Origin of the sequence: Novosphingobium sp. UBA6272 (genome assembly GCF_002440635.1) — a bacterium.
GTDB lineage: Bacteria > Pseudomonadota > Alphaproteobacteria > Sphingomonadales > Sphingomonadaceae > Novosphingobium.
In genome coordinates this window covers 1-56,611 of record NZ_DJUW01000026.1, presented here as the reverse complement: position 1 = coordinate 56,611, position 56,611 = coordinate 1, and the positions used below count along the sequence as shown (strand labels likewise).

The 56,611-nt window shown below is 63.3% G+C and carries 56 protein-coding genes and 1 tRNA gene (1 of these 57 cut by a window edge); 26 read left to right on the top strand and 31 right to left on the bottom strand.

All coding sequences use genetic code 11. From position 1 onward, the window contains the following. Positions 1–1,180 carry the 5' portion of a tetratricopeptide repeat protein gene (locus B2V17_RS11635; protein WP_292997831.1) on the bottom strand. Its footprint begins 593 nt before the window's first position, so the window shows 1,180 of its 1,773 coding nt (coding positions 1–1,180); its start codon is at positions 1,178–1,180; its stop codon lies off the left edge, out of view. 67 nt (positions 1,181–1,247) lie between these two features. Continuing rightward, on the bottom strand, positions 1,248–1,904 hold the full coding sequence (locus B2V17_RS11630; protein ID WP_292997829.1) for a lysoplasmalogenase family protein: 657 nt from the start codon (positions 1,902–1,904) through the stop codon (positions 1,248–1,250). 67 nt (positions 1,905–1,971) lie between these two features. Between B2V17_RS11630 and trmFO the strand changes: the two genes are divergently transcribed. Continuing rightward, positions 1,972–3,309: a methylenetetrahydrofolate--tRNA-(uracil(54)-C(5))-methyltransferase (FADH(2)-oxidizing) TrmFO gene (gene trmFO, locus B2V17_RS11625; protein WP_292997827.1), complete on the top strand. Its 1,338-nt coding sequence runs from the start codon at positions 1,972–1,974 to the stop codon at positions 3,307–3,309. A gap of 116 nt (positions 3,310–3,425) precedes the next feature. Beyond that, on the top strand, positions 3,426–4,187 hold the full coding sequence (locus B2V17_RS11620; RefSeq protein WP_292997825.1) for an outer membrane protein: 762 nt from the start codon (positions 3,426–3,428) through the stop codon (positions 4,185–4,187). Between the two features lie 54 nt (positions 4,188–4,241). Here the strand turns inward: B2V17_RS11620 and B2V17_RS11615 are convergent, their stop codons facing one another. Then, positions 4,242–4,715 (bottom strand): hypothetical protein, encoded by a 474-nt coding sequence (locus B2V17_RS11615; RefSeq protein ID WP_292997823.1) that lies wholly within the window; start codon positions 4,713–4,715, stop codon positions 4,242–4,244. Between the two features lie 34 nt (positions 4,716–4,749). Next, complete coding sequence (locus B2V17_RS11610) at positions 4,750–5,406, bottom strand: squalene/phytoene synthase family protein (RefSeq protein ID WP_292997821.1); 657 nt, start codon at positions 5,404–5,406, stop codon at positions 4,750–4,752. A gap of 153 nt (positions 5,407–5,559) precedes the next feature. Between B2V17_RS11610 and B2V17_RS11605 the strand changes: the two genes are divergently transcribed. From B2V17_RS11605 to B2V17_RS11580, 6 genes are all read left to right on the top strand, one after another. Continuing rightward, a complete protein-coding gene (locus B2V17_RS11605; RefSeq protein WP_292997819.1) occupies positions 5,560–7,170 on the top strand; it encodes a pilus assembly protein TadG-related protein in 1,611 nt (536 codons plus the stop codon). Beyond that, positions 7,167–7,643: a TadE/TadG family type IV pilus assembly protein gene (locus tag B2V17_RS11600; RefSeq protein WP_292997817.1), complete on the top strand. Its 477-nt coding sequence runs from the start codon at positions 7,167–7,169 to the stop codon at positions 7,641–7,643. Before B2V17_RS11605 ends, B2V17_RS11600 begins: the two co-directional genes overlap by 4 nt. Further along, complete coding sequence (locus tag B2V17_RS11595) at positions 7,643–8,077, top strand: TadE/TadG family type IV pilus assembly protein (RefSeq protein WP_292997815.1); 435 nt, start codon at positions 7,643–7,645, stop codon at positions 8,075–8,077. The genes B2V17_RS11600 and B2V17_RS11595 overlap by 1 nt, the downstream gene beginning before the upstream one ends. A gap of 106 nt (positions 8,078–8,183) precedes the next feature. Then, positions 8,184–10,106 (top strand): VWA domain-containing protein, encoded by a 1,923-nt coding sequence (locus B2V17_RS11590; protein ID WP_292997813.1) that lies wholly within the window; start codon positions 8,184–8,186, stop codon positions 10,104–10,106. Beyond that, the gene (locus B2V17_RS11585) at positions 10,103–10,702 is read left to right on the top strand and encodes a TadE/TadG family type IV pilus assembly protein (protein WP_292997811.1); all 600 of its coding nucleotides are present in this window, start codon (positions 10,103–10,105) and stop codon (positions 10,700–10,702) included. Before B2V17_RS11590 ends, B2V17_RS11585 begins: the two co-directional genes overlap by 4 nt. A 50-nt stretch (positions 10,703–10,752) precedes the next feature. Further along, positions 10,753–11,622, top strand: a complete 870-nt coding sequence (locus B2V17_RS11580) for a hypothetical protein (protein ID WP_292997809.1) — start codon at positions 10,753–10,755, stop codon at positions 11,620–11,622. An 18-nt stretch (positions 11,623–11,640) separates the two neighbouring features. Here the strand turns inward: B2V17_RS11580 and B2V17_RS11575 are convergent, their stop codons facing one another. The 7 genes from B2V17_RS11575 to grxC all read right to left on the bottom strand — a co-directional run bounded on the left by B2V17_RS11575 (position 11,641) and on the right by grxC (position 16,413). Continuing rightward, a complete protein-coding gene (locus tag B2V17_RS11575) occupies positions 11,641–12,984 on the bottom strand; it encodes a pyruvate dehydrogenase complex E1 component subunit beta (protein WP_292997807.1) in 1,344 nt (447 codons plus the stop codon). Continuing rightward, positions 12,984–14,060, bottom strand: a complete 1,077-nt coding sequence (gene pdhA, locus B2V17_RS11570; RefSeq protein WP_292997805.1) for a pyruvate dehydrogenase (acetyl-transferring) E1 component subunit alpha — start codon at positions 14,058–14,060, stop codon at positions 12,984–12,986. Before pdhA ends, B2V17_RS11575 begins: the two co-directional genes overlap by 1 nt. Before the next feature lie 122 nt (positions 14,061–14,182). Further along, entirely contained in the window at positions 14,183–14,491 is a 309-nt protein-coding gene (locus B2V17_RS11565; RefSeq protein WP_292997803.1) for an FtsB family cell division protein, read from the bottom strand. A 219-nt stretch (positions 14,492–14,710) separates the two neighbouring features. Next, positions 14,711–14,787: transfer RNA gene (locus tag B2V17_RS11560), tRNA-Arg, on the bottom strand. Positions 14,788–14,839: 52 nt separating this feature from the next. Further along, positions 14,840–15,298, bottom strand: a complete 459-nt coding sequence (locus tag B2V17_RS11555; RefSeq protein WP_292997802.1) for a DUF1178 family protein — start codon at positions 15,296–15,298, stop codon at positions 14,840–14,842. After that, positions 15,295–16,110: a carbon-nitrogen hydrolase family protein gene (locus tag B2V17_RS11550; protein ID WP_292997800.1), complete on the bottom strand. Its 816-nt coding sequence runs from the start codon at positions 16,108–16,110 to the stop codon at positions 15,295–15,297. Before B2V17_RS11550 ends, B2V17_RS11555 begins: the two co-directional genes overlap by 4 nt. Positions 16,111–16,113: 3 nt before the next feature. Then, complete coding sequence (grxC, locus tag B2V17_RS11545) at positions 16,114–16,413, bottom strand: glutaredoxin 3 (protein WP_292997798.1); 300 nt, start codon at positions 16,411–16,413, stop codon at positions 16,114–16,116. A gap of 121 nt (positions 16,414–16,534) precedes the next feature. Here grxC and B2V17_RS11540 point away from each other — a divergent pair, with 121 nt between their 5' ends. Then, on the top strand, positions 16,535–17,011 hold the full coding sequence (locus B2V17_RS11540) for an Hsp20 family protein (protein ID WP_292997796.1): 477 nt from the start codon (positions 16,535–16,537) through the stop codon (positions 17,009–17,011). Positions 17,012–17,467: 456 nt separating this feature from the next. Here B2V17_RS11540 and B2V17_RS11535 read toward each other — a convergent pair whose 3' ends face one another. The 3 genes from B2V17_RS11535 to tpiA all read right to left on the bottom strand — a co-directional run bounded on the left by B2V17_RS11535 (position 17,468) and on the right by tpiA (position 20,460). Continuing rightward, the gene (locus B2V17_RS11535; protein ID WP_292997794.1) at positions 17,468–19,102 is read right to left on the bottom strand and encodes a CTP synthase; all 1,635 of its coding nucleotides are present in this window, start codon (positions 19,100–19,102) and stop codon (positions 17,468–17,470) included. Between the two features lie 129 nt (positions 19,103–19,231). Next, a complete protein-coding gene (gene secG / locus B2V17_RS11530; RefSeq protein WP_292997792.1) occupies positions 19,232–19,630 on the bottom strand; it encodes a preprotein translocase subunit SecG in 399 nt (132 codons plus the stop codon). A gap of 71 nt (positions 19,631–19,701) precedes the next feature. Then, positions 19,702–20,460 carry a triose-phosphate isomerase gene (gene tpiA / locus B2V17_RS11525; protein ID WP_292997790.1) on the bottom strand — a complete coding sequence of 253 codons (759 nt, stop codon included), beginning with the start codon at positions 20,458–20,460 and terminating at the stop codon, positions 19,702–19,704. 205 nt (positions 20,461–20,665) lie between these two features. Here tpiA and B2V17_RS11520 point away from each other — a divergent pair, with 205 nt between their 5' ends. The 12 genes from B2V17_RS11520 to lexA all read left to right on the top strand — a co-directional run bounded on the left by B2V17_RS11520 (position 20,666) and on the right by lexA (position 33,093). Continuing rightward, entirely contained in the window at positions 20,666–22,606 is a 1,941-nt protein-coding gene (locus B2V17_RS11520; protein WP_292997788.1) for a peptidylprolyl isomerase, read from the top strand. Between the two features lie 11 nt (positions 22,607–22,617). Beyond that, positions 22,618–24,129 carry an anthranilate synthase component I gene (gene trpE / locus B2V17_RS11515; protein ID WP_292997786.1) on the top strand — a complete coding sequence of 504 codons (1,512 nt, stop codon included), beginning with the start codon at positions 22,618–22,620 and terminating at the stop codon, positions 24,127–24,129. Between the two features lie 194 nt (positions 24,130–24,323). After that, positions 24,324–24,932, top strand: coding sequence for a hypothetical protein (locus B2V17_RS11510; RefSeq protein WP_292997784.1), 609 nt, complete (start codon positions 24,324–24,326; stop codon positions 24,930–24,932). A 53-nt stretch (positions 24,933–24,985) separates the two neighbouring features. After that, positions 24,986–25,837, top strand: a complete 852-nt coding sequence (locus tag B2V17_RS11505; protein WP_292997782.1) for an SDR family oxidoreductase — start codon at positions 24,986–24,988, stop codon at positions 25,835–25,837. Positions 25,838–25,840: 3 nt separating this feature from the next. Beyond that, on the top strand, positions 25,841–26,905 hold the full coding sequence (locus B2V17_RS11500; RefSeq protein ID WP_292997780.1) for an alpha/beta fold hydrolase: 1,065 nt from the start codon (positions 25,841–25,843) through the stop codon (positions 26,903–26,905). After that, entirely contained in the window at positions 26,905–27,867 is a 963-nt protein-coding gene (gene pip, locus B2V17_RS11495) for a prolyl aminopeptidase (protein WP_292997778.1), read from the top strand. Before B2V17_RS11500 ends, pip begins: the two co-directional genes overlap by 1 nt. A 261-nt stretch (positions 27,868–28,128) precedes the next feature. Beyond that, a complete protein-coding gene (locus B2V17_RS11490; protein WP_292997776.1) occupies positions 28,129–28,725 on the top strand; it encodes an anthranilate synthase component II in 597 nt (198 codons plus the stop codon). Then, positions 28,722–29,681, top strand: a complete 960-nt coding sequence (gene trpD, locus B2V17_RS11485) for an anthranilate phosphoribosyltransferase (protein WP_292997774.1) — start codon at positions 28,722–28,724, stop codon at positions 29,679–29,681. The genes B2V17_RS11490 and trpD overlap by 4 nt, the downstream gene beginning before the upstream one ends. After that, complete coding sequence (gene trpC, locus B2V17_RS11480; RefSeq protein WP_292997772.1) at positions 29,678–30,469, top strand: indole-3-glycerol phosphate synthase TrpC; 792 nt, start codon at positions 29,678–29,680, stop codon at positions 30,467–30,469. Before trpD ends, trpC begins: the two co-directional genes overlap by 4 nt. Before the next feature lie 169 nt (positions 30,470–30,638). Continuing rightward, entirely contained in the window at positions 30,639–31,112 is a 474-nt protein-coding gene (gene moaC / locus B2V17_RS11475) for a cyclic pyranopterin monophosphate synthase MoaC (protein WP_292997770.1), read from the top strand. After that, the gene (locus B2V17_RS11470) at positions 31,112–32,314 is read left to right on the top strand and encodes a molybdopterin molybdotransferase MoeA (RefSeq protein ID WP_292997768.1); all 1,203 of its coding nucleotides are present in this window, start codon (positions 31,112–31,114) and stop codon (positions 32,312–32,314) included. The genes moaC and B2V17_RS11470 overlap by 1 nt, the downstream gene beginning before the upstream one ends. Before the next feature lie 95 nt (positions 32,315–32,409). Beyond that, positions 32,410–33,093, top strand: a complete 684-nt coding sequence (lexA, locus tag B2V17_RS11465; protein WP_292997766.1) for a transcriptional repressor LexA — start codon at positions 32,410–32,412, stop codon at positions 33,091–33,093. Here lexA and B2V17_RS11460 read toward each other — a convergent pair whose 3' ends face one another. Further along, on the bottom strand, positions 33,094–35,337 hold the full coding sequence (locus B2V17_RS11460) for a ComEC/Rec2 family competence protein (protein WP_292997764.1): 2,244 nt from the start codon (positions 35,335–35,337) through the stop codon (positions 33,094–33,096). Between the two features lie 29 nt (positions 35,338–35,366). Here B2V17_RS11460 and B2V17_RS11455 point away from each other — a divergent pair, with 29 nt between their 5' ends. From B2V17_RS11455 to B2V17_RS11445, 3 genes are read left to right on the top strand one after another with little or no spacing between them, the layout of a single operon-like run. After that, entirely contained in the window at positions 35,367–35,585 is a 219-nt protein-coding gene (locus tag B2V17_RS11455) for a hypothetical protein (protein ID WP_414690804.1), read from the top strand. An 11-nt stretch (positions 35,586–35,596) separates the two neighbouring features. Continuing rightward, positions 35,597–36,880 (top strand): citrate synthase, encoded by a 1,284-nt coding sequence (locus tag B2V17_RS11450; RefSeq protein WP_292997762.1) that lies wholly within the window; start codon positions 35,597–35,599, stop codon positions 36,878–36,880. A 44-nt stretch (positions 36,881–36,924) separates the two neighbouring features. Beyond that, on the top strand, positions 36,925–37,140 hold the full coding sequence (locus tag B2V17_RS11445) for a hypothetical protein (RefSeq protein ID WP_292997760.1): 216 nt from the start codon (positions 36,925–36,927) through the stop codon (positions 37,138–37,140). Here the strand turns inward: B2V17_RS11445 and B2V17_RS16535 are convergent. After that, on the bottom strand, positions 37,108–38,001 hold the full coding sequence (locus tag B2V17_RS16535) for a HAMP domain-containing sensor histidine kinase (RefSeq protein ID WP_349679978.1): 894 nt from the start codon (positions 37,999–38,001) through the stop codon (positions 37,108–37,110). The genes B2V17_RS11445 and B2V17_RS16535 overlap by 33 nt on opposite strands. 18 nt (positions 38,002–38,019) lie before the next feature. Here B2V17_RS16535 and B2V17_RS16530 point away from each other — a divergent pair, with 18 nt between their 5' ends. Then, positions 38,020–38,631: a hypothetical protein gene (locus B2V17_RS16530; protein WP_349679977.1), complete on the top strand. Its 612-nt coding sequence runs from the start codon at positions 38,020–38,022 to the stop codon at positions 38,629–38,631. Here the strand turns inward: B2V17_RS16530 and B2V17_RS11435 are convergent. From B2V17_RS11435 to B2V17_RS11425, 3 genes are all read right to left on the bottom strand, one after another. Further along, a complete protein-coding gene (locus tag B2V17_RS11435) occupies positions 38,530–39,498 on the bottom strand; it encodes a hypothetical protein (RefSeq protein ID WP_292997757.1) in 969 nt (322 codons plus the stop codon). The genes B2V17_RS16530 and B2V17_RS11435 overlap by 102 nt on opposite strands. A 23-nt stretch (positions 39,499–39,521) precedes the next feature. Further along, entirely contained in the window at positions 39,522–40,595 is a 1,074-nt protein-coding gene (locus B2V17_RS11430; protein ID WP_292997756.1) for a hypothetical protein, read from the bottom strand. 229 nt (positions 40,596–40,824) lie between these two features. After that, entirely contained in the window at positions 40,825–41,127 is a 303-nt protein-coding gene (locus B2V17_RS11425; RefSeq protein WP_292997755.1) for an Hpt domain-containing protein, read from the bottom strand. Between the two features lie 70 nt (positions 41,128–41,197). Between B2V17_RS11425 and B2V17_RS11420 the strand changes: the two genes are divergently transcribed. Continuing rightward, entirely contained in the window at positions 41,198–43,816 is a 2,619-nt protein-coding gene (locus tag B2V17_RS11420; protein ID WP_292997753.1) for an ATPase, read from the top strand. Here B2V17_RS11420 and B2V17_RS11415 read toward each other — a convergent pair. The 12 genes from B2V17_RS11415 to nuoG form a co-directional block, all read right to left on the bottom strand. Then, entirely contained in the window at positions 43,813–44,079 is a 267-nt protein-coding gene (locus tag B2V17_RS11415) for a DUF1467 family protein (protein ID WP_292997751.1), read from the bottom strand. The two genes, B2V17_RS11420 and B2V17_RS11415, sit on opposite strands and share 4 nt — an antisense overlap. A gap of 4 nt (positions 44,080–44,083) precedes the next feature. Continuing rightward, positions 44,084–45,718: a ribonuclease J gene (locus B2V17_RS11410; protein ID WP_292997749.1), complete on the bottom strand. Its 1,635-nt coding sequence runs from the start codon at positions 45,716–45,718 to the stop codon at positions 44,084–44,086. Next, positions 45,715–46,500 (bottom strand): type III pantothenate kinase, encoded by a 786-nt coding sequence (locus tag B2V17_RS11405; protein WP_292997747.1) that lies wholly within the window; start codon positions 46,498–46,500, stop codon positions 45,715–45,717. Before B2V17_RS11405 ends, B2V17_RS11410 begins: the two co-directional genes overlap by 4 nt. A 12-nt stretch (positions 46,501–46,512) precedes the next feature. Further along, positions 46,513–47,226, bottom strand: coding sequence for a biotin--[acetyl-CoA-carboxylase] ligase (locus B2V17_RS11400; protein WP_292997745.1), 714 nt, complete (start codon positions 47,224–47,226; stop codon positions 46,513–46,515). Beyond that, positions 47,223–48,689 (bottom strand): NADH-quinone oxidoreductase subunit NuoN, encoded by a 1,467-nt coding sequence (gene nuoN, locus B2V17_RS11395; RefSeq protein WP_292997743.1) that lies wholly within the window; start codon positions 48,687–48,689, stop codon positions 47,223–47,225. The genes B2V17_RS11400 and nuoN overlap by 4 nt, the downstream gene beginning before the upstream one ends. Next, on the bottom strand, positions 48,689–50,218 hold the full coding sequence (locus B2V17_RS11390) for an NADH-quinone oxidoreductase subunit M (RefSeq protein ID WP_292997741.1): 1,530 nt from the start codon (positions 50,216–50,218) through the stop codon (positions 48,689–48,691). The genes nuoN and B2V17_RS11390 overlap by 1 nt, the downstream gene beginning before the upstream one ends. Position 50,219: 1 nt before the next feature. Continuing rightward, positions 50,220–52,232 carry an NADH-quinone oxidoreductase subunit L gene (nuoL, locus tag B2V17_RS11385; protein WP_292997739.1) on the bottom strand — a complete coding sequence of 671 codons (2,013 nt, stop codon included), beginning with the start codon at positions 52,230–52,232 and terminating at the stop codon, positions 50,220–50,222. Between the two features lie 7 nt (positions 52,233–52,239). Beyond that, positions 52,240–52,548 (bottom strand): NADH-quinone oxidoreductase subunit NuoK, encoded by a 309-nt coding sequence (gene nuoK, locus B2V17_RS11380; protein ID WP_292997737.1) that lies wholly within the window; start codon positions 52,546–52,548, stop codon positions 52,240–52,242. Beyond that, the gene (locus tag B2V17_RS11375; RefSeq protein WP_292997735.1) at positions 52,545–53,162 is read right to left on the bottom strand and encodes an NADH-quinone oxidoreductase subunit J; all 618 of its coding nucleotides are present in this window, start codon (positions 53,160–53,162) and stop codon (positions 52,545–52,547) included. The genes nuoK and B2V17_RS11375 overlap by 4 nt, the downstream gene beginning before the upstream one ends. 12 nt (positions 53,163–53,174) lie before the next feature. Next, positions 53,175–53,660 carry an NADH-quinone oxidoreductase subunit NuoI gene (nuoI, locus tag B2V17_RS11370; protein WP_292997733.1) on the bottom strand — a complete coding sequence of 162 codons (486 nt, stop codon included), beginning with the start codon at positions 53,658–53,660 and terminating at the stop codon, positions 53,175–53,177. Then, positions 53,657–54,703, bottom strand: a complete 1,047-nt coding sequence (gene nuoH, locus B2V17_RS11365; protein WP_292997731.1) for an NADH-quinone oxidoreductase subunit NuoH — start codon at positions 54,701–54,703, stop codon at positions 53,657–53,659. The genes nuoI and nuoH overlap by 4 nt, the downstream gene beginning before the upstream one ends. 190 nt (positions 54,704–54,893) lie before the next feature. Next, the coding region (gene nuoG, locus B2V17_RS11360) for an NADH-quinone oxidoreductase subunit NuoG (protein ID WP_292997729.1) at positions 54,894–56,611 on the bottom strand (1,718 nt) is incomplete at its 5' end.

Sequence of the window (56,611 nt, the reverse complement as noted above, 5' to 3'; positions counted from 1 at the left end):
CCTGACGAAGTTGCTCAACCGCCGGAGCGGCGGGATCGATTGTCAGGCGACGACTGCGCAGCCCCGGATCAGCAGCAGCCATCTTGGTAACCCGACCGCACGAGGCTTGCTCACCCAGCTTGCAGCCCCGCTCGAACAGCGCAAAGGCGACCGGCGGTTCGGCCTGCACCTGGCCATATTCGCCGGTGTAGATCAGTCCCAGCAGCAAGCAGGCGCGGCCATCACCCAGCTCGCAGCCGCGGCGGGCGAAATACATGCTCTCCTGGAATGTCGTGGTCGCCCCGTTCAGCCCGAGCAGGAACAGCCGCGATACGAAAAAGCAGGCTTGGCCATCGTTGGCCGAGCATGAGGCGGACAGATACTGCTCGCCCCGGTTGAGCTCGGCCTTGTTGGCAGACTTGGTCAAACGCTCGCCATGGTAAGTGCAGAGCCTGAGCTTGTCGCCGCGCGTTTCGACGCAACCAATCCGCTCGTATTCGGCCGCGCGGCCCGGATCGGCGCTCACGCCCCAGCCGTTGCGATAGGCATCGGCCATGCCCATGCACCCCCACGATTTGCGGGCCTGACAGGCCGGTTCGAACATGCGCAAGGCCTCGCTGCGCGCCGCCGCGTCCTTGCGGACATAGAACAAGCCATTGGCGCGGTTGCGGCAGCCGGTATCGTCGCCCCCGGCACATGCCTGGGCCAGCAAGGCATCGGACTGATCCGAACCGGTTGGTGCTGCCGCCGCCTGGCTGACCGCAAGCGATGCGCAGGCCTGCGCGAACTTCAGCTGGTTGCAGCCCCGCTCCGCCTGTTGCTGGGCCAAAACGGGGAGTTTATAGCCGGGTACGCCTTCGCGCAGCATCTCGGCCGCACGTACGCAGCCCTCGCCCGATCCCTTCTTGCAGGCCTCCATGAAATAGCCGACCGCCGCGCGCTGGTCGGAGGCGATGATCCCAAAGCCGGTTTCAAAAGCCCGCGCGAGTTTCAGGCAGGAATCGGCCTTGCCCTTCAGGCAGGCCAGTTCCCAGTCGATCATCACCCCGCGAATGACGTAGGGGTAATTCTGCCTGCCATCGAAGACGAAGCTCTCGCGGTACTTGTCATAGCCGGTGGGCGGCTTGTCAGCAGCGGCTGCGGGCTGGCCAAGCGCCAGGGAAGCTGCGAGGAAAAGGATCAGCGCGCGGAGAATGGCCATCGGAACCCCGATTGATGGGCGCGCTACCCGATCGCGAGAATGACCGAATTTTCGGACAATGCAAGGGTCAGGAAGCCCGCTTGCGGAGCTCGCCCACCACCCCGGTGCAGATCAGAAATTGGCCGAAGTAGTAGAGCGGCCAGATCAGCAGGTCCGGCAAGGCACTGTGCGCCAGCGGCCCCATTCGGGCAAAGATCAACAGGTCGGAGGTCGCAAACAGCACCGCGCCGATCCCGACCCGGTAGCGCGGGAAGGTGCTTGACCAAGCTGCCGCCGTCATTGCGCCAAGGCCTGTCGCGTAGAGAGCTATAACCGGCGCGGCGGCGCGATCCGTCGGCAGGAAGAACGCAATCACCGGGATGAGCAGAAAGAAGGTCCAGCCCGCCAGCTTCTGGCTGGGCGTGAGGACGGACCGATGGTGGCGGACATAGAGGTGGATCGCGATCAGGTGCCCGATCAGGAAGGCGATCGCTCCCCAGGTCAGTTCCAGTTCGATCAGCACGTCACCCAGCGCGCCGAACCCCATCACTGCCGCAATCTGCCGCGAATCCGCACCCCTGTGCCGGGCCAGAGCGTAGGCCGCCAGCAAGGCGACGCCCGCACCCTTCCATGCCATCAGGTAGAGGCCGGGAACCGCGCTATCGCGCACAAAGTAATAGCTGATCCCGGCGATCAGGCTGGCGAGCAACCACGGCCGTTTATCAATCAGTGCACGTTTGGGCATCGGCAATTCCCCCTCTGGGCCATGCTTGGCGTTTCCATTTGCCGCGCGCAAGGCTAGGCGCTGGGCAATGGCATACGATGTTCACATAATCGGCGGCGGCATGGCCGGAAGCGAAGCTGCCTGGCAACTCGCCCGGCGCGGCGTGAATGTGCGGCTTTCGGAAATGCGCGGCGGCGGCGATATGACCCCGGCGCACCAGGGTACGGGCCTGGCCGAACTGGTCTGCTCGAACTCGTTCCGCTCCGACGATCACGAAAACAACGCGGTCGGCCTGCTGCATCACGAGATGCGCCAGCTCGATTCGCTGATCATGGATGCGGCCGAAGTGGCCAAGGTTCCGGCGGGATCGGCGCTGGCGGTAGACCGCGACGTCTTTTCGGCCGAGGTCGAGCAGCGGCTCGCCGCCCTGCCCACCCTGGAAGTGGTGCGCGAGCGGATCGACTGCCTGCCCGAAGCCGGACTGACCATCGTCGCCACCGGCCCACTGACCGCGGCAGCGTTGGCCTCCAGCATCGGCAGCGCGACCGGGGCCGACAGCCTGGCCTTCTTCGACGCGATCGCCCCGATCGTCCATCACGACACGATCAACATGGACGTGGCCTGGAAGGCTGCGCGCTGGGACAAGGGCGGCAAGGACTACATCAACTGCCCGATGAACCGCGAACAGTACCTGGCCTTCTACCAAGGCCTGATCGACGGCGAGAAGACCGAGTTCCGCGAGTGGGAGGCCAATACCCCCTATTTCGAAGGCTGCATGCCGATCGAAGTGATGGCGTCGCGCGGGGTTGATACACTGCGGTTCGGGCCAATGAAGCCGGTCGGGCTCGACAATCCGCATTGGGCGACCGAAGAGCACCCCAGCGGGCGCTGGCCCTATGCGGTGGTTCAGCTGCGCCAGGACAACAAGCTGGGTACGCTGTGGAACATGGTCGGCTTCCAGACCAAGCTGAGGCACGCCGAGCAGGTCCGCCTGTTCCGGACCATTCCCGGCCTTGAGAACGCCGAGTTTGCGCGGCTCGGCGGGCTGCACCGCAATACGTTCCTCAATTCCCCGGTACTGCTCGACCGGCAGCTGCGGCTGAAAAGCGCGCCGCACGTCCGCTTTGCCGGGCAGATCACCGGCTGCGAAGGCTATGTTGAAAGCGCGGCGGTCGGGCTGATGGCGGGGATGATGACCGCGGCGGAGATCGCTGGCCGGGACTGGAAACCGCTGCCCCGCACTACCGCGCTGGGCGCACTGCTGTCGCATATCACCGGCGATGCCGAGGCCGAGAGTTATCAACCGATGAACGTCAACTTCGGTCTGTTTCCCATGCCGGACGAGGACGTGAAGAAGAAGCAGCGCAAACTGGCTTACACCGCGCGGGCCAAGCAGGACCTGCAATCATGGTTGAAAATTTCCTAAACGCGAAATTTGAACGATTCTTTCTGCAACATTCGTCGCATCCCTACAATTATTCGTGGCTCACCTGCCTTAGGAGACTGCCTTGCGGGGTCGCACCTGTCTTGAGGGAGGAATGTATGCGTAAGTATCTTTCTATCGCGGCAATCGCCGCAGCTACCTTGGCAAGTCCGGCATTTGCGCAGGATGATGAGGATGACTGGAATGGGGCCTATATCGGCGTCCATGCCGGCTACAACGGCATCAAATCTGATTCTGCTTTGGCGCTCAGCGGGGCCTGGACCTCGGAATCCACTGCCCTTCAAAATGAAGTGGTGTCACGTTGGGGCACCAGCCAGTCTATCGACGATCTGAACTTCGGTGCCCAGATCGGTTATAACTTCAACGCTGGCGGCGCGGTTCTCGGTGTCGAAGCTGACTTCTCGGTTCTCAACGGAAGCGATGTTCGCAGCAGCACTCAGGCTTCGACGGCGTTTCCGACATTGTCCTACACTTATGGAAATACCATAGATCCGAAACACGCAATCTCGGTGCGCGGAAAGGTCGGTCTGCCGATGGGCAAGACCCTGTTCTATGCCCATGGCGGCTGGCAGACGGTGCGGGCTGACGTTGGCGCCACGATCCTGTCCAACGGCAACTACAGCAAGGCTGCTGCCTTAACCGCCAATTTCGATGGCTACACCGTCGGCGCGGGGATTGAACACAAGCTTGGCTCGAACATGTCGGCACGGCTTGAATATGGCTATTCCGACCTTGGCGATGTCAGCTACGCTACCGCCTACCGGGCCGGCAGCGCGTTCACCTCGCCTGCGTACAATGAAACCTTCACGCAAGACTTGCGGATGCACAGTGTCCGTCTTGGGCTGAACTTCCACTTCTGATCCCCGCCTGGAAGATCAGACGTTACCGCCCGTCCGGGAAACCGGGCGGGCGTTTCAGCATTTGCAGCCTGGTTTGCTGGCCGCCTTCGGCTTGGTCGTGGCGAATTCGGGGCGGGTCAGGTTGCCATTGCCATCGGAATCGGCCTTCTTGAACCGGTTCGAAGTGGCAACCGCCCACTCCTCGAAGCTCAGCAGGTTATTGCCATCCTTGTCGAGCTTGCGGAAGGCCGCGATCCGGGGTTGCATCACTTCGGTTCGGCTGATCAGGTTGTCGCGGTTGCGATCAAGCCGGTTGAAGCGCTTTTCCTCGCGGGTGGCCGCGCTGGCTTCGGGCGGCAGTGCCCCGCCTTGCAGGCCCTCGCCATCCTCGTCGGGGATCTCCTCCAGCGGTGTCCCGCTTGGCATTTCGCTTTGCATTGGCGGAGGCGGCGGGGCCGAAGCCTCGGTCGAGGCCTGGCCTTGCCACCAGAACATGCCCGCGCCAGCAAGCAGCAGGGCAGAAACGGCGCCAAGTACCAAGCGATTCATTGCAGTACCTCCAGACTATTCGTCCGAAGTTAGCCTACTTGCCAAACAATCCAAGCCTGACAGCGCAGAATCCATCTCTCAATCCCGCCAGAAGCGGGCCAGATCCGCGCTTGCGTCGGGCCAGTCCGTGCAGGATCGCAAGCGAACGCAAGCCGCGCGGAAGCTTTGCCGGATACCAATCCTGCATTTGGGCCAGCCCCAGCACTATCCCGGTTTCGTCGGAATTTCCGAGATTTGCGGCCAGATCGGCCAAGGCCCATTCGCGTCCGGCCCGCGCGGCTTCCTCAAGAGCATTTTGGTGGCCAAGCACTGAGGCGAGCGCAGCGAAGCCCGCAGCGCGGCCTTCGGCGAATGCCTCCAGTTCGGTGCTTTCGATCAGGGTGTCACCCAGCAGCGCCTCCCAGCCATCGACCAGGGGTGCCAAGCGGGCGCGAGCAGGCCCCCACAGCGCCAGCAAGGCCAGCAGCGGCTCGCCCGCCGGGGTCTTGTCGAGCGGCTCGCGCAGCCGGTCGCGCCACCAAGACAGGCGGATCTGTCCAAGCATCGGTTCACGCGCCTGGGCAACGATCCGAGATAGCCGCAGATCAAGCAGAAAAAGCCCCAGCACCGCATCGCGCGCGGCGCGCGGCGCATAGGCCAGAGCCAGGCGGCGATCAGCCGGTAGTTCATCGATAAGATCTGCAGCGTCCATCACGTTCCCCTAGCTGCACCTTGAAATCCTGCAAGGCAGGCAAACACTTGGCCAGCCTAACCCGGCTTATCACCTTGTTGACCCAGACCTTAGAGAGACTGGTCACCAAAGCCGCCTGCATGCAACCCACTTGGATTCCTTTTTGGGGGCACCATGCTCAGCGCGATTCGCCGGAAATTCAGCGAGCTCAAGTCCAGCACCAGTGGCAACGCGACCTTGCTGGTTGCGCTGGGCATGCCCGTTCTGATCGGGGCCTCGGGCCTCGCGGTCGATACCGCGCAGTGGTATATGTGGAAGCGCGAAATCCAGTACGCGGCCGATCAGGCGGCTTTGGCCGGAGCCTGGGCCCGCAGCGACGAGGATTCGCGCAGCGTCTATGTCGCCCGCGCCCGGCAGGAATTCATCGCCAACGTTTCCAAGACCCGCACGATCAACACCACCCCCAATGTCTCGCTGGCCAATTACAATGGCGGCAACCAGAACAGCGTGGTGGTGACGGTTTCGGCGACGAAGACACTGCCCTTTTCGAACTTCCTGACCGGTCGTACCACTACGGTCAGCGTCTATTCGCAGGCCAGCTTTGCCGAAGGTTCGTCCTACACCGCTTGCCTGATCGCGGTGGACGAGGATGACAGCGGCGCGATCACGATCGGTGGTAACGCAACACTCAATGCCCAGTGCGGAATCGCTGCGCTCTCCAACTCGCCAACCTCGATCACCATCAACGGCAACCCAACGGTTGATCCAGGCTGGGTGGTTTCGGCCGGCGGGATCGATGATTGGCTTTCATCGCATACCGACGCGGAGATCCACGAATGTATGCCAGGGTTGTCGGATCCCTTCGCGGCGCTGACCACGCCGACGCCCAATCCTAATCCGGCTCAGACCTATGGTTGTGTCGCAGGAACAACCTCCACAACCGGTGACAGACGCACCAGGTCCGACACAATCTATACCTATTGGCGTGGATCGAATACCAACAATGCAACTCAGCTGACGACTTATACAGGAACGGGTTATCTGCCGAACGTGACCGGTACTTGGGGTGCCTGGTCCTATCAGGTCAGCCTACCGACCAATAGTGTCAACGGCACAACCTTCTCGGACGGCGCGCCGCTTTGGACTCAGGTCAGCGGATCGGGGTCGAACAGAGTCTACCGCAAAGCGGTAACCCGCACCAACACCGAATACGCCAACGCGGTTACGGTCACCACCCAAACTCAGGCTACCTTGAATCAGGGAACCTATTCGGGCGGGTTCCAGGTGAGCTGCACCACTTTGTTCAACCCTGGGATCTATGTGATCGACGGTGGCCGCCTGAAGATTACCGGGCAACATCAGGTCACGGCATCTGGCGTGCTGTTCATACTCAAAAACGGGGCCTACATCGACTTCACGGGGGGCTCGAATATCACTTTGACCGCCGCAACCGCGGCCCAGCTCTCGCAGGTCGGCGGGCTCAGCACATCGCAGGCGCAGCAGTTCACCGGGATGCTGATCTATGAAGATCGTGCCTCGCAAGGGACCAACAACCGCAACACGATCAATGGCAACAGCGACACGATCCTCAACGGCAAGATCTATCTGCCGCGAAGCGACATCCGCTTCAACGGCACCGCCGGTGTGACCAGCGCCTGCCTGCTGATCGCCGCCGCCAACATCACGCTGGAAGGCAACACCAACATGAGCAGCTTCTGCCCCGATGGCATGACGCACGAGGACGAAGTATCCTCCGGCGCTGCAACTGTGAAGCTGGTGGCATGATGCCTTTGCACCGCCTTGTCTCAAACCTGCGCCGCGACAGCGAGGGCGCGATGGTGATCGAAACGGCCATCGTCGCGCCGGTACTGGTCTTGCTCAGCCTCGGTGCCTTTCAGGTCAGCACGATCATCGCGCGCCAGTCCGAATTGCAGAGTGCCGCCGCAGAAGCAGCGGCGATTGCCCTGGCCGCGGCGCCGGACACTTTCGCCAGGCGCGTAACGGTCAAAGGCGTGATCCAGGCCTCGACCGGCCTCGCCGCCGACAAGGTGATCGTATCGGAAGTATTCCGCTGCGATTCACAAACCGGCTATGTCAGCAATGCCAACAGTTGCAATTCGGGTAACGTTCGTTCTCGTTTTATCCGTGTTCAGTTGCTCGACACCTATACCCCCACATGGACCCGCTTTGGCGTGGGCAGCGCGATCAACTTCAATGAAGTCCGCAATGTGATGTACAAGCAGGAGCAGGCAAACTGATGCTGCGCCGTCTGAAAGCCTTGCGGGAACGCACCGACGGTTCGGTGATCGTTGAGGTCGCGCTGCTCGCCCCGCTGCTGATCGGGATGTTCATGGGGGTGCTGCAGATCGGCATCGGGATGCAGAACTATAACGCGTTGCGCGGGGCTTCCGCCGATGTCGCGCGCTATGCGGTGATCAACTATCAGACCAGCAACCGGCTCACCACCAGCCAGCTGCAGGACTATGCCAATGGCGTCGCTACCCAGGCCCCCTATGGCCTGACCCGGAGCCGCCTTACCGTAACCATTGCCACGGCGAGCACCCAGCGGGTTACCGGTGCAGTCGAATATACCATGACGATGCGGTACAATGTCCCAACAATGTTGAGTCTGCTTGGAGTCAGCGAGATTCCGATCACCTACTCCCGGCCGATCTTTGTCATCGCTCCCTAGGCTTTGCGAGCAAACTTTCTGAAGAAGTTAACCATACATCTTCGGCAAGGGGTTACGCCGCTGCGGTAGAGCGGAAACCGGGAAATTTCCGGAGCTTGCCGCAATAATGGGTCTGCAATCTGCCACCACCGTCGCAACCGGCCTGCTTGACAGGCTGTGGCGCGATGCGTCAGGCAACACCCTGGGCATGCTTGCAGCCGCGTTGGTGCCCTTGCTGGCCATGGTCGGCGGCGGGATCGACATGGGCCGTTCTTACCTGTCAGAAACCCGCCTGCAGCAGGCCTGCGATGCCGGCGTGCTGGCCGCCCGCAAGAAATTGGGCTCGGCGGTCGTCACCACCGGGACCGTTCCGGCCGATGTGGTCGATGTCGGAAACCGGTTCTTCAACGTCAACTTCCGCGATGGCGCCTATGGCACCAGCAACCGTTCGTTCCAGATGACGCTGGAAGCGGACTATACGATCAACGGTTCGGCCAGCGTCGACGTGCCGACCACGATCATGAACATGTTCGGCTATGCCAATGTCGATGTGGCGGTTGAATGTTCGGCCAAGCTGAACTTCTCCAACACGGACATCATGTTCGTGCTCGACACGACCGGCTCGATGTCGTTGACCAATCCAGGCGATACCCAGCCCCGGATCGACGTGCTGCGCGGCGTGGTGAAGGATTTCCACGCCCAGTTGGAAGGCAGCAAGAGCCCCGGCACGCGGATCCGCTATGGGTTCGTACCTTACTCGACCAACGTCAACGTCGCCGGGCTACTCAAGGCTTCGTGGATGGTTGACCGCTGGAATTACCACGGCCGCATCCCGCACGATACGGGCACCACTGTTACCGGTCCGATCGTGAAGCAGGAATGGATCTATGTCAGCGGCACGGCGGCCTGGGGCACAACCTATTACGACAGCTCATGTCCGGCTTCGACGACGACCTGGACCGAAGTGGGCCATTGGTTCGATGCGGACGGGACCGAGAACTGGGAATATGTTCTGAACGGAACCACCTATTCCTGCTCGTGGTTGGATTCGACCACGGTTGAAGTTTCTCCCTATACATACACCGACTACCGCTACATCTATCGCTACAAGGATCTTGGCACCCAGACGATCCCGCTGTGGGACTGGCAGTACCAGACCATGAACAATGTCGATGTCACGTCGCTGAAGAACACCAGCGCGAACACAATGAAGACCAACAGGACCATCGATTTCCCGAACATGGCCGGGAATGCGAACAACCCCTCGAAACTGGATGCAAACTTCAACGGCTGTATCGAAGAGCGCGATACCTATGAAATCGACGATTACGACAATGTCGATTTCGGCCGGGCGCTCGATCTCGATATCGACCTGGTCCCGACCGCCGGCAACCCGGCAACGCAGTGGCGACCGATGCTGCACGAGGCTTCGTTTGTCCGCGCGATGGACTGGGGCGGCAACGGCAGCTTCGAGACCGGCACCTCTTTTGCGACCTGGGACTATCTCAACGCCGGTTGGGCCGGATTGTCGGCCTGCCCTGCCCCGGCGCGCAAGCTTGCCGAAATGGATGCCGGACAGGTCGCAAGCTATGTCGACAGCCTGTACGCAGATGGCAGCACCTATCATGACATCGGGATGATCTGGGGCGCCCGCCTGCTTTCGCCTAGCGGCCTGTTCGCCAGCGAGAACGCCGACCAGGCTGGCAAGCCGACCAGCCGACACATGATCTTCCTGACCGACGGGGAAACCGCGCCGCTGGACCTGTCATATGGCACCTATGGTATCGAAGGGATCGATCGGCGGCGCTGGTCGCCGGGTTCGGCCCAGACGCTGACCGAAGTGGTTGAACGTCGCTTTGCGGTCGCCTGCGCCGAAGCCCGCAAGCGCAACATCACCGTTTGGGTGATTGGCTTTGGTGTCAGCCTCAACCCGGTCATGACCGAATGTGCCGGCGCTGGACACTCCTACGAAGCTGCCGACGCGGCCGAGCTGCAAGACATTTTCTCCAAGATCGCCGCGCAGATGGGCGAACTGCGGGTGACGAAATGATCCGCCGCCTGTTCAACCGCTTGCGCCGCGATCAGCGCGGGGTTTCGATCATCGAGTTTGCGCTGCTCGCGCCGACCCTGATGGTCATGCTGTTCGGCCTGATGGACCTGGCTTACAGCATGTACACCTCGCAGATGCTGCAAGGTTCGATCCAGACAGCCGCGCGCCAGGCGACTATGGAGGGTGCCGCGTCCAATTCGGCAGGGATCGATGGGCTGGTCATAACGGCCGTGCGAACCCTTTCCCCCAATGCAACGCTGACCTTCAGCCGCACTTCCTATTCCAGCTTCACCGAGGTGGGTCGTCCGGAGGACTACACCGACCTCAATACCAATGGTACTTGCGATGCCAACGAGCCGTTCGAGGACGCCAACGGCAACGGCAACTGGGATCTCGATCCTGGGCAGGCCGGGTTTGGGGGCGCGCGCGATGCTGTGTTGTATCGCGTCGATGTCAGCTATCCTCGGCTTTTCCCGATCTATGCCTTCATTCCGGGGCAAAGCAGCACCAATTCGCTGAGCGTCAGCACCGTTCTGCGTAACCAGCCTTACGGCCAGCAGGACACGGCTGCTCCCACGCTGGGTAACTGCGCATGATTACGCTTCGAAGCCTCCGCCGCTTGCTGCGCAGCACGTCCGGCGTTGCCATGACCGAGTTCGCACTGGGCGCGCCGTTCCTGCTCATGGCAGGACTTTGGGGAACCGAGACCGCCAACTTTGCATTGGTCAATATGAAGGTCGGCCAGCTGGCGGTTCATGTTGCCGATAACGCCTCGCGCGTCGGAGATACCTCTACCCTGCAAGATCGCCGCATTTACGAATCCGACATTCTGGATACCTTCATCGGCGCGCAAATTCAGGGCGGACCGGGCATGACCCTGTTCGATCGGGGGCGGGTAATCATCTCCAGTCTGGAAGTGAATGCCAGCGGAGAACAATACATCCATTGGCAGCGCTGCCGTGGCGCGCTGCAGGTTGAATCTAGCTTCGGCAAGGCCGGCGATATCCTTCCCAACGGAATGGGCGCGCCTGGCAATGAAGTGCTGGCCCAGGATGGTGACGCGGTGATCTTTGTGCAGATCAACTATACCTATCAGCCGCTGATCTCGTCCGCCTTTGTCGGGACGCCGGATATCTCCTCGATCGCCACCTTTACGGTTCGCGATGACCGCGATCTCAGCCAGATCTACCAGCGCGATCCGGCTTTGCCCGATCCGGTTCAAAGCTGCTCGACCTTTTCGGGTCAGATCACTTTGGGCAGCGATGGCTCGGTCACCAGCAGTAGCGGGGGTAGCACGACCGGGGGTTCCACGACCACTTCTGGCGGATCGAGCACAACGACGACCGGCGGAGGGAGCACGACCACCACCGGCGGTTCGACAACTACGACCGGTGGTTCGACGACTACGACCACGGGAGGAGGCACCACAACCTCAACCGGTGGCAGCACTACCACCACTACCAGTGGCGGCGGCGGCAAAGGTGGCGGCAAGGGCGGCGGGAAGAAGGGGCCCTAAGCCCCTACCCCTAAGCGATCAGCGATAGCAGACCTTTTTCACCGCCGCGACGATCCGCGGTGCGTCGATGATCGCTGCCTTTTCCAGGTTCGCGGCATAGGGCAGCGGCACGTCCTCATCGCAAACCCGCAGGACCGGCGCGTCGAGATGATCGAAGCCGTCTTCCATGCAGATCGCCATGATCTCTGACGCGATCGAACAGACCGGCCAGCCTTCTTCGGCAATCACCAGGCGGTTGGTCTTGGCCAGCGAGGCCAGTACCGCCTCACGGTCGAGCGGGCGCAGGGTCCGCAGATCGAGCACTTCGGCTTCGATCCCCTCACCTGCCAGCGTTTCGGCGGCTTCGAGCGCGAGGCCGACGCCGATCGAATAGGACACGATCGTCACGTCGCTGCCCTCACGCATGATCCGCGCCTTGCCGATCGGCAGGACGTGATCGTCAAGCTCGGGCAGCTCGAAGCTGCGGCCATAGACGAGCTCGTTTTCGAGGAAGACCACCGGATCGTCGCTGCGGATCGCGGCCTTGAGCAGGCCCTTGGCATCAGCGGCGTCATAGGGCGCGATTACTATCAGGCCGGGGACGCTGGCGTACCACGGGCCGTAGTTCTGGCTGTGCTGTGCGCCGACCCGGCTGGCCGCCGCATTGGGGCCGCGAAACACTACCGGACAACGCATCTGCCCGCCCGACATGTAGTTGGTCTTCGCCGCCGAATTGATCACGTGATCAATCGCCTGCATCGCGAAGTTGAAGGTCATGAACTCGACGATCGGACGCAGCCCGCCCATCGCCGCGCCGACCCCGATCCCGGCAAAGCCGTATTCGGTGATCGGGGTGTCGATTACCCGTTTGGGTCCGAACTCGTCCAGCAGGCCCTGGGTGACCTTGTAGGCGCCCTGATACTGGGCGACTTCCTCACCCATCACGAAGACGCGCTCGTCCCGGCGCATTTCCTCGGCCATCGCATCGCGCAGGGCTTCGCGGACGGTCGAGGTCTTCATGTTGGTGCCGGCGGGAACAGCCGGGTCTTCGGCGCGCGGCTGGGCCGGTGGCGGCGCGGTAGCCGCAGGCGCGGTGGCGGGTGCTTCCACTTTGGGCGCAGCGGCTGGAGCGGCATCCTCGCCCTCCCCGCTGATCGTTGCGATCACCGTGCCGACCTTGACCCCCTCGGTCCCTTCAGGAACCAGGATCGCGCCGATCACGCCTTCGTCGATCGATTCGAATTCCATCGTCGCCTTGTCGGTCTCGATCTCGGCCAGGATGTCGCCGCTCTTGACCGTGTCGCCGGCCTTGACCAGCCACTTCGCCAGGGTCCCCTCCTCCATCGTCGGGGACAGCGCGGGCATTTTCAGTTCGATCGCCATCAGTAGCTCTCCACCAGCACGTCGGTGTAGAGTTCGGTCATCTCAGGCTCCGGTGAGTTTTCTGCAAAATCAGCAGCTTCGTTGACCTTGCTGCGAATCTGCTTTTCGATTTCCTTGAGGCGTTCCTCGGTCACGCCGCGCTTCAGAAGCTCGGCCTTGGCGCCGTCGATCGGATCGCGGTTGTCGCGCATTTCCTGCACTTCCTCGCGGGTCCGGTACTTGGCCGGATCGGACATTGAGTGGCCGCGGTAGCGATAGGTTTGCAGCTCCATCAGCACCGGCCCGCGCCCCGAGCGGACATGCGCCACCGCCACTTCGGCGGCGGCACGAACTTCGAGCACGTCCATCCCGTTGACGCTCATCCCGGGGATCCGGAAGGCGGTGCCGCGGCGGTGGAAGTGTGTCTCGGCCGAACCGCGGGTCACCGCAGTGCCCATGGCATAGCCGTTGTTCTCAACCACGAAGATCACCGGCAGATTCCACAGCGCCGCCATGTTGAAGGCTTCGTAGACCTGGCCCTGGTTGGCCGCGCCGTCGCCGAAGTAGGCCATGCACAGACCGCCATCTTCGTTGTATCTGTGTGCGAAGGCCAGCCCCGCCCCCAGCGGCACCTGCGCGCCGACGATGCCGTGCCCGCCGTAGAACTTGTGCTCGGTCGAGAACATGTGCATCGACCCGCCTTTGCCCTTGGAAATCCCGGCGCCGCGCCCGGTCAGCTCGGCCATGATCACCTTGGGATCGATCCCGTAGGCCAGCATGTGGCCGTGATCGCGGTAGCCGGTGATGACGCTGTCCTTGCCTTCTTCCAGCGCCGACTGCAGCCCGACCGCGACCGCTTCCTGGCCGATGTAGAGGTGGCAGAACCCGCCGATCAGGCCGAGGCCATAGAGCTGCCCGGCCTTCTCTTCGAACCGGCGGATCAGCAGCATCTGCTCGTAGAATTTCAGCAGCTCATCATCGCTTGCCGCATAACGCGGGTTTGCCTCATGCGCTTCCTGAAGGCTGCGCAGTGCGAAGGTTTCATCGTCCGCAGCTGCCTTGGCAGGCGCTTTGCGGCTCGAACCGGACTTGGCCAATGTCGTATCCCCTGGGGTATGGAACTACCCTTCCGCCTATAGGCCAAGGCGCGGCAGAGGCAATCCGCCGCATACGAATTTGATCTAACGTTTTGGCAAATAGATTCGGCGGCGACGTAACGTCACTTGATGATCAGAACGACTTCGTCCGGATGCACGACGTTGAGATTCGCGCGGAGCAGCTGGCCGGCCATATCGGGATCGACCTGACGCGGATCTAGCAGCGCGACCCGGTTCTTCAGATCCTCCCGCTCAACCTTCAGCTGCGCAAGTTCTTTCTGGCGTTCGGCCAGCAAGCGATTGTTTTCGCTCCAGGCCAGGAGCCCGCTGGGGCCGACGAGCACCCAGGCACCCATCGCGAGCAGGCTGAACAGGGCAAGCCCCTGGGTCAACCTTTCCTTCGCCAGCCTGGGTTCGTTGCGTCCGACCATGTGCTCTTAGAATCATAGTTAATTCAGCAGTTCAAGCGGAAAGTTTGAAGAACCGCGGAAATGCGGGGCTAAGTGGATCTGCGGAGGGGGAATGTGGTGCGCCCGACGGGATTGTCCTGCGCTGCGCTCCGGACGTCTCCGCTACGCTCCGACTCCGAACGGTGCGATCCCCGATGCATCGCACCACCTTATGCCACTGCCTTCGGCAGCAGCATCAAGTGGTGCGCCCGACGGGATTCGAACCCATGGCCCCCAGATTAGGAATCTGGTGCTCTATCCGGCTGAGCTACGGGCGCACTCGGAGAGGGTCTCTAAGCGGTAGGGCGCTCTCGGGCAAGCCGTCGACGATCAGTTGAGATTATCGGGCGAGGCGACCGGAAACGGCAGCGGCATCACCGCGATGCCTTCCTCCACCAGGTCCTTGGCTTCTTCCAGCGTCGCCTGTCCGTGGATCGTTTCGGTGTCACGCTCGCCATAATGCATTTCGCGAGATTGCTCGGCGAAGTCCTTGCCAACCCAGCGTGATTGCTTGAGCGCCTGAGCTTGAAGCTCGGCCAGTTTGGCCATCACCGCCTGGGCTTCCGGTGGCAGACCGCCACCGACCACCGACTGCGCCGGTTTGGCCGAGGGCATCTGATTGCCTTTGCGGGCAACGGCGGGTGCCATCGGTGCCTTGTCGATCTCGGGCGACCCGCAGTGCGGGCATGAAACCAACCCGCGTTCGCGCTGGCTGGCATAGTCTTCGGACGAGCCGAACCATCCTTCGAAGCGGTGACCGGCCGGACAAGCGAGATCAAAAACGATCACGGCGAAATCGGCTGTTTGTTGAACAGGCTGGGCAACTGGCTGCGCACGGCCTTGATCCGGTCGTGATCGATCTCGGCGAACCCCAGCCCCGATGCTTCGCCGTCCATTTCGAGCAGGACGTCGCCCCAGGGATCGATCACCATGCTGTGACCATAGGTTTCCCGGCCATCTTCATGCAAGCCAACTTGCGCCGCGGCGACAACGAAGGCGCTCGCCTCGATCGCGCGGGCCCGCTGCAGCACTTGCCAGTGCGCCGCACCGGTCGGCCGGGTAAATGCCGCCGGTATGGAAATGACGTCGCATTGGGCCCGCCCCAGCGCCTCGAACAATGCCGGAAAGCGCAGGTCATAGCAGATCGTCAGGCCGAGCCGGCCGACCGGAGTTTCGACCGTGACCACTTCCTCGCCAGGAGCGTAGGCGGCGGATTCTCGCCAGCTTTCGCCGGTGTCGAGATCGACATCGAACATGTGGATCTTGTCATACCGCGCGGCGACATCGCCGCTGCTGTCGATCACGAAGGTGCGGTTGGCCCAACGGCCGTCCTCGCGCAGCACCGGGATGCTGCCGATCGAAAGCCACATGCCGGCCCGCGCCGCAGCATTGCGCATCGCCGCCAGCACCGGGCTCTGGTCTTCAGGCACCACATTGGCGGTCGCACGCTTGCGATCGCGATCGAGCATGCCGGACATTTCCGGAGTGAACAGCATCGTCGCTCCGCCCATGTCCGCCGCACCGACGGCAGAGACCATCGCCGCAGCATTCGCCTCGGGATCGATCCCCGAAGTCATCTGGAAGATCGCGATACGGGTCAAAGCTTACAAACCCAGCAAGGGGTCGAGTTTTCCGGCACGTTCCAACGCCTGCATATCGTCGCAACCGCCAATCGCCTGATCATCGATGAAGATCTGCGGCACGGTCATCGCGCCGGGTGCGCGCTCCCGCATTTCGGCTTTCTTCGGGCCGCCCAGGGTAATGTCATACTCCGCAAAGTCGACGCCCTTTTCCTTGAGCAGGGCCTTGGCCCGCACGCAATAGGGGCAGCCCCACTTGGTATAAATCTCGACCTTGGGCGTGGACACGTGCGCACTCCTCTTGAAACCAGGCTTCGCTACCATATCTCGGGTGCGAAGTCATGGTCCGCAAGGCATGTCCTGAGCATGTCGAAGGGGGATGGCTTCACGGGACGCCGATCGTCGGGTCCCAGACCACATGATTGCTCAAGCAGAGGATTGTGACATGAACCGTTTTGATTTTACCCCCTACCGCCGCACCATGGTCGGGTTCGACCGGCTGTTCGACTTGCTCGAAAACCAGAACCGGATGAACAGCGGCGACAATTACCCCCCGTTCAACATCGAGCGCCGCGGTGACGATGCCTATCGCATCACCCTGGCGGTGGCCGGATTCAAGCCGGCCGACATCGACATTACCGCCCAGCAGAACCTGCTGGTGGTTCAGGGCAAGAAGGCTGACGACGCTTCGGCAGGCCAGTTTTTGCACGTCGGGATCGCCCAGCGCGGGTTCGAACGCCGCTTCGAACTGGCCGACTACGTCCGGGTCGAAGACGCGAACCTGGAAGACGGCCTGCTGTCGATCGACCTGGTCCGCGAAGTGCCCGAAGCGATGAAGCCCAAGAAGATTTCGGTCGGCACGCAAAAGACCCTCAGCGTCGTCAAGGACGCCAAGGACGAAGGCGATACCAAGGCCGCTTGAGCCAGATTGCACCGTGTTGAAATAAATTGGGGGTGGGCCTCTCAGCCCACCCCCGCGACGCTTTCGCGCCGCCCCGTCGCATCGCGATCATCCGGGTCGCAGAAGATGATCAGATCGCAACAAGCCCAAGCATTACCCGGCTTCTTTGCCGGTGGAAAGCGTCCTGCCAGTTACCCTATTTGAAGGCAGCGTAAAGAGCGACCAACAAACGGAGTTAAGAAAGTTTTAGCCATTCAAACCGGGCTGCTCCTAAGTGGCAGAGCCGCCTTGGAAAAAGCCCCGGCTTGACCGAATTGCAATTTACATCGCGGTAAACAAGGCCTCCCGGATTCTTCCCTCAACACCGTGATCCAATTGCGAATCAGTCTTGATTTGGCTGACTAGCGGGCGGCCGATTCGGGCTCAAGCGCGACCCTCAATCCAAGCCAGAATGATCGATGAACGACTTTGCCGGACTTAGACCAGGCGAGCCTGCTGCAACGCCGCCGCGATGAACCCGGCGAACAAGGGATGCGGGTCGAACGGGCGGCTTTTCAGTTCCGGATGGAACTGCACCCCGATGAACCACGGATGGTCCGGACGTTCGACAATTTCCGGCAGCAGGCCGTCAGGCGACATGCCTGAGAAAACCAGACCGCCCTGCTCGAGCGCTTCGCGGTAGGCGCCGTTGACTTCATAACGGTGACGGTGGCGTTCGCTGATCGAGGTTGCTCCGCCATAAATTGTCGAGACATGGCTGTTCGCGCCAAGCTTGGCCTCATAGGCACCAAGCCGCATGGTTCCGCCCAGATCCGTATCGGCGCCGCGCGTTTGCAGGCCTTCCGGGCTCATCCATTCGGTGATGATCCCGACCACCGGCTCGCTCGTTTCGCCGAACTCGGTCGAGCCGGCACCGGCAATTCCGGCAGTGTTGCGCGCGCCTTCGATGCAGGCCATCTGCATGCCCAGGCAAATCCCGAAGAACGGCACCTTGCGTTCCCGGGCAAAGCGGACCGAGGCGATCTTGCCTTCGGTCCCGCGCACCCCGAAGCCGCCCGGAACCAGGATCCCGTGCATCGGCTCCAGCTTATTTACGATCTCGTCGTCCCCGGCTTCGAACAGTTCCGCGTCGATCCACTTGATATTGACCTTGACCCGGTTGGCCATGCCGCCGTGGACCAGCGCCTCGTTGAGGCTCTTGTAGGCATCGGGCAGGCCGACATACTTGCCGACTACCCCGATCGTCACTTCGCCTTCGGGATGCTGGTAACGATCGACAATATCGGCCCAGCTCGAAAGGTCGGGTGCCTGGCTCGACAGGCCGAAGTGATGCAGCACTTCGGCATCGAGCCCTTCGGCATGATACTGCAGCGGCACCGCATAGATGCTGCTGGCATCGAGCGCGGGGATCACCGCTTCCTTGCGGACATTGCAGAACAGCGCGATCTTGGCCCGCTCGTTGTCGGGCAAGGGATGCTCGCAGCGGCACAGCAGAATGTCGGGCTGAACGCCAAGGCTGGTCAGTTCGCGGACCGAGTGCTGGGTCGGCTTGGTCTTGAGCTCACCCGCAGCCGAGACATAGGGCACCAGCGTGACATGGACCGAGCAGAACCGCTCGCGCCCCAATTCATTGCGCATCTGGCGGATCGCTTCGATGAACGGCAGGCCCTCGATATCACCAACCGTGCCGCCGATTTCGCACAGCACGAAATCGAGATCTTCGGTATCGGCCAGGGCAAAGCGCTTGATCTCGTCGGTAACATGCGGAACCACCTGGACCGTTGCCCCCAGATAGTCGCCCCGGCGTTCCTTGGCGATAATGTCGCGGTAAATCCGGCCCGAGGTGATGTTGTCGGCCTGGCGCGCGGAAACGCCGGTGAAGCGTTCATAGTGCCCTAGGTCGAGATCGGTCTCGGCCCCGTCGTCGGTCACATAGACTTCGCCGTGCTGATAGGGGCTCATCGTCCCCGGATCGACGTTCAGATAGGGATCGAACTTGCGAATCCGGACCTTGAATCCGCGCGCCTGCAGCAGAGCTGCGAGGCTTGCCGCCATGAGACCTTTGCCGAGCGAGGAGACCACGCCGCCGGTGATAAAAATGAACCGCGCCATGGGAATCGCGCCTTAAGCCGAAAGGGGGGGACCCGGCAAGCGCAGCCTGCCGCAATCCACAGTTGCGGGATGACAATCACCGTCGCCCCGGCCCGGAAGGCCGATCTGGCGACGTCTCTTGCTGCTTGATTACTGCTTCTTGGCGGGAACGCTGAGCGGATCGGCCGCGCCAGGCGTGGGCGATGCGGCCGGCGTCGGGGTAACCGGGATCGAGCCGCCTTCAAGCGGGTTCGAGGCCGGTTGTGCGCCCTGCGGGATCGCCGAACGATTCAGCGTATCCTCGATCGGGCGGTCGCTGCCGGTGCTGGCGGCCAGCGCCGCAAGCAGGATCGACATGCCGACGAACAGCGTCGCCAGGATTGCTGTGGTGCGGGTCAGGAAATCGGCCGCGCCGCGTGCCGACATCAGCCCGGCCGGGCTACCACCCACGCCAAGGCCGCCGCCTTCGGACTTCTGCATCAGGATCACGACGATCAGCAGGAAGGCAATGATGGCCTGAACGACGGTCAGGAAAATGAAAAGCGACATGGCGGTCCCGGGAAAAGAAGATCTGTTGGCGCGCATCTAGGCGCGCGCGGGTGCAGTTGCAAGCGGTGGCGCTATTCGGCGCCGGGACCGGCAGCCGCCAGCACGATCGCGAGGAAGCTGTCGGCGGTCAGGCTGGCGCCCCCAACCAGGGCCCCGCCCACCTCGTCTGCGCCCAGCAGCTCTTCGGCATTTTTGGCATTGACCGATCCGCCATAGAGGATCTGCACCCCGGCTCCGTCTTCGCCGTAGATCGCGGAAAGCCGGGCGCGGATCGCGCGGTGCATCGCCCCGACATCCTCGACCGAGGGAACCCGGCCGGTGCCGATCGCCCAGACCGGCTCATAAGCCACGGTAACCCGCGCGGCCACGCCCTCGCCTTGCGGCAATGAGCCGTCGAGCTGCTTGCAGACTACCTTCTCGGCCTTGCCGGCATCGCGCTCTGCTTCGGTCTCACCAACGCAGACAATCACTTCAAGACCGGCTGCCAGCGCGGCTTCGGCCTTGGCTTTGACGGCGGCGTCATTTTCACCGTGCAACGCACGGCGTTCGGAATGGCCGACGATCACGAACTGCGCCCCGGCATCGGCCAGCATCGCCGCGGAAATGTCTCCGGTAAAGGCGCCGGAAGCTTCGGCATGGCAATCCTGCGCTCCGATCAGCGCGGCCTGGACGGCATCGGCCATGGTGTTGACCAGGGTGAACGGCGGAGCGATCCCGACGCGGACGCCGGGGCAGCGCGCTGCGCCGCGGTCGATTGCCCGGGCTTCGGCCAGCATGGCGCGATTCCCGTTCATCTTCCAGTTGCCGACGATAAAAGGCCGGTTGGACATGGTTTTCCCTCATTCAAACGCAGTTGCCCGGCTCAGACGGCGGGCTTCCCCTCGCGACTAGGCGAGTGGTTGGCGGCTTGTCAAAGGACTTGCGGCAAAGTGCGGGGGACGGTGGCCCCTGGGCCATTGCCTGACCGGTCAATGATGCTAAAGCCCGGCCCGATGCGCCGACAGTCGGCGTGAAACCAATTCTTGCGAGCGAGCAATGATCCAGTCCTTCCGCAATTTCTTCCAATCCAAGTGGGGCATTGGCGCCACGCTCGGCTTTGTCGCCCTGATTGCGCTGGCCTTTGCCGGCGGTGATGTGGCCGGAACAGGCGGACTGGGTAACTTCGGCGGGGCCAGCAACCTTGCCAAGGTTGGCCGGGAAAAGGTTGAAAGCACTGAGGTAGAGCGTTCGATCAACACCATTCTCACCCGCATGCGGCAGAATGACCCAACCGCAAGCGTCGCCAGCTTTCTTGCGAAGGATGGGCTTAATGACCTGCTGGGCTATCTAATTGACCGCAAGGCCGCGCGGCAATGGGGACAACGCCACGGAATCTACATCGGTGAGCGCCTGATCAACAGCGAGATCGCCAAGATCCAGCGGATCCAGGGGCCGGATGGCAAGGTCAGCCCGCAGCTCTACCGCCAGTTCCTGGCCGAACGCGGCATGACCGACGCCGAATTCCGCCAGGAAATTGCCGAGGACCTGATGGTGCGCCAGTTGACCGGTTCGAGCGCAATGGGCGTCCAGGCACCGAACAAGCTGACCGTGCGTTATGCAGCAATGGTCACCGAGCGCCGCAAGGGCGCGATCGTCACCCTCCCCGCCGTTGCCTTTGCTCCCTCGGCTCCGCCGAGCGAGGCCGAAGTCAACCAGTGGTATGCCAGCCACAAGGGCGATTACGCCCTGCCCGAGCGCCGGACGATTCGCTACATCACCTTTGGCGACAATGTGCTGAAGAGCGTCCCGGCCTCGACCGAAGCGGAAATCGCCGCGCGCTACAACGCCAACAAGGCCAAGTACGCGCCGACCGACAAGCGCAAGCTTTCGCAGCTGGTCCTGCCGACCGAAGCCGCCGCCAAGGCAATTGCCGCAGAGGCCGCCGGCGGCAAGTCGCTCGAAGCGGTTGCCGCTTCCAAGGGCCTCGCCGTTGCGGCGCTTGGCACCATGGCCAAGGATGACTTCGCGCTGCAAAGTACCGCCGATGCCGCCAATGCCGTGTTCTCCGCGCCCAAAGGCAAGGTGCTCGGGCCGTTCAAGGGGCCGCTTGGCTGGCTGATCGTGCGGGTGGATGGCAGCGAAGGCAATCCAGGCAAGACGCTCGACCAGGCCCGGCCCGAACTGCTCAAGGAACTCGCCGAAGAAAAGCGCCGCGCCGCGATTGCCGAATTCTCGGCCCGGATCGAGGACGAGATCGTCAACGGAGCCACCCTGGCCGATGTCGCCAAGGAACTGAACCTTCAGGTCCAGGAAACCGCGCCGTTGACTGCCGACGGCAAGGTCTTTGGCAAGGAAGGCCAGGCCGCGCCCAAGGACGTGACCCCGCCGGTATTGCAGGCGGCGTTCGCGATGGAAAACGAACGCGCACCGCAGCTGACCGAACTTGAGCCCGGCAAGACCTTCATGATCTTCGATGTCGGCTCGATCGTCCCCGCCGCGCCGCCGCCGCTGGCCGAAATCCGCACCCAGGTAATTGCCGACGTGCAGCAATCGAAGGGTGCCAAGGCCGCCAAGGCCGCTGCGGACAAGCTCAAGGCCGCGCTGGAAAAGGGCGTGCCGATTGATGTTGCGGTCGCCTCGCTGGGCGTTTCGCTGCCGCCGATCGACCGGGTCGACAAGCCGCGGATGGAAGTCCAGTCGCAGGGTCCCAATGCCTCAAAGCCCGAACTGCTGCTGTTCAGCATGGCGAAGGGCAAGGTCCGCCTGCTCGCCGCGCCGCGCAACCGGGGCTGGTATGTGGTCACCGTCAGCGAAGTGATCCCCGGCACCGTTACCAAGGACGACAAGCGTCTTGCCGGACTGCAGGACAGCCTGCGCCAGGCCTATGGCGGCGAGTACAACGACCAGCTGGGTGCCGCGATGCGCAACGAGGTGGGCTCGAGCCGCAACGAGGGCAACATCGACGCGCTCAAGAAGCGGCTCGAAGGCAGCCGCTGATCGGTAGTCGGATGAGCGCTGCGCGTGCCCGGAACTGGACCTCAGCAGCTGCGGCATTGGCTTCGGGCCAGCCCGGGCTGATCTGGCGCAAGCTGGTCGCCGATACCGAAACGCCGGTCGGCGCTGCGCTCAAGCTGATCGAGGACGGACGCGGCGATTTCCTGCTCGAATCGGTCGAGGGCGGCGAGGTGCGCGGGCGCTACAGCCTGCTGGGGCTCGATCCCGACCTGGTGTTCCGCGCGACCGGCGCGCAGGCCGAGGTCAACCGCAATTGGCGGCTCGATCGGGCCGCCTTCGCGCCGCTGACGGGCGATAGCCTGGCCGAGCTGCGGGCGCTGGTCAGTGAATGTCGGATCGACGTTCCGGCCGAACTGCCGCCGGTGCTGGCCTGCCTTGTCGGCTATTTCGGTTATGAAACCTACGGCCTGGTCGAAAAGCTGCCCCGCCCACCCGAAAACCCGCTGACCCTGCCCGATATGCTGTTCGTGCGCCCGGCGCTGATCATGGTGTTCGACCGGCTGACCGATGACCTGTGGTGCGTCGCGCCGGTCTGGCCCGGTAGCGGCGATCACGCGCTCGAACAGGCCGAAGAACGGATCGACGCGGCATTGGCCCGGCTGTCCGCCGCGCTTCCGGTTTTCCGCCCCGATGTGACTCTGCCCGAACCGGTGCTGACCCCGACCATGGCCCCGGGCCAGTACCGTGACATGGTGCTGCGGGCGAAGGATTATATCGAGGCCGGCGATATCTTTCAGGTGGTACTGGCGCAGCGCTTCACCACGCCCTTCACCTTGCCCCCTCTGGCGCTATACCGCGCGCTGCGGCGGGTGAACCCTTCGCCGTTTCTCTATTTCCTCGACCTGCCGGGCTTTGCGCTGACTGGATCGAGCCCGGAAATCCTGGTCCGGGTGCGCGATGGCGAGGTCACCATCCGCCCGATCGCCGGCACCCGCCCCCGCGGCGCCGCGCCCGAGGAAGACCGCGCCAACGAGGCGAGCCTGCTGGCCGACCCCAAGGAACGCGCCGAGCACCTGATGCTGCTCGATCTGGGCCGCAACGACGTCGGCCGTGTCGCTGAAACCGGCACCGTCAAGGTGACCGAGAGCTATACTGTCGAGCGTTACAGTCATGTGATGCACATCGTCTCCAACGTGGTCGGACGGCTTGATGCCGCCAACCACGATGCGATTGATGCGGTCTTCGCCGGCTTCCCTGCCGGCACGGTCAGCGGGGCGCCAAAGGTTCGCGCCTGCGAAATCATTGCCGAGCTGGAACCCGAAACGCGCGGTGCCTATGCCGGCGGGGTCGGCTACTTTGGGCCCGACGGTAACCTCGACAGCTGCATCGTGCTGCGCACCGGAGTAGTCAAGGACGGCATGCTCCACGTTCAGGCCGGTGCCGGCATAGTCGCCGACAGCGATCCAGCCTACGAACAGCGCGAATGCGAAGCCAAAGCCGGGGCGCTGATTGCTGCGGCCAGGGAAGCGGTTCGGGTAGCCGGCGAGGCCGGGTTCGGGCAGTGACTTGATTAACTTCAAAGGAGTTGTATCTTGTGGTCATGGCAAGCAACCCAAATAAGTCCAAAGTCTCCAGCACTCGGCTAGGTAGAAGCGCTGCGACGGGCCATTTTGTGTTGAAGCCGGCTGGCGGGCGCGCCGCGACAAGGCAAGGACGCCCCATCCCACAGAAGCCGCAACAAGAGCGCCGTTGAACCAGCTTGAGCGTCGTTTCATCCCCAGACGACGTCTTCATCAATTGTCCGTTCGACGCGGACTATAACCCGCTCTTCCAAGCTATTGTATTCACCATTTTTGCTTGTGGATTTCGTCCGCGTTCCGCCAAGGAAATCGACGATGCTGGTCATACCCGATATGAAAAGATCATGCGAATTATCGGCGAATGTCGTTACGGAATTCACGATATCTCCCGCACCGAATTAGATCCCGTATTCAATCTTCCCCGATTCAATATGCCTTTCGAATTGGGCCTGTTTCTCGCAGCCAAGCAATTTGGCGGCGACGATCATTCAAAAAAGCGTGTGCTGGTTTTGGACACTGAGTCCTATCGCTACCAGCGGTTTCTATCCGACCTCAACGGGATGGATATTACAGCACACAATCATGACCGGTACGTACTGGCCCGTGCGGTCAGAAATTGGTTGGCTAACGTATCGCGCCGCAGGCTTGTCTCGGACCTGAGAATAGCCAATTTGTTGGGGCGGTTTCTGGCTCAATTGCCCAATCTGGCAGAAAATCAAGGGTATGAGCTGGCACATCTGCCATACGTCGATTTTGAGTATCTTGTTACGGACTGGCTCCTGAGTTGAAGCCGTCGGAGGGCCGCGAAATACCGAATTCAAAAACTTCGAAGGAGAAAGCCATGTCGGACAAGCCAGTTGCACTCGTTACCGGCTGCTCCACCGGGGTTGGGCTTTACACTGCGATCCGCTTGGCCGAGGCGGGCTACAAGGCGGTCGCGACCATGCGCGATGTCTCCAAGCAGCAGGCGCTGTTCGATGAAGCCGCCAACGCAGGTGTCGAAATTGAGGTCCGGCCGCTCGATGTCTGCCATCAGGCTTCGATCGATACCGCTGTCGCCGCCGTCATGGCTGCGCATGGGCGGATCGACCTTTTGGTCAACAATGCCGGTGCGGGGTTCCTCGGCTCGGTCGAGCACACCGGCGATGCTGACTTGCGGCGGACGATGGAAACCAACTTCTTCGGCGTGTGGAACCTGACCCGGGCGGTCCTGCCGCATATGCGGGCGCAGGGCAGCGGACGGATCATCAGTGTGACCAGCGTCGGCGGCCTGCTCGGCCAGCCCTTCAACGAAGCCTATTGCGCCGCCAAGTTCGCGGTCGAGGGGATGATGGAGGGCCTCGCCCCCTTGGCTGCCCAGTTCGGAGTGCAGGTCTGCCTGGTCGAGCCGGGCCCGATCAACACCGAATTCGTCGCGAGCGTGCGCAGCACCTCGCAGGATGCCCTCGCTGCGATGGCCGAGCCCTATGCCACGCTAGCCCAGCGCTACATGGCCAGTTCGGGCAATGTCTTCGCCACCTATGGCCAAACCGGCGACGATATCGCCCGCATCATCGCCGACCTGGCGGTTGCCGAAGGCCCCGATTTCCGGACCATCACCAGCGATTTTGCCAAGGCGATGGTTGCCAGCAAGGTCGTGGACCCTACTGGCAACAGCGTTATCAAGATTTTCAACGACCGGCTGAAGGGCTGACCGATGCGCAAGTTCCTGTTTCTCCTCCTCGCCCTGATCGCCACCCCGCTTCACGCCGAGGACTGGCAGAAGCGCGCAGCTGAGCGCGATGTGCGGTTGCCGGGGTTCCGCTTCGGCACCGGCGAGACGATGGACCTGCGGATGCACGTCACCACGCTCGGCACCCCGCGCCGCAATGCCGCGGGAGAGATCGACAATGCGGTGATGGTGCTGCACGGCACCGGCGGTTCCGGATATCAGTTCTTCCGCCCGCAGTTCGCCGACGAACTTTATGGCCCCGGACAGCCGCTCGACATCACCAAATGGTACGTGATCCTGCCCGACAGTATCGGCCACGGCAAAAGCTCAAAACCCAGCGATGGCCTGCGGATGGCTTTTCCGCGCTATGGCTATCTCGACATGGTCGCGGCGCAGCGGCGGATGCTGGTTGAAGGCCTGGGCGTAAAGCAGCTGCAGCTGATCCTGGGCACCTCGATGGGCTGCATGCACGGCTTTGTCTGGGGTACCGAATATCCCGGCTTTGCCCGCCGCCTCGCCCCGTTCGCCTGCAACACGATGGAAATCGCCGGACGCAACCGGATGTGGCGGCAGATGTCGATCGATGCGATCAAGGCCGACCCGCTGTGGAACGGCGGGAACTATACCCAGCAGCCGGAGAGCGGCCTGCGCACCGCGCGCTACCTCTCGATGATCGCCGGGGGTAACCCGGTTGCGCTCCAGGCGCAGTATCCGACCCGCGAGGGTGCGGTGAAGTACCTGAACGAAGCCTATGCCGCCCGCGCCGCCAGCGATCTGGATGCCAATGACCAGATTTATCAGCTCGACAGCTCGCGCGATTACAATCCGCTGCCCAAGCTGCGGCAGGTGACAGTGCCGGTGCTGTGGATCAATTCGGCCGACGACTTCATCAACCCGCCCGAACTGGGTCTGGCGCAAAAGCACGCCAAACTGATGCCGCGCGCGCGGTTCATCCTGATCCCGGCCAGTCCCGAAACCAAGGGCCACGGCACCCACACCTGGGCGAAGTTCTGGAAAAAAGACCTCGCCAAGCTGCTGGCGACCAAGTGATGAGCGAGCGCCGCACCCTCTATCCGCCGATCGAGCCTTACGCGTCGGGCATGCTCGATGTCGGCGATGGCCACAGCATCTATTGGGAGCGCTGCGGCACGCCGGGGGGCAAGCCGGCGGTGTTCCTCCACGGCGGGCCCGGCAGCGGGATCAGCCCGAAGCAGCGCCAGCAGTTCGATCCGGAGCTTTACGACGTGCTGCTGTTCGATCAGCGCGGCTGCGGCCGCTCCACGCCGTTTGCGGGGCTGGAACACAACACCACCTGGCACCTCGTTGCTGATATTGAGCGGCTGCGGGTGATGGCGGGCCACGAAAAGTGGCTGGTGTTCGGCGGATCATGGGGATCGACGCTCAGCCTTGCCTATGCCCAGACCCATCCCGAACGGGTCAGCGAGCTGGTGCTGCGCGGGATCTTTCTCGCCAGCCAGGCCGAATACGACTGGCTCTACAAGTACGGTGCGAGCGAGCTTTACCCGGAAGCCTGGGACGAATTCGTCGGCCACATTCCGGAGGCCGAGCGCGGCGACATCCTTGCGGCCTATCAGCGCCGCCTGACCAGCGATGATCCCGCCGTCCGCCTCGCCGCGGCCAAGGTCTGGTCGATGTGGGAAGGCGTCACCGTCACCCTGCTGCCCGACGCCGAGATGCTGGCCGATTTCACCGCCGACGATCACGCGGTCGCAGTGGCGCGGATCGAGAACCACTATTTCCGCAATGACTGCTGGCTGGAGCCCGGCCAGTTGCTGCGCGATGCCGACAAACTGCGCGGCATTCCCGGGATCATCGTCCAGGGCCGTCACGATTGCTGCACGCCCCCGGCAGCCGCCTGGGCGCTCAAGCAGGCCTGGCCCGAGGTTGAGCTGCAGATCGTCCCCGATGGCGGGCACCTGTTCACCGAGCCGGGGATCACCGACGGGCTGGTGCGGGCGAGCGACCGGTTTGCGGGCAAGCTGCAAGATTGAAATCGGGAGCGTCAGTCGGTCCCCTGCCCCCGGTCGTCATCCTGAACTTGTTTCAGGATCCATTTCTCCACCGGCCCTACGATACGCTGGTTTGATACAACCGAGCGGTTTGCGACCTTGCAGCACGCGCTAGAGATAAAGGCACGATGGACCCTGAAACAAGTTCAGGGTGACGAAGTCGGGGAGTAGTGCAGTCGTTGTTACGCCCCATCAAGCAAGCTTATCTGGCAAATCGGTGACAGCGCGCCTATGTGCGCTGCCATGAGCGCCGCCGACATCCTCGTCATCGACAATTATGACAGCTTCACCTGGAACCTGGTCCACTACTTGATGGAGCTGGGCGCCCGGGTCGAGGTCGTCCGCAACGACGCAATTTCGGCCGGACAGGCGGTTTCTAGCGGGGCCAAGGGTTTCCTGATCTCGCCAGGTCCCTGCACTCCCAACGAAGCCGGTATCAGCCTCGATCTGGTCGCGGCCTGCGCCGATGCCGGCAAGCCGCTGCTGGGCGTGTGCCTGGGGCACCAGTCGATCGGCCAGCACTTTGGCGGCCAGGTCGTGCGCGGCGGGCTGATGCACGGCAAGACCAGCCAGGTCAGCCATGACGGCACCGGGCTCTATGCCGGCCTGCCCTCACCCTTCATGGCGACGCGCTATCACTCGCTGATCGTCGATGACGTACCCGATGGGCTGGTGATCAACTGCACCTCGGATGATGGCCACGTGATGGGCTTTCGCCACCGCGAACTGCCGATCCACGGCGTCCAGTTCCACCCCGAATCAATCGCGACCGAGCATGGCCACGAAATGCTGGCCAATTTCCTGCGGATCGCGGGGGTCGAGCCCAAGGTCCTGGCGTGACCCTGGAAGAAGCCGAAGCGCTGTTCGGACAAATCCTCGACGGCCAGGTGGCTGACGAGGACATCGCCGCAACCCTGATCGAACTGGCAGAGCGCGGCGAGACTGCCGCGGAAATCGCAGGCGCGGTGCGGGCGATGCGGGCGCGGATGAAGCGCGTTGCGGCTCCCGAAGGCGCGATCGACGTCTGCGGCACCGGGGGCGACGGGCAGCACAGCGTCAACGTTTCGACTGCAGTCGCGCTGGTCGTCGCGGCCTGCGGGGTGCCGGTCGCCAAGCACGGCAACCGCGCGGCTTCCAGCCTGGCCGGCGGCGCCGATACGCTGGAGGCGCTTGGCCTCAACCTCGCGCGCGCCTCGGACCTCGCCGAGCAGACCCTGCCCGATCTCGGTATCGCCTTTCTGTTCGCGCAGGCCCATCACCCGGCGCTGGCCCGGGTCGCGCCGATCCGCAAGGCGCTGGGGCGGCGGACGATCTTCAACCTGCTCGGCCCGCTGGCCAATCCCGCCGGCGTCACGCGGCAACTGGTTGGCGTCGCCAGTCCGGCGCTGATCGCGCTTTACCGCGATGCGATGCAGCTGCTCGATATCGATGCGGCGATGATTGTTTCGGGCGCCGAAGGGCTCGACGAACTGTCGATTTCGGGGACAAGCTACTTCGCAACGATCGGCTTACCCCCACTGCCCGCCGAAGTCCGGCCCGAGGATGCCGGCTTGCCCAGCCACGATCTGGAGCAATTGCGCGGCGGCGATGCCATGTTCAACGCCGAAGCGCTGCGCCGGATGCTGATGGGCGAACCCGGCGCCTACCGCGATGCCGTCCTGCTCAACGCCGCCGCCGCGCTGCTGGTCGCCGGGCAGGCTGAGGACTGGCTTGAAGGGGTGGAAGAAGCTGCCGAAGCGCTCGACAAGGGCCTCGCCAAGGCGCTGCTGGATTGCTGGATCGAGACCGTGAAATGACCGACAAACTCGCTGAAATTTGCGCCACCAAGCGCGAGGAAGTGGCGGCGCGCAAGGTACTGGCTTCGCTGACCGAGCTGGATGCACGCGCCGCCGCACAATCCGGCCCCCGCGGGTTCGAGGCGGCGCTGCGGAGCAAGGAGGCCTCTGGCTTCGCGCTGATTGCCGAGATCAAGAAGGCCAGCCCCTCCAAGGGCCTGATCCGCGCCGACTTCGATCCGCCGGCCCATGCCCGCGCCTATCGGGCTGGCGGCGCGACGTGCCTGTCGGTGCTGACCGATGCGCCCTATTTCCAGGGGCATGAGGACTACCTGATCGCCGCGCGCGCCGCTTGTGACCTGCCGGTGATCCGCAAGGACTTCATGGTCGATCCCTGGCAATGCGCCGAGGCCCGCGCGATCGGGGCCGATGCGATCCTGATCATCGTTGCCGCGCTCGATGACGGCATGATGGCCGAGATCGAGGCTGCGGCACGCGAGCGTGGGATGGACGTGCTGGTCGAAGTGCATGACGAGGCCGAGCTGGAGCGTGCGCAGGCACACCTCCGGTCAAAGCTGATCGGGGTAAACAACCGCAATCTCAAGACGTTCGAAGTCGATCTTGGCACGACCGAGCGGCTTGCTGGGCTGGTTGCGGATGATGTCCTGTTGGTCTGCGAAAGCGGAATCGGCAGCCATGCCGATTGTCAGCGCATGGCCAAATGCGGGGTGCGCACCTTCCTGGTCGGCGAGAGCCTGATGCGTCAGGCCGATGTCGCGGCGGCGACCCGCGCGCTGCTGCAGGGCTAAGGCATCTGTCCTACAAGCCCGCACTGTGGCAGATTGCTGAAATGACCTTGTTCCCAGCCCGCGCAATCCCGCCCTTTTGCGGCGAACCAGCACGTAAGGTAACAGCCCTTTTTTCGATCCCTTCAACCCTGTGCATGTTGTCAAGTTATTCAGCCTGCGGGACATCAAGATGAACAAACTCACGCACCTTGATGAGCAGGGCAAGGCCCGGATGGTCGAGATCGGCGGCAAGGCCGAAACACGGCGTGTGGCCATTGCCGAAGGCCGGATCGCCATGTCGGGCGAAGCCCTGGCCGCGATCCGCAACGGCGCCGTGCCCAAGGGCGACGTGCTGGCCGCGGCGCGGATCGGCGGGATCATGGCCGCCAAGAAGACCGCCGAACTGATCCCGCTGTGCCACCCATTGCCGCTCGATGCGGTGACGGTCGATTTCGCGATCGAGCAGGGCGCGGTCAAGGTTACCGCCAGCGCCTCGCTCAGCGGGAAGACCGGGGTGGAAATGGAAGCATTGACCGCCACTTCGGTCGCACTTCTGACAATCTACGACATGGCCAAGGCGATCGACAAGGCGATGGTGATCGGCGGCGTCCGGCTGATCGAAAAGCGCGGCGGCAAGTCGGGCGACTGGAAGGCCGCAGGCTGATGGCGCTGCTTTCGCTGGCCGAGGCACAGGCACGGCTGCTCGCGCTGGCCGTCCCGCTGCCGGTCGAGCGGATCCCGGTCCATGAGGCGCTGGGCCGCTACCTGGCCGAACCGGTGACCGCGCGGCGGACCCAGCCTCCAGCCGATCTTTCGGCGATGGATGGCTATGCCCTGCGCGCCGCCGACCTGCCCGGCCCCTGGCGGGTGATCGGGGAAAGCGCTTGCGGCCATCCCTTTGCGGGCCAGGTCGGGCCGAGCGAGGCAGTCCGGATCGCGACCGGCGCGCTGATTCCCGCGGGGATGGACATGGTGCTGATGCAGGAGGACGCACACCGCGATGGCGATGCGCTGATCCTCACCGGCACCCCGCCCCAGCCCACTGGCCGCCATATCCGCCGCACCGGGTTCGATTTCAGGCAGGGTGCTACTCTGCTTGCTGCGGGCGAACGGCTCACCCCGGCGCGGATCGCCTTGGTGCTGTCCGGCGGATACGGCCACGTCGCCGTGCGGCGCATGCCGCAGGTGCTGGTGATCGACAGCGGGGATGAATTGTCAGCCGATCCAGGTGCCTGCGCGGATCATCAGATCCCGGCCAGCAACGGTGCGATGCTGGCGGCGCAGATCGCCGCGGCCCTGCCCGCAAAGGTCGAACGGCTTGGCCCGGTGCGCGACAGCCTCGAAGCGCTGGGTGACGCTCTAGACGGGGCCGGCCAATTCGACGTGATTGTCACCAGCGGCGGCGCTTCTGTGGGAGACCACGATCTGATCCGCCCGGCGCTGGCGGCCTGGGGGGCCGAGCTCGATTTCTGGAAGGTCGCGCTCAAACCCGGCAAGCCGATCATGCTGGCGCGCAAGGGCACGCAGCTGGTGCTGGGGCTGCCGGGCAATCCGGTCTCCAGCAGCGTCACAGCGTTCTTGTTCCTGCTGCCGCTGCTGCGCGCGCTGTCTGGCGCGGCCAGCCCCCTGCCCCAGGCGATCACGACCGAAGCCACGGAGGACCTGCCCGCCGGCGGGACCCGGCAGGAGTTCCTGCGCGCCGCCTGGGACGGCCGCCGGATCACGGCATGGCTCAATCAGGATAGCGGCGCGCTGGGCGCTCTCGCCGCGGCAAACGCGCTGATCGAGCGTCCAATCGATGCTCCGCCGGTGACGGCTGGAGAACCGGTTTCGGCCTATCTGCTCGAGAATGGCGGAATTGCTTGACTCGATTCGCTTTGTTGCATACTTGTTCCGCATTCGTTCACTGAACGGCGCTGGAACATTCCCGTTCCGGGCCGCTCCAACGGAGTGATGCCGGCATGCTGACCCGCAAGCAGCACGAGTTGATCCGCTTCATCCAGACCCGCCTGGAAGAGAGCGGCGTTTCCCCCTCGTTCGAGGAAATGAAGGAGGCGCTCGACCTCAAGTCGAAGTCGGGCGTGCACCGTCTGATCTCTGCGCTGGAAGAGCGCGGCTTTATCCGCCGCCTGCCCAACCGGGCCCGCGCGCTCGAAGTGCTCAAGCAGCCTGAGGATGTCAGCAGCAAGGCGCCGCTGGCCAAGCCCGACAATGTCGTGCCGCTCAAGCGGCCCGAGCCGGCGCGCACGGCCCCGGCCAACGATGTGATCGAAATTCCGTTGCATGGCCGTATCGCTGCCGGTGTTCCGATCGAAGCGATGGAAACATCGGCGATGCTGCCGGTCCCTGCCGCGCTGCTCGGCTCGGGTGAGCATTACGCGCTTGAGGTTTCCGGGGACTCGATGATCGAGGCCGGAATTCTCGACGGCGACTACGCCCTGATCCGCCGCACCGACAGCGCCCGCGATGGCGAAATTGTCGTCGCGCTGGTTCGCGGCGAAGAGGCGACGCTCAAGTACCTGCGGCGCGAGAACGGCCGGGTTCGGCTCGATCCCGCGAATGCCGCCTACGAACCGCAGATCTACGATCCGCGCGAAGTGGTGGTTCAAGGCAAGCTCGCCGGCCTGCTGCGCCGCTACCACTGATCATTGACTGGATATCGGCGGGCCGCTCGTTGCGTTGACGGGCGGCCCGCTGCGTTGCGGCCGGGACGATACCGGCGGCCGCCACCAGCCATGCAACCCCTGGTCCTCTGCAACCGAGCGTACTTCACCCTTCTCCAGATCGATGGTCAGTCCGCCGGTCCGATCAAGCATGTTGCGATCAGCCTTGATCCAGCGCGGGCGGCATGAGCGCGGCAGCCAGCGCCCGGCAATCACCACGTCGGCCCGCTCGCATGCCGCCGCCAGTTCACGTTCGGCGACATAGTCGTTGCCGCGCCCGATCAGCAGCTGCCAGTCACGCCCGCCGCGCTTAAGCGAGACCGCGCAGAAGTCGACGTTACAGAGCGCGCCGGGCCAGTCATCGAGCAGCCGCATCTCGCCCGCCATCCCGGCGGTCTCGGCCAGGTTGTCGCGGGCATAGTCGCTGCGGCTCTCGCGCAGCACCAGCAGTTCGCCGGTCTCCGCGCCGGTGATCCCGACATGGCGGCCATCGCCCGAAATCAGCAGGTCCGGCGCGCGGACCTGGGACAGCAATGTCAAACCAAGCAGGGCCGGAGCGAGCCCCAGCAAGCGGACCCGCGATTGCCACAGCGCCAACCACAGCCCACCCAGCAGAAACAGGGCAAAAGCGCCCCGCCCCATCGCCGGAAGCATCGTCACAGCCCCGGGCATGGCGGCAACCCAATGCGCCAGCGCCAGCAACAGCTCGAGCGACTTGCCCGCCAGCCACCAGAACGGCGCCCCGGCACCCACCGCGTCGAACAGCAATCCCAGCGCTATCAGCGGCATCGAAGCCAATGTGGTCAGCGGGATTGCGATCACATTGGCGAGCGCTCCGTAAACCCCGGCGCGGTGGAAATGGAACAGCCCGATCGGCATCAGGGCCAGTTCGATCACAATCCCGGTCAGCAGCAGGCCACCAAGCTGACGCAGGCCTTTGCTCCACCACGGCTCCTCGCGCGGGGCATTGAAGGCCCGCATCGGGCCCGAACCATGAAGCGCAACGATCGCGATCACTGCGGCAAAGCTCATCTGAAAGCTCGGCCCGACCAGTGCCTCGGGCCAGAACAGCAGCACCACGAAGGCCGCGACCGCGACCATGCGCATCGACAGCGGCTCGCGCCCGATCGCCAGTGCCGCCAGAACCAGCACCGCCCCGATGCAGGACCGGATCGTCGGCACTTCCGCGCCGGTCAGCAAGGTGTAGCCGATCCCGGCCAGGGCCCCGGTCCCGGCGGCCAGCAGCGGCAAGCGCACCCGCAGCGCCAGCCAGGGGAACAGCGCGAGCAGGCGCAGTGCGATGAAATAGGCCGCCGCCACCACCGCGCTGACGTGCAGCCCGCTGACCGAAAGCAGGTGCGTCAGCCCCGCGTCGCGCATCGCCTCCTCGTCGGCTTGGGCAATCGCGCCGCGGTCGCCGCTGGCAAAGGCTGCGGCTATCGTTCCCGGCGAACCGGCCAGGCTGGCGCGGACATGGTTGGACAGCCGGCGTTGTAGCCCCGAAAGGGCCTTGCGCTCGCCGGGCGCGGTGACGGTGACCGGCCCCAGCACGCTCCCGGTTGCGGAAATGCCCGAAAACCAGGCTGCCCGCGCGAAGTCATAGCCTCCCGGCAACATCGGCGGGGCTGGCGGCACAAGCCGCGCCTTGAGACGCAGGGTCGCCCCGGTCTCGATCAGTGACGCATCGCGCTCGAGATCGAGGTTGACCCGCACCTTGATCGCCCGTCCGCTTTCCGGCTCGCGGGTTGCCAGAAGCAAGCGGACCCGCTGCTCGGCCGGCTGTTCCTCGCGGTCGAGCACCTTGGCCTCGATCACGCTGACCATCGGCCTGGCGATCGGATCCGCTCCGACAAGTTCCGACTTGGCCCAGACCAGCGCACAGCCTGCGGCGAGCGCGAGGGCAATGACGGCCACCGCGCGCCGCAGATAGGGAAAGCGCCCATCCGCTGCCAGAACACCAAGTGCCAGACCGCCGATTCCCAGCCCGGCGCAGATCGCACCCAACCACTGATATGGGTTCGCGAGGACGAACCAGGCGGCGATCCCGGCGGCGAAGGCCACCACGGCCCACGGCCCTTGATCGAAGCCTGATCGGGCGAGGAAATGTTCAATCCGTGCAAGGCCGCTGGACAAGTCGAAACGCTTGCGCCAAGGGCCATGTTGCAGTGCAGCGCTGTCCGGCGTATCGCTGCCCATCGGCACTTGAGGCAAGGCTTCACTGGCCATGTCCGCCAAAAGACAGGAAGGGACGATTGATGGCAAGCGTTAGCGTCATGACGGTTCCGGGCAAGGCCCGCAGCGTCGTTTCGCGTTTTGCCGTTTCGCCCGTCGGAAAGCTTGCGCAACCCCCTAGGGCCGCGCTAACCGGACAGACGACTTCCCCAGGTATGTTCGACGTATTCGCCCTGCTGGGCCGCGGTGAAAGCCATGTGCGGAATTCCGCGCCGGCGGCGGCAAGTGCGGGCAAGGTTTAGGAGGCAGGTAAGTGGGTAGCACGGCAAAACTTTCGACCGGTTCGGGCGATTTCGAATATCCGGTGGTCTCGGGCTCGGTCGGTCCCGATGTGGTCGATATCCGCAAGCTCTATGCCCAGACCGGGATGTTCACCTTCGACCCGGGCTTCACCTCGACGGCCTCGTGCGAAAGCGCGCTGACCTATATCGACGGTGACGAAGGCGTACTGCTGCACCGCGGCTATCCGATCGGCCAGTTGGCCGAAAACTCCAGCTTCATGGAAGTCAGCTATCTGCTGCTGAACGGCGAACTGCCCAGCAAGGACGAACTGGCCAAGTTCGAGACCACCATCACTCGCCACACGATGCTGCACGAGCAGCTGGCGACCTTTTATCGCGGGTTCCGGCGCGATGCTCACCCCATGGCGATCATGTGCGGTGTGGTTGGCGCGCTTTCGGCGTTCTATCACGACAGCACCGACATTGCCGATCCAGAGCACCGCAAGATCAGCAGCCACCGGCTGATCGCCAAGATGCCGACGATCGCGGCGATGGCGTACAAGTATTCGGTTGGCCAGCCCTTCGTCTATCCGGACAATTCGCTGAGCTACACCGGCAACTTCTTGCGGATGACCTTTGGCGTTCCGGCCGAAAAGTATGAAGTCAACCCGGTGGTCGAACGTGCGCTCGACCGGATTTTTATCCTCCATGCCGATCACGAGCAGAACGCGTCGACCAGCACAGTCCGCCTGGCAGGTTCTTCGGGCGCCAATCCGTTTGCCTGCATCGCGGCCGGGATTGCCTGCCTGTGGGGCCCGGCGCACGGCGGGGCCAACGAGGCCGCGCTGAACATGCTGCACGAGATCGGCACGCCTGACCGCATCCCGCACTATATCGAACGTGCCAAGGACAAGAACGATCCGTTCCGCCTGATGGGCTTCGGCCACCGCGTCTACAAGAATTACGATCCGCGCGCGACGGTGATGCAGCAGACTGTGCGTGAAGTGTTCGACGCACTGAAGGTCAGCGACCCGGTCTTCGAAGTGGCCCTTCAGCTTGAGGAAATGGCGCTCAACGATCCCTATTTCATTGAGAAGAAGCTGTTCCCCAACGTCGACTTCTACTCGGGCGTGATCCTGTCGGCGATCGGTTTCCCGACCACCATGTTCACTGTGCTGTTCGCCCTCGCCCGCACCGTCGGATGGGTCGCGCAGTGGAACGAGATGATCAGCGATCCCAACCAGAAGATCGGGCGTCCGCGCCAACTCTACACCGGCCCAACGCAGCGCGACTACGCGCCGCTCGACAAGCGCTGAGCTTCCCGCGATAGTCTCCCCTTGATAGCTTGAAGGGGAGAGCGATGGAGAGTTTCAGGAACCTGTTGCGGCTGGTCTATATGGCCCTGGCTGCGCTGATGGTTTTTGCCGGCCTGTTCTGGGCACTGCAAGGCCTTGGCATCATCATGTGGCCGGCCGACAGCTTCATGCTCGCCGATCGCGCCTGGGTGCTTTACGGCCTGATCTGGGCCAGCGGCTGGGCCGGCCTAATCTGGGTTCTGCGCGGTCGTCGGGGCTAGCGCGAGCAGGTCAGCCGGTACATCAAGGATGAAGCGCGCGCCCTGCCCGGGTGCGCTTTCAACGGTCAGATCGCCGCCCATGGCCCGGGCGAGCCGGCGGGAAATGTAAAGCCCCAGCCCCGATCCGCCGTCCTCATTGCTGCGGCCAAGCCGCTCGAACTTTTCGAAAACCTTGGCCTGCTGCTCATCGGACAAACCCGGTCCCTGATCGGCGACGATCAGCCGCGCCTTGCCGCCAGCATCTTCCAGCCTGATCCAGATTTGAGAGTTTTCCGGGGTATATCGGATCGCATTGCCGACCAGATTGAGCAGGATCTGCAGCACCCGCCGGAACTCGGCAATCGCCGGCAGGTGTTCGCCTTCCTTGGGCGCATCGATCACGATCCCGCGTTCCTGCGCCCGAACCCCGAGGATGCCGGAAGCACGGCGCGCGACATCGGCCAGATCGATACGGTCGGGCGCGGTGTTGAATTCGTCGGACTCGACCACTTCGAGGTCAGCCAGCCCTTCTATCAGGGCCAACAGGTGTTCTCCGGCCGAGGATATGTCGGCGGCATACTGGCTGTACTCGTCCGCCAGCGGTCCGGCCATCCGGGTGCGGATCGTTTCGGCATTGGCGATGATCCGCGCGATCGGTTGGCGCAGAACCGGGGCGATGTCGCGCCCGACCAATCCCGGTCCATTGTTCGGGAGAACCACGGAACCAGGCAGCGGACGCGGCTCGGCCCGCGGCAGTGGCGCTTCGGCCGTCAGGCAGAGTTCGAACCCGGTCGGATCTGCGCCAGGAACCTGCTGCGGGAACAGGCTGGCCCGCCAGCTGCGCTCGGAGCCGGGCACAGTCAGCTTCGCTCCATCCAGCAATCGCCAATGCATAGGCTGATGATGAGCGGCGCCGTCAATACTGACGAAATCTGTCCACGGTTGACCTATCCCGGCTTGCATCGCCGCGGCAAGCTCGCGCAAGTCGGTTGCATCGGCTTGAACAGCCAGCACCCCTTGTCGTTCGTCAAGCCGGGCCGTCAATTCGGCCAAAGCACGGTCAATTGCGGCGCGATGCTCTGCAATCTGTTGGGTATCTTCTGGTGGGAGTGGACTGACTTGCCAGGTCAGGACCCTAATCTCGCAACCCGCGTCGGCCAGGGGTTCGATTTCGATCCAGGCCGTGATCATCTCCCGACCATTGCTGGCTCGCATGGTGCGAGCGAGTTTCAGCCCGATGCTGCGCGATTTCTCTTCCAGTTCACGCAATGCCGGTATGGCAATTGGTCCAGGCAATACCCCGCCGCATTCATGCTGCAGGCCGAGCAGCGGCTCGACGGCGGAAACCAGACGGCCCGTCGCATCGCTGCGTCCCTGCGCGAGGTAGGGCGGCTGTTCCGTCACCTTGGCTTAGCTGCCCGGAAAGGCAGCGGACCGAGCCAGCAGGGCAGCCGCATGATCGCTACCAAGCTGCTCGAAATTCGGCGGCAGCGTAACTTCGGGGTGGAGTGAGCCAAATTGCTCTTCGATCGCTTCCGGCCGCAGTCCGCATGCCCGCAGTGCCAGCGCGAGGCGGGCCACCTGGGATTCGTTGGTCGCCAAGGTCGCCATGTCGCGATCCTGACCCGATGCAATGGCCAGGGCGCTGAGGAAGATCGCCACGCCGGCATGGCTAACCGACAAAGCAACGGTGGCTCCGCCCCCCATCCCCGTAACCAGACGAGAGATCAACCCGAGCCGGCTCCGGCTCTCATCGAATGTGCTGCGGATCTTTTGTTCGGCGGCGACTGCCTGGGCCTGGTCTTCCTCTGTATCACCTGCAACGCCGCGCAGGGAGACAAGGCCTGCATGCATCAGATCACCCGGCAGCTCGATCAAGGGCAGCTGCATCCGCCGCTGGTTCTGGACAAACCGCGCCTGCGCAGCCAGCAGCGCCATCGAACTGGCAGCGACGTTTGGCTCGCTCGATGCAATCAGCGCCTGGAGCAATGGTGAAAGCACCGGATCGAGTGCCAGACGGGCTTGCAAGCGGTGGGTCAATTGCCATTCGAGGGCAAGCGCATGGACATGCGAGAGGAAGCCGGGATGAGTCGTGAAATGCTCAACCAATGACGCAATTTTCGCGGGGTCGTGCTGACGGTCGCCCGCATCCTCGGCGGCGTCGGTATGGGCATCGAGCAATTGCCGGGCGACATCCGACATCATGCCGCGCATGGCCGCGATGATTTCGTCTCCGAATACCGAATGTTCGTCATTGGCCAGCAGATGGCGCAGGATCGGCGCGATCGTGCCGATCATCGCGTCGCCATGAGCCAATTCATCACGCAATACGGATTCAACCGAAGCGGGTCCGCCGGATTGGGCAAAAGTGTCGATCATGCCCGTGCCTTAACCCAGCTTGGTTAAGGTCGCGTTAGTCGCGATTGGCCGAGCGGAAGCAAAATTCCCGCCAGGGCGGCAAGGCTGGCCGCAATATGGATTGTGGCACTACCAAATTCCGCGGCGATCGCCACCGCCAAGGCTGCTGCCAGCACTCCGCGATCCTCAAACCAGGCCGTCCAGCGCGCGCCGGTGAGGCGCGGCAGAATACGCAGCAGCGCAACCAGCATAAATGGTGGAAACAGCCGATCGACGAAGTGCTGGCCGGCATGCATTTCGCTTCCGAAGGCTGCAAGAACAATGATGATCGTATCGAGCGGCCAACCGAACAACTCCTTACTATCCAATCCCTTGCGCCCAATCCCGGTATCAAACTCGATTCGCGCCAACATCACGGCGAACTCGCGCAGAATCCAGGCGGAGGCTGCAAACCCTAGCCCCACCAGAATCAACCCGAACCAACCCGAGCCCAGCGCGAGCAAGGCCACTACGGCCGCGGCTATTACAAGCATCCGCGCGCCGCTCCCGGCATGCAGCAGGGCCGGCCCGAAACTTCGAACCCCGGCCAGAGCGAGCCATTGCGACGGACTCAGGCTCCCTTCACCGCGGGTTCGCTGACGGATCCATTGTGGCTCGAGCGCGTGGGCCTCTGCGTCGCTGCGCACGATCGTCCAGAACTGTCCACTCTCTCCAGGCATCGGGATTGGTTTTTGCCGCACACCAGCCTGCAACGCGATCCGCAGCAGCGATGAAGCCGCATCGCAATCGGCCGGTAGGTCGGCCATCCGTTCAATCAACCGCCCCGGCAAGCGCATTGCTCCCGCCGAGGCATGGTTGAGGTCGATCCGCTCGAACCCGGCTGCGAGCCCTTGCTCGATCGGTTGGACCAGAATGGCCTGCCCTTCCTCGATCAATTCAGCAGCAGGTCCAATTGATGCGAATATGCCGTCAGCTAGCACAATGACATCATCAACCGTGGTGACCAGACCCAGCAAAGCCCGTGAATTGCCGATCACGTGGTAACTGGCTCCGGCGGCTTCAACCAGATGCTGGAGTTCAATAACTTCCGGCGAAAGCCCGGGGGCAATGCAGATCACCCGCTCGCACTTCAGGGCAAGCGCCAGCGCGGCTTGCTGGCGAGCGACCGTCAATCCACCAATGCGCAGAAACGCACGTGGCCCGGGATGGTCCGCTCCTGCCGGCTCCAACATTGTCAAAACGGCGACCCGCAGCGACTTTCTCCGCGCATATTCGGGAAAGCGCGGGTTCTAGAACACTAAGGCAAAGGTGCCAAGCCGGGTGGACTTACCCGAGCAATGCGCAGGCCTAAGCCGCTGCAAACTCGTCAAGAAACTTGCGGATTCGGCGCAATACCAAGGGATCGCCGGGCGCACCGTCCAATGCCTCGTTAGCCAGCTCTATCAGAGTTTCAGCATGAAAGGTTGCCGCAACACCCTTCAATCGCATTGCGCTCATTTGCCAGTTGCCATCACAGCGCGACCGTTTGAGTAGGTCGACCTGCCGTTCAACACTTTCGATAAATGCTTGGCGAAGCTCAAGAAAAAGCGCAGCATCTTCACCTGCCGCAGCAGCGAGAGTCGCATCGAGGGCACCTGCTTCATAAGCCATCCGGGCGCTTTAGCAGCGGAGAGTTAAACTGGGGTTTATCGCGGGTAGGAACATGGTAAACGCCTTGACCATGACCCGTGGAACACGCATCGTTTCGATCGACGCCGGGGAGCCGCAAGGTTCGCCGCAGTCTGAAACGGCCGAACTTTCGGCTGAACCGCTCGAAACTGCGATTGATGAGGTGTGGGAGGATGAGCCGGTTAGGCAGGCACGCCCATGGGGTCTGATTGTCGGCGCGGTTTTGACTGCTCTGGCAGTCTTGGGCTGGACTGGCCTGTTTGTCCTTACCAACCTCGCCGAGATGCAGGCTGGAGCCAGTCTGGCACAGGCCACGGCCTGGATTCGCGACTGGTCAGTGCCGGTACTGCTGATCGCCGTGGTTTGGCTGATCGCGATGCGCAACAGCCGGCGGGAGGCAGTCCGCTTTGGCGAAACCGCTGCTCTGCTCAGCAGCGAGTCGGCGCGGCTTGAATCCCGCCTGACTACGGTCAACCGCGAACTCAGCCTGGCTCGTGAATTCATTGCCTCACAGTCGCGCGACCTCGAAACGCTGGGTCGTGTCGCGTCGGAACGACTTTCGGAGAGCGCCGGGCAGCTTTCCTCACTGATTGCCGACAACGGCACCCGGCTCGAATCGATCCAGATGGTCAGCGCCGCCGCGCTGGACAACATGGAGAACCTGCGCGGCCATCTGCCGGTGATCGCCAGTTCGGCCAAGGATGTCAGCAATAACATTGCTACGGCGGGCAGGACGGCAAATGCCCAGATCGAGGATCTGATCACCGGCTTCAACCGGCTCAACCAGTTTGGCCAGGCGAGCGAGCGGCAAGTTCATTCGCTGCGCGACGTGGTCGATACCACGATCGCGGAATTCAATCGCCAGACCGATCAACTGGCCGAAATCACCGAGCAACGTTTTGCCGCCCTGTCCGAACGCGGGGCCGAGTTCCGGACCCAACTGGATGCACATGAGGTTGAGGCGCTCGCCGCGGTTCGCGGCCGCGCCACCACCCTTGCGGACGAACTGGAACAGGCCCGCAAGATTCTCGACGTGCAGGAAGGGGAAAGCCTCACCTCGCTGCGCGCTCGCCTGACTGCCGTTCGCGATGAAAGTGCCAGCCTGGTCCGCTCGCTGCGCGAAGGCGAAAGCAACGCCCTCGATGCCTGGAAGATTGCGATCGTCCAGCTGGAGGAAGACTTGACCGGCGCGATCGCCCGCGTCGCCGAGATCGACGACAAAGCGATGGTCTCTGCCCGCAATCGCCTCGCCGAACTGGCCCGGGAAGCTGCCGAGGTCGACAACCGCATGGCCGAGCGCGACCGCGTCTTCGCCGAAGAAATCCAACGGCGCCGTGCTGACTTTGAAGAACGGCATGGTGAGTTTGTGGCGAAACTGGCCGGTCAGCTGGCACAGCTGGATGACCAGATTGCAGAACGCCGTGCCAAGCACGAAGATCAGGGTCGTCAACTGATCAGCCAGGGCGAAACCGTCGCCAGCCAGCTTGAACAGTTGGCCCGCAAGCTCGATGATGTCGCCGAACTTGGCGGATCTGCCGAGGGCAAGGTTGCCCAGAGCCTTGGCGCGCTGGGCGAAAAGCTGGCCGCGAGCCGCGAAGCCCTACAGGGCACCGATAGCGTCATTGCGCAGCTTACCGATGGCAGCGTCCGCCTGCTCGAACTGATCCAGGCCAGTGTCCAGCATTCGAGCAAGGAACTGCCCGAAGCCATGAGCGCCAGCGAAACCAGGCTGGCTCAAATCGAGGCACGCGTTCTGGGCTTGAAGTCGGGCCTGGGTGATGCCGAAGCCAGCGGTGAGCGGGTTACCGGCCTGGTATCAAAGAGCGCCGAAGGGCTCGACCAGGCACTGCGCCGGATCGAAGCGCTCGGCACCGATGTCGAAATTGGCGGATCACGTCAGGCCCAAAGCCTTGAAGCCATGGCACAGTCGCTCGACAAGGTTCGCAGCGAAAGCCTCGCCCTGGCCGAACAGGCCCAGGGCGAACTGCGCAGCGCGATCGAGGAACTCAACCAGTCGGCCCGCGCAGCCGTTGCCGGAATCGGTACGCTAAGCGCGAGCGCGATCAGCGAGATCGCTGCCAAACTCGGCGAGGAAAGCGCCGCGGCAATCGATCAGGCGATGCGCTCGCGCACCGAAGAAGTGGCCGGCCAGCTGGAACTTGCCGCCTCCAACGCCGCCGGGGTGAGCCGCGAGGCCGCGATCCAGCTGCGCGATCAACTGGCCAAGGTCAGCGAGCTTACCAATCACCTTGAGCAGCGCGTTGCCCATGCCCGCGCCCGCGCCGAGGAACAGGTGGACAACGACTTCGCCCGCCGTGTCGCCCTGATCACCGAGAGCCTCAATTCCAACGCGATCGACATCGCCAAGGCGATGGACAGCGAAGTCACCGACACGGCCTGGGGGGCCTATCTGAAGGGCGACCGAGGCATCTTCACCCGCCGCGCCGTGCGCCTGCTCGACAATGGCGATGCCAAGGCGATTGCGCAGCTCTACGAAGACGACCGCGGCTTTGCCGATCACGTCAGCCGCTACATACACGATTTCGAGGCGATGCTGCGCCAGTTGCTGTCCACCCGCGATGGGCACGCGCTGGGCGTTACCCTGCTGTCATCCGACATGGGCAAGCTTTACGTCGCGCTGGCCCAGGCGATCGAGCGGCTGCGCAACTAGAACCAGCGCGTTACGTCGATGTCTTCAAGGGTCAACCAGCCCTGGACGTAGTTCAGGTAAAAGAGCCCGAACAGCACCAGCGAGACGACTGTGGTGCGCTTGGCAATCGTTTTGGGGCTGAAGTTGACCGGTGCGCTGCTGACCTGACCCGGCACCAGATCGGCCTGTTCATCATCGTGCGTACGCACCCCGAACGGCAGCACGAAGAACGCGCTCATTACCCAGAACAGGAAATAGATCGCCAGGGCCGAAGTCAACTTCATCTGATCAATGCTCCGCCAGGATAACCCGAACTTGCGGCTTCTTGCCCGACCAGCGGGTAGCCGCGCGCCGCGCGGCGAGCCGGGCCGCCTCGGTGATGACCTCGCGGTCATGGCGCTGACCGCCCTTGAGCTTGGCCAGGGCCGCGCTGACATCCTCGCGGGATTCGGCCACGAACTCGTCCATGTCTTCATCGAGCGGCAGACCGATCGCTTCGACGTGGACCCGTCCCTTGCCGTCAAGAACCACGATCACCAAACCGTTGGCGGCCAAACGCCGGCGCATCACAATCGCTTCGCCATCGGCGGGTGAGATGATGTCCCCGTCCAGGATCAGGCGGCCAGCCCGGACTTCACTGATCTTGCCGGGTTTACCCGGAGCAAGCCGGACCAGATCACCGTTTTCCTGAACGACGGTCTTGGCAATCCCGCAGGATTTTCCGAGCCGGGCCTGTTCCTTCATGTGTCGCATCTCGCCGTGGACCGGCAGCAGGATCTCCGGCCTGATCCAGCCATAGAGTGCTTCGAGTTCAGGGCGACCGGGGTGACCGGAAACGTGGATCGCGCTCTGTCGGTCGGTAACGATCGTAATGTCGCGAGCTGCCAGGCGGTTCTGGATCCGGCCAATCGCGATCTCGTTGCCCGGGATCTGACGACTTGAGAACAGCACCACATCGCCGGATTCCAGCGCGAGCGGATGACTGTCCTCGGCAATCCGCGACAGCGCAGCGCGGGGTTCACCCTGCCCGCCGGTGGCGACGATCAGCACCTCGCCGCGCGGGAGGCCCATCGCGGTGTCGAAGTCTACCCGCTCGGGCAGGTCGAGCAGATAACCGCAGCCCTGTGCGGCGCGGATGATCCGGTCAAGCGAGCGCCCCGCCACGCACAGTTTGCGTTTGCTGGCCTGGGCGACTTCACCCAGCGTCTGCAGCCGGGCGACGTTGGACGCGAAAGTGGTGACCACGATCCGCTTGCCCGGATGCCGGGCAACCTCGCCAAGCAGGGCGGTGCGGACCGCGCCCTCGGATCCCGAGGCCTTGGGATTGAACACGTTGGTCGAATCGCAAACCAGCGCGAGAATGCCCTCGTCGCCAATCCGGGTCAGTTCCTCGACCGTGGCGGGAACCCCCACCAGCGGCTCGTCATCGAGCTTCCAGTCGCCTGTGTGGAAGATCCGGCCATACGGCGTGTCGATCACCAGGGCATTGCCCTCGGCAATCGAATGGGCCAGCGGTACATAGCGGATGCCGAACGGGCCAAGCTCGAACCGGTCGAGGTGATCGATCACGTTGAGCGTGATTTCATGGCGGTTGCCCGCCTCTTCCAGCTTCTCGTTGATCAGCTTCGCGGTGAACGGGGTGGCATAGAGCGGAACCCCCAGTTCCTGCGCAAAATAGGGCACAGCGCCGATGTGATCTTCGTGCGCGTGGGTGAGGACAACGCCAATCAAATCCTTGCGGCGCTCCTCGATGAATTCAAGGTCGGCAAAGACCAGTTCGGTTCCGGGATATTCGTTGGCGCCGAAGGTCATGCCCAGATCGACCATCAGCCACTTGCCCTCGCAGCCATAGAGATTGACGTTCATGCCAATCTCGCCCGAGCCGCCCAGGGCGCAAAACAGCAGTTCCTTGCCGGGCTTCACGATGCATCCGAACGGTTGGCGTATAACAAGGCAATTCCTCTCAGGGTCAGGTCGGGTTCGACCCGGTCAAACAGATGGCCGTGCTGCTGGAACAGCGGGGCAAGGCCGCCCGTGGCGATAACTTTAACCGGCCGGCCAATCTCGGCCTTCATCCGCCCGATCATGCCTTCGATCATGCCGACATAGCCCCAGTAGATCCCGATCTGCATCTGACTAACGGTATCACGGCCGATCACGCTGGTGCCAGGCGGGGGTTCGATCGCAATCCGGGGCAGCATGGCCGCGGCGTTGTAGAGCGCGTCGAGCGAAAGGCTGACCCCGGTAGCGATCGAACCGCCAAGGTAAGCGCCATCCGCGCCGATATGGTCGAATGTGGTGGCGGTTCCAAACGAAATCACGATCTTGTCGCCCGGCTCGAGCGCCTGGGCCGCGATCGCATTGACCGCGCGGTCTGCACCCAGCGCGCGCGGTTCGTCGACCTTCAGCGCGATGCCCCATTCGACCGGGGCGCGACCGCCGATCAACGCATCGACGCCGAAGTACTTCTGCGCCAGTTCCTGGAGGTTGTGCAGCGCGCGCGGAACCACCGAGGCGATCACCACCGCGGTCACATCATCGCGCGAAAAGCCCTCCATCTGGAGCAGTTGGTTGAGCCAGACGGCATATTCGTCCGCGGTCCGCTTGATATCGGTCGCCAGGCGCCAGCGCTGCACAATGTCGCCCGCCGAATTGACCAGCGCGAATTTCACATTGGTATTGCCGTTGTCGATCGCGAGCAGCATGGCCCCGTTTCCTTATTCGGCGAGACGCACTTCGCCAGCGTGGACTGTCCGCGTCGTGCCGTCCGCAAGCCGCAGTTGCAAGGCCCCATCGGCAGTCAGCCCGGCAAATCGTCCCTCCAGCGGAGTTTCGCCCGGTTCTCCAACAGCCAGGGCTGTGCCGATGGGATGCGCAGCGGCTTGCCAGCGGCGGACCAGCGGGTCGAGCCCGAAGCTGCGCCAACGCTCAAGCTCGATATCGAACTGCCGAGCCAGGCTCTGGGCAAAATGGTCGCGATCAGGCGCCGGACCAAGGGCCGACAGCGCGATGGTTTCCCGCCCTTCGACCTGCGGCGCCTGGGCCAAGTTGGTGCCGATTCCGACGATCACCGCATCGCCGACCCGTTCCAGCAGTATCCCCGCAAGTTTGGCCGAGCCAATCATCAGATCGTTCGGCCATTTGAGCAGCACGGTTGATGGCGGTGGAACCAGCGGTGCAACGACCTCGTGCAGCGCCAACCCGGCCAGTAGTGCGAGGCTGGCAGGCGGGGGATCGCTCGAACCGGGACGCACCACGGTGGAACCCATGAAGTTGCCGTGACCATCAAACCAGGCCCGGCCCTGTCGGCCCTTCCCGGCGGTCTGGCGATCGGCGACCAGCCAATCCCCCTCGGCTACGCGGTCCGCGGCAAGCAGCCGCGCGGCAAGATCGGCGTTGGTCGAGCCGGTTTCGAGAACCGTGCGGATCAAGTCGCGGCGAACAGCACGCCAGCGGCGATCGCGGCCAGGGCGCCAAGGCCCTTGGTCAGCAGCCAACCCAGCGGCGAGATGAACAGCGCCGAGACCGCCAGCAGCCAGTCATGCACCATGTCGCTGTGCCCGGTGGCCTTGCCGGCCGGTTCATCGAAATACATGACCTTGACGATCTTGAGGTAGTAGAACGCCCCGATCACGCTGCCCAGCGCAGCGATCAGTGCCAGCGGTAGCAGTCCGGCGGCGACCGCAGCCTGGAACACCACGAACTTGCCCCAGAACCCGAAGAAGAACGGGATCCCTGCCATCGAGAACATCACCGACCCGAGACCCAGGGCGATCAGCGGACGCGTGCTCGACAGGCCGGCCAGGTCGGAAATGGCTTCCAGCTGGTGACCGCTCTCATCGCGCAGCATCAGGACGGCAACGAAGCCGCCAATGGTCATCGGCACGTAGATCGCCAGATAGACCAGCATCGCCGCAACGCCTTCCGAACTGGCGGCAGCGAGGCCCACCAGCATGAAGCCAACGTTGTTGATCGACGAGTAGGCCAGCAGCCGCTTGATGTTCTTCTGCCCGATCGCGCCGAGCGCGCCGACGACGATAGAAGCCAGCGCGGCAAAGCCGACGATCTGCTGCCAGGCGGCAGTCTGCCCCCCGAAAGCTTCGATCGTAACCCGGATCGTCAGCGCCAATGCGGCAACCTTGGGAGCCGACGCGAAGAAGGTCGTCACCGGGGTCGGCGCGCCTTCGTAAACGTCCGGGGTCCACATGTGGAACGGCACGGCGCTGATCTTGAAGGCGAGGCCCGCCAGCATGAAGGTCAGCCCGAACAACGCGCCCTTTGACAGGCCCGCGTTGGTGACCGCGGCGATGCCGGCGTAGCTGACCGTGCCGGTGAAGCCGTAAGTCAGGCTCATCCCGAACAGCAGGATCCCGCTGGCCAGTGCACCCAGCACGAAATACTTGAGGCCAGCCTCGGCCGAGCGCTCATCGGCTTTGAGGAAGGCGGCCAGCACATAGGCCGCCAGCGAGTTGAGCTCGAGCCCGACATAAAGCGTCAGCAGGTTGGTCGATGAGACCATCAGGCACATACCCAGCACGGCAAACAGCACCAGCACGGGGAATTCCGCACGATAGCCCCCGTGCCGTTCAAAGAACGCCGGCGCGACCAGCAGCGAGGCGCCCGCAGCGGCAAAGATCAGCAGCTTGGCAAAGGCGGCAAAGGCATCGGCCGAAAACAGCCCGCCAAAGGCCAGCGCCGCTTCTCCGCCAATTCCCTGGCACAGCGTCGGCGCGACCATCGCGGCGGCCCCCGCCAGAACCAGCACAGCCAGCCAATTGACCGCCCGCGCATCCTTGGCGGTCTGCCCCCAGGCCGAGGCCAGCAACAGGACCAGGCCCGAAATGCTCAGCAATTCTTCCGGCGCGGCAAGGCGCAGTGACTGCATCCAGTCCATCAGTGCGCCCCCCCTTCATGGGCTGTCTCTTCGTGGGGCTTGGGCGCCCCCATCGTCAATTTGGCATCGCTTTCCGGTTTGGCCCGGGCGAGCCGCGCATCGAGCGCAGCGATATCGTTGCGCATCGGGGCGAGGAAGCTTTCGGGATAGACCCCCATCCACAGCACCGCTGCGGCAATCGGCCCGAGCATCAGCCACTCGCGCACCGAAAGATCGGGCATCGCGGCGGCATCGGCGTTCTTCTGCTCTCCGAATACCACGCGGCGATAGAGGTAGAGCATATAGGCCGCGCCGAGGATGATCCCGGTGGTGGCGATGAAGGCTACCCAGCTGGAGACCTGATAGATCCCGGACAGGCTGAGGAACTCACCCACAAAGCCGCTGGTGCCGGGCAGTCCGATCGAGGCCATGGTGAACAGCATGAACAGCAGCGCGTACTTGGGCATGTTGATCGCCAGACCGCCGTAGCGGTCGATCTCGCGAGTGTGCAGCCGGTCATAGATAACGCCGACGCAAAGGAACAGCGCGCCCGAGACCAGACCGTGGCTGAGCATCACAACCATCGAGCCTTCGAGACCCTGAACGTTGAACGAGAACAGCCCGATCGTGACGATCGCCATGTGCGCGACCGAGGAATAGGCGATCAGCTTCTTCATGTCGTGCTGGACCAGCGCGATAAGCGAAGTGACCACCACCGCGATCATCGACAGCCAGAAGATCAGCCAGGCATAATGCGCGGAAGCTTCGGGGAACATCGGCAGCGAGAAACGGATGAAGCCGTAACCGCCCATCTTGAGCAGCACCCCGGCGAGGATCACCGAGCCCGCGGTCGGTGCCTGAACGTGAGCATCGGGCAACCAGGTGTGGACCGGCCACATCGGCATTTTCACCGCAAAGCTGGCGAAGAAGGCCAGCCACAGCAGCTTCTGCGCATCGACCGGGAAATCGTACTGCATCAGCGTGGGGATATCGGTGGTCCCGGCCTGCTGCGCCATCCAGATCATCGCGATCAGCATCACGATCGAACCGAGCAGGGTGTAGAGGAAGAACTTGTAGCTGGCGTAAATCCGCTCCGCCCCGCCCCAGATGCCGATGATCAGGTACATCGGGATCAGCCCGGCTTCGAAAAAGATGTAGAACAGGTAGAGGTCCTGCGCGGCGAATACGCCGATCATCAGCACTTCCATCAGCAGGAAGGCAGCCATGTATTCGCCGACGCGCTTTTCGATCGATTGGCTGGCGAGGATGCAGATCGGCATCAGGAACACCGACAGCATGATCAGGGTCAGCGCGATCCCGTCGATCCCGAGCTTCCAGGCAAAGCCCGCGAACAGCGCGTGGCTTTCCTGAAATTGCCACTGCGCGCCGCCAACGTCGAACTTCATCCACAAGACGATGCCGAGTGCAAAATCAATCAGCGTGGCTGCCAAGGCAACGGTTCGCGCGGTCTGACTGGATACCACCAGGCAGACGATGCCCGCCACCAGCGGCACCAGCAGCATCAGCGAAAGGATGGGAAGATCGGTCATATCAGTGCACCAGAACCCAGCTGATTGCCGCGGTGAGGCCAAGCAGCATCACCAGCGCGTAGGAATAGAGGAAACCGGTCTGGAGCTTCGCGGCGACCCGGCTGCCCTGCAGCACCGCCCAGGCCGAGCCGTTGGGGCCGAACCGGTCGATCAGGCCGATGTCGCCCAGCTTCCAGAACTTGTCTCCCAGCCAGAAAGCGGGACGGACGAAGATCCGGTCGTACAGCTCGTCGAAGAACCATTTGTTGTAGACGAAGGTGTGGATCGGCTTGATCGCCGCTACCAGCTTGGCCGGGAAACCGGGGTTCCTGATATAGCCGTACCAGGCAATCGCCAGACCGGTCAGCATGACCGCAAACGGAGCCCACTTCACCCAGGTCGGCACTTCGTGCATGTGGTGGATCAGCTCTTCACCAAAGGCGACGCTGCCGAGCCAGAAATGGCCGCTTCCTTCACTGATGAACTGGTGGTGGAAGGCAATCCCGGCAAACACCGCGCCGAACGACAGCACAGCCAGCGGGATCAACATGTTGATCGGGCTTTCGTGCGGGTGATAGCCGGCCGTGCCGTCATCGCTGTGGGCGTGATGATCATGGCCGTGGTGATCGTCATGCACCGCATGCTGGATGTGCTCCGACTGGTCCCAGCGCGGCTTTCCGAAGAAGGTCAGGAAGACCAGGCGCCAGGAATAGAAGCTGGTCAGCAGCGCGGCGAGCAGCCCCATCCAGAACCCGAACATGCCGATCGAGGTATGCGCGCCGAAGGCCGCTTCGAGGATCGCGTCCTTCGAATAGAACCCGGCGAACCCGAAGAGGCCGACGATCCCGACCCCGGTGATCGCCAGGGTGCCCATAGTCATCGCCCAGAAGGTCAGCGGGATGTGTTTGCGCAGGCCGCCATAGAACCGCATGTCCTGTTCATGGTGCATCGCGTGGATCACGCTGCCCGCGCCGAGGAACAGCAGCGCCTTGAAGAAGGCGTGGGTGAACAGGTGGAACATCGCCGCGCCCGGTGCTCCGACGCCTGCTGCGACGAACATGTAGCCAAGCTGCGAGCAGGTCGAATAGGCGATTACCCGCTTGATGTCCCACTGGGTGGTGCCGATCGTCGCGGCGAAGAACAGCGTTGCCGCGCCGACGGCGGTGACGACGCCCATCGCTACGGGGCTGGTCTCGAACATCGGAGAAAGCCGGCAGACCATGAACACCCCGGCGGTGACCATCGTCGCGGCGTGGATCAGCGCCGAGACCGGGGTCGGCCCTTCCATCGCGTCGGGAAGCCAGGTGTGCAGCCCAAGCTGGGCAGATTTGCCCATCGCGCCGATGAACAGCAGGATGCACAGGATCGTCATCGTATCCCACTGCATGCCGAGGAAGCCGATGGTCGATCCGGCCATGCCCGGCGCGCGGACCAGGATTTCGGGGATCGAGACGGTATTGAATACCAGAAAGGTCCCGAAGATCCCCAGCATGAAGCCAAGGTCGCCGACGCGGTTGACCACGAAGGCCTTGATCGCGGCGGCGCTGGCGCTGGGTTTGCGGAACCAGAACCCGATCAGCAGGTACGAGGCGAGGCCTACACCTTCCCAACCGAAGAACATCTGGACCAGATTGTCGGCCGTCACCAGCATCAGCATCGCGAAAGTGAACAGGCTGAGGTAGGCGAAAAACCGCGGCTGATCCGGGTCTTCGGCCATGTAGCCCCACGAATAGAGGTGGACCAGCGCCGAAACGGTGGTGACCACCACCAGCATGATCGCGGTCAGCGTATCGACTCGCAGCGCCCAGTCGAAGGTCAGGCTGCCCGACTGGACCCAGTGCAACACCTGCACAACCTGCGGCTCGGCATGGCCACCGACAAAGCTGATGAAGATTGGCCAGGACAGGCCGCAGGCGATGAACAGCGCCCCTGTGGTGATCGCCTTGACCACCGTGTTGCCGAGCGCACGGTTGCCCAGCCCGCCAATGATCGCGGCCAGCAGCGGCAGAAAGACGATAAGGAGGATCGGTTGCACTTGGTCCTTACCCCTTCATGTGGCTGACATCGTCAACCGCGATGGTGCCGCGGTCGCGGAAATAGATGACGAGGATCGCCAGGCCGACCGCAGCTTCGCCCGCCGCCACGGTCAGCACGAACATCGCGAAGACCTGCCCCGTGAGATCGCCGAGGAAGCTGGAGAAGGCGACCAGATTGATGTTTACCGACAGCAGGATCAGCTCGATCGCCATCAGGATGATGATCACGTTCTTGCGGTTGAGGAAGATCCCCAGCACGCCCAGCACGAACAGGATCGAGCTGACCACCACATAGTGTTCGATGCCGATGCTCACAGCGAGACCCCCTTGCCGACTTCGGGCTTGACGTTGACCGTGGCATCCTGCGGACGGCGCGCGTTCTGGCGCGGGACGCTTTGCGGGCGAACCCCGGCGCGCTTGCGGTGCGTCAGCACCACGGCGCCGACCAGCGCGACCAGCAGCAGGATCCCGGCCGCTTCGAACAGGAACAGGTACTTGCCGTAAAGCAGCATCCCGATCGCCTTGATGTTGCTCATATCGGCGGGAACAGCGGCCGAGCCATCGGCGGTGCCAAGCACGATTCCGCCCTGCCCAACCGCGCCAAGGCCGATCACAATCTCGGCCAGCAGGACCAGCGCGACCGCGATCCCCAGCGGGAAGTTGCGGACGAATCCGGCGCGCAGTTCGGCGAAATCGATGTTGAGCATCATCACCACGAACAGGAACAGCACCGCGACCGCGCCGACGTAGACGATTACCAGCAGCATCGCGATGAACTCCGCGCCCAGCAGGACCATCAGCCCGGCAGCGTTGAAGAACGCCATGATCAGCCACAGCACCGAATGAACCGGGTTGCGTGCCAGGATCGTCAGCGCGCCAGCCAGAATGGTCAGGCCCGCGAACAGGTAGAAGGCAAGAGCCGTAATCATTGCGCGCGCCCCCTAGCGATACGGCGCATCGGCTTCAAGGTTCGCGGCCAGAGCCCGCTCCCACTTGTCCCCGTTCGCCAGCAGCTTGGCCTTGTCGTAAAACAGTTCCTGCCGCGTCTCCGTGGCATACTCGAAGTTCGGCCCCTCGACGATCGCATCGACCGGGCAAGCCTCCTGGCAAAAGCCGCAGAAGATGCACTTGGTCATGTCAATGTCATAGCGCGTGGTGCGGCGGCTGCCGTCGTCGCGCGGCTCGGCCTCGATCGTGATTGCCTGCGCCGGGCAGACCGCCTCGCACAGCTTGCAGGCAATGCAGCGTTCCTCGCCGTTGGGATAACGCCGCAGCGCATGTTCACCGCGAAAACGGGGCGACAGCGGGTTCTTCTCGAACGGATAATTGATCGTGGCCTTGGGCTTGAAGAAGTACTGCAAGGTCAGCCAGTGCGCCTTGACGAACTCCCACAGGGTGAAGCTCTTGATGAGCTGTGCGACGGTCATATGCCGTTCCTCATAAACATAAGCCAACCGCTGACGAGCACGACGAACAGCAGCGAAACCGGCAGGAACACCTTCCAGCCCAGGCGCATCAGCTGGTCATAGCGATAGCGCGGGACGGTCGCCTTGACCCAGCTGAAGATGAAGAAGAACACGAAGATCTTGATGAACAGCCACAGCCAGCCCGGGATCCAATAGAGCGGCGCCCAGTCGACCGGGGGCAGCCACCCGCCCCAGAACAGCGTCGCGTTGAGCGCGCACATCAGCAGAACGTTGGCATATTCGCCGAGCCAGTAGAGCGCGAAGCTCATCGAGGAATATTCGGTCTGGTACCCGGCAACGAGCTCGCTTTCGGCCTCGGTCAGGTCGAACGGCGCGCGCTGGGTTTCGGCCATGCCGCTGATCAGGAACATCACCGCCATCGGGAACAGCAGCGGGTTGAAGCCATAGCCGTTGAGGAAACCAAGGATGTGTGCCTTCTGGCCCATCACGATGCCGTTCATGTTGAAGGTGCCGGCGTAGATCACCACGCAGATCAGGATGAACCCGATCGAGACTTCGTACGAAATCATCTGCGCCGAGGCGCGCATCGCCGAGAAGAACGGATACTTCGAATTCGACGACCAGCCCGCGATAATGGTGCCGTAAACGCCAAGCGAGGAGATCGCGAGGACATAGAGCAGCCCGACGTTGATATCGGCCAGGATCGCGCCCGAATTGATCGGGATCACCGCCCAGGCCATCAAGGCCACGGTAAAGGTGATGATCGGCGCAAGCAGGAACAGCGCCTTGCTCGAGGCCGAAGGAATGATGGTTTCCTGCAGGAACACCTTCAAGCCGTCGGCAAAGCTCTGCAACAGGCCGAGCGGCCCCACCACGTTGGGCCCGCGCCGCAGCGCCATCGCCGCCCAGATCTTGCGGTCGACATAGATGATCATCGCCACGCTGAGCATCAGCGGCAACGCGATCAGCAGGATTCCTGCGATCGTGGCGATGAACCACGACCATTCAAAGGACAGGCCGAAGGATTGGAAGAGCTGGGTCACAGACTCCACCCCCTATTTTCGTCACCCTGAACTTTTTTCAGGGTCCAGTTCTCCCCACGACCGAAGCGCGAAGCCGCAAGCAAACCGAGAGGCGGGTTTCCTCTCCGGCTAGCTCCGCCCTTGCGGCCCGATGGACCCTGAAACAAGTTCAGGGTGACGGGGCTGGTGACGTTGTTAGGGTGGGAGAACATCATTCCGCCGCCTCCGCAAAGCTTTCCCCGTGGAGCAGTTCGGCCGAGCAGCGCTGCATCGTCACGCTGGCGCGGGCGATCGGGTTGGTGAGGTAGAAGTCCTTGATCGGATAGGCTTCGATGGTGCCCTTCGCTCCGGCCTTGCCCTTGGGGAGCGCGCCGTAATCGGCCAGACCTTCGTGGCCGAGCGCCGGAACTGCCGCGGCCATCGCGGCGCGGAGCTGGTCGAAGCTGTCGAAGCCGACCGAGACGCCCAGGCTGTCGGCCATGGCGCGCAGGATCGTCCAGTCTTCACGGGCATCGCCGGGAGCGAAGACCGCCTTGTCGGCCAGCTGGACCCGGCCTTCGGTGTTCACATAGGTGCCGGGCTTTTCGGTGTAGGCTGCGGCCGGCAGGATGACGTCCGCGGCATGCGCGCCCTTGTCGCCGTGGTGGCCGATATAGACGATCATCGATCCGGCGAACTTGGCGTAGTCAACCTCGTCCGCGCCGAGCGAAATCAGCATCTTGGGCTTGGCCGCGACCAGATCGGCGATGCCGCCCTTCTGGGCATAGCCGAGCATCAGCCCGCCCATGCGGGCGGCCGCCATGTGGAGCGCGTTGAAGCCGTTCCAATCGTCGCGGACCAGCTTGTACTTGGTCGCCAGCGCCAGACAGGCATCGAGCGCACCTTTGCCAAGGGCTGCCCCGCCCAGGATCAGTGCTGGACGCTGGGCATCCTTGAACGCGGCATCGGCGGCAGCGGGAAGCTTGTCCAGCACGGCCAGTTCGTTGCCGAAATTGGTGACCGGATAGGTCGCGTCCCATTGCGGACCGACCACGAAGACTTTGGCCCCGCGCTTGGCCGCCTTGCGCAGCCGGGCGTTGACCAGCGGTGCTTCCCAGCGGATCTGGCTGCCGACGATCAGGATCGCGTCAGCTTCCTCGATCCCGGCCAGGCCGGAATTGAAGTTCACCGCCGCGAGGTTCGAGCAATCGTAGTCGAGCCCGGTCTGGCGACCTTCGAGCAGGCTGGAACCGAGCGCCCCGGCCAGCGCCTTGGCGGCAAACATCGTTTCGCAATCGACCAGATCGCCCGCGACAACCGCCACCGACTTGCCCGGGTTGATCTTGCCGATCGCAGCAAAGGCATCAGCCCAGCTGACCGCCTCCAGCTTGCCGTCGCGGCGCAGGTAGGGCTTGTCGAGCCGGCGCAGCGCCAGGCCATCGACCTGGAAGCGGCCCTTGTCGCTCAGCCACTCTTCGTTGACGTCGTCATTGACCCGCGGCAGCACGCGCATCACTTCGCGGCCACGGCTGTCGACCCGGATATTGGCGCCGACCGCGTCGGAAACGTCGATCGACAGCGTCTTCTTGAGCTCCCACGGCCGCGCTTCGAAGGCATAGGGCCGCGAGGTCAGCGCGCCGACCGGGCAGAGGTCGATCACATTGGCCGAAAGCTCGTGCGCCGAAGCCCGTTCCAGATATGTGGTGATCTGCATATTCTCGCCGCGATAGAGCGCGCCGATTTCATCCACGCCCGCGATCTCCTCGCTGAAGCGGACGCAGCGGGTGCACTGGATGCAGCGGGTCATCACCGTCTTGATCAGCGGCCCCATGTACTTCTCGGTCACCGCGCGCTTGTGCTCGTGATAGCGCGAGGCGCCGCGGCCATAGGCGACCGACTGGTCCTGCAGGTCGCATTCGCCGCCCTGGTCGCAGATCGGGCAATCGAGCG

What these genes read in the sequence shown, in the direction of transcription:
- B2V17_RS11630 (WP_292997829.1), bottom strand. Translation starts at nt 1,904, where the DNA reads ATGCCCAAACGTGCACTGATTGATAAACGGCCGTGGTTGCTCGCCAGC.
- trmFO (WP_292997827.1), top strand. Translation starts at nt 1,972, where the DNA reads ATGGCATACGATGTTCACATAATCGGCGGCGGCATGGCCGGAAGCGAA.
- B2V17_RS11620 (WP_292997825.1), top strand. Translation starts at nt 3,426, where the DNA reads ATGCGTAAGTATCTTTCTATCGCGGCAATCGCCGCAGCTACCTTGGCA.
- B2V17_RS11615 (WP_292997823.1), bottom strand. Translation starts at nt 4,715, where the DNA reads ATGAATCGCTTGGTACTTGGCGCCGTTTCTGCCCTGCTGCTTGCTGGC.
- B2V17_RS11610 (WP_292997821.1), bottom strand. Translation starts at nt 5,406, where the DNA reads ATGGACGCTGCAGATCTTATCGATGAACTACCGGCTGATCGCCGCCTG.
- B2V17_RS11605 (WP_292997819.1), top strand. Translation starts at nt 5,560, where the DNA reads ATGCTCAGCGCGATTCGCCGGAAATTCAGCGAGCTCAAGTCCAGCACC.
- B2V17_RS11600 (WP_292997817.1), top strand. Translation starts at nt 7,167, where the DNA reads ATGATGCCTTTGCACCGCCTTGTCTCAAACCTGCGCCGCGACAGCGAG.
- B2V17_RS11595 (WP_292997815.1), top strand. Translation starts at nt 7,643, where the DNA reads ATGCTGCGCCGTCTGAAAGCCTTGCGGGAACGCACCGACGGTTCGGTG.
- B2V17_RS11590 (WP_292997813.1), top strand. Translation starts at nt 8,184, where the DNA reads ATGGGTCTGCAATCTGCCACCACCGTCGCAACCGGCCTGCTTGACAGG.
- B2V17_RS11585 (WP_292997811.1), top strand. Translation starts at nt 10,103, where the DNA reads ATGATCCGCCGCCTGTTCAACCGCTTGCGCCGCGATCAGCGCGGGGTT.
- B2V17_RS11580 (WP_292997809.1), top strand. Translation starts at nt 10,753, where the DNA reads ATGACCGAGTTCGCACTGGGCGCGCCGTTCCTGCTCATGGCAGGACTT.
- B2V17_RS11575 (WP_292997807.1), bottom strand. Translation starts at nt 12,984, where the DNA reads ATGGCGATCGAACTGAAAATGCCCGCGCTGTCCCCGACGATGGAGGAG.
- B2V17_RS11565 (WP_292997803.1), bottom strand. Translation starts at nt 14,491, where the DNA reads ATGGTCGGACGCAACGAACCCAGGCTGGCGAAGGAAAGGTTGACCCAG.
- grxC (WP_292997798.1), bottom strand. Translation starts at nt 16,413, where the DNA reads ATGGTAGCGAAGCCTGGTTTCAAGAGGAGTGCGCACGTGTCCACGCCC.
- B2V17_RS11540 (WP_292997796.1), top strand. Translation starts at nt 16,535, where the DNA reads ATGAACCGTTTTGATTTTACCCCCTACCGCCGCACCATGGTCGGGTTC.
- B2V17_RS11535 (WP_292997794.1), bottom strand. Translation starts at nt 19,102, where the DNA reads ATGGCGCGGTTCATTTTTATCACCGGCGGCGTGGTCTCCTCGCTCGGC.
- secG (WP_292997792.1), bottom strand. Translation starts at nt 19,630, where the DNA reads ATGTCGCTTTTCATTTTCCTGACCGTCGTTCAGGCCATCATTGCCTTC.
- tpiA (WP_292997790.1), bottom strand. Translation starts at nt 20,460, where the DNA reads ATGTCCAACCGGCCTTTTATCGTCGGCAACTGGAAGATGAACGGGAAT.
- B2V17_RS11520 (WP_292997788.1), top strand. Translation starts at nt 20,666, where the DNA reads ATGATCCAGTCCTTCCGCAATTTCTTCCAATCCAAGTGGGGCATTGGC.
- trpE (WP_292997786.1), top strand. Translation starts at nt 22,618, where the DNA reads ATGAGCGCTGCGCGTGCCCGGAACTGGACCTCAGCAGCTGCGGCATTG.
- B2V17_RS11505 (WP_292997782.1), top strand. Translation starts at nt 24,986, where the DNA reads ATGTCGGACAAGCCAGTTGCACTCGTTACCGGCTGCTCCACCGGGGTT.
- B2V17_RS11500 (WP_292997780.1), top strand. Translation starts at nt 25,841, where the DNA reads ATGCGCAAGTTCCTGTTTCTCCTCCTCGCCCTGATCGCCACCCCGCTT.
- pip (WP_292997778.1), top strand. Translation starts at nt 26,905, where the DNA reads ATGAGCGAGCGCCGCACCCTCTATCCGCCGATCGAGCCTTACGCGTCG.
- B2V17_RS11490 (WP_292997776.1), top strand. Translation starts at nt 28,129, where the DNA reads ATGAGCGCCGCCGACATCCTCGTCATCGACAATTATGACAGCTTCACC.
- trpC (WP_292997772.1), top strand. Translation starts at nt 29,678, where the DNA reads ATGACCGACAAACTCGCTGAAATTTGCGCCACCAAGCGCGAGGAAGTG.
- moaC (WP_292997770.1), top strand. Translation starts at nt 30,639, where the DNA reads ATGAACAAACTCACGCACCTTGATGAGCAGGGCAAGGCCCGGATGGTC.
- B2V17_RS11470 (WP_292997768.1), top strand. Translation starts at nt 31,112, where the DNA reads ATGGCGCTGCTTTCGCTGGCCGAGGCACAGGCACGGCTGCTCGCGCTG.
- lexA (WP_292997766.1), top strand. Translation starts at nt 32,410, where the DNA reads ATGCTGACCCGCAAGCAGCACGAGTTGATCCGCTTCATCCAGACCCGC.
- B2V17_RS11460 (WP_292997764.1), bottom strand. Translation starts at nt 35,337, where the DNA reads ATGGCCAGTGAAGCCTTGCCTCAAGTGCCGATGGGCAGCGATACGCCG.
- B2V17_RS11455 (WP_414690804.1), top strand. Translation starts at nt 35,367, where the DNA reads ATGGCAAGCGTTAGCGTCATGACGGTTCCGGGCAAGGCCCGCAGCGTC.
- B2V17_RS11445 (WP_292997760.1), top strand. Translation starts at nt 36,925, where the DNA reads ATGGAGAGTTTCAGGAACCTGTTGCGGCTGGTCTATATGGCCCTGGCT.
- B2V17_RS16530 (WP_349679977.1), top strand. Translation starts at nt 38,020, where the DNA reads ATGATGAGCGGCGCCGTCAATACTGACGAAATCTGTCCACGGTTGACC.
- B2V17_RS11435 (WP_292997757.1), bottom strand. Translation starts at nt 39,498, where the DNA reads ATGATCGACACTTTTGCCCAATCCGGCGGACCCGCTTCGGTTGAATCC.
- B2V17_RS11425 (WP_292997755.1), bottom strand. Translation starts at nt 41,127, where the DNA reads ATGGCTTATGAAGCAGGTGCCCTCGATGCGACTCTCGCTGCTGCGGCA.
- B2V17_RS11420 (WP_292997753.1), top strand. Translation starts at nt 41,198, where the DNA reads ATGACCCGTGGAACACGCATCGTTTCGATCGACGCCGGGGAGCCGCAA.
- B2V17_RS11415 (WP_292997751.1), bottom strand. Translation starts at nt 44,079, where the DNA reads ATGAAGTTGACTTCGGCCCTGGCGATCTATTTCCTGTTCTGGGTAATG.
- B2V17_RS11405 (WP_292997747.1), bottom strand. Translation starts at nt 46,500, where the DNA reads ATGCTGCTCGCGATCGACAACGGCAATACCAATGTGAAATTCGCGCTG.
- nuoN (WP_292997743.1), bottom strand. Translation starts at nt 48,689, where the DNA reads ATGGACTGGATGCAGTCACTGCGCCTTGCCGCGCCGGAAGAATTGCTG.
- B2V17_RS11390 (WP_292997741.1), bottom strand. Translation starts at nt 50,218, where the DNA reads ATGACCGATCTTCCCATCCTTTCGCTGATGCTGCTGGTGCCGCTGGTG.
- B2V17_RS11375 (WP_292997735.1), bottom strand. Translation starts at nt 53,162, where the DNA reads ATGATTACGGCTCTTGCCTTCTACCTGTTCGCGGGCCTGACCATTCTG.
- nuoI (WP_292997733.1), bottom strand. Translation starts at nt 53,660, where the DNA reads ATGACCGTCGCACAGCTCATCAAGAGCTTCACCCTGTGGGAGTTCGTC.